This is a genomic window from Acinetobacter rudis (assembly GCF_031157835.1).
GTDB lineage: Bacteria > Pseudomonadota > Gammaproteobacteria > Pseudomonadales > Moraxellaceae > Acinetobacter > Acinetobacter rudis_A.
Genome location: NZ_JAVIDR010000019.1, coordinates 1 through 57671 on the forward strand (window position 1 = coordinate 1; position 57671 = coordinate 57671).

Annotated in this window: 44 protein-coding genes, 1 tRNA gene and 1 pseudogene (1 of these 46 running past the window's edge); 39 read left to right on the forward strand and 7 right to left on the reverse strand. The window is 39.6% G+C overall.

Annotated features, from left to right (window positions below; all coding sequences use genetic code 11):
* From RFH42_RS13650 to rpoC, 10 genes are all read left to right on the forward strand, one after another.
* A partial coding sequence (locus RFH42_RS13650; RefSeq protein ID WP_445596577.1) for an EF-Tu C-terminal domain-related protein occupies nucleotides 1-77 on the forward strand: 77 nt, incomplete at its 5' end.
* Between the two features lie 52 nt (nucleotides 78-129).
* Nucleotides 130-205, forward strand: a tRNA-Trp gene (locus RFH42_RS13655).
* 75 nt (nucleotides 206-280) lie between these two features.
* Entirely contained in the window at nucleotides 281-721 is a 441-nt protein-coding gene (gene secE / locus RFH42_RS13660) for a preprotein translocase subunit SecE (RefSeq protein ID WP_308976270.1), read from the forward strand.
* 7 nt (nucleotides 722-728) lie between these two features.
* Nucleotides 729-1262 (forward strand): transcription termination/antitermination protein NusG, encoded by a 534-nt coding sequence (gene nusG, locus RFH42_RS13665; RefSeq protein WP_016657956.1) that lies wholly within the window; start codon nucleotides 729-731, stop codon nucleotides 1260-1262.
* Nucleotides 1263-1393: 131 nt separating this feature from the next.
* Nucleotides 1394-1822 (forward strand): 50S ribosomal protein L11, encoded by a 429-nt coding sequence (rplK, locus tag RFH42_RS13670; protein WP_034587972.1) that lies wholly within the window; start codon nucleotides 1394-1396, stop codon nucleotides 1820-1822.
* Nucleotides 1823-1825: 3 nt separating this feature from the next.
* Nucleotides 1826-2521 (forward strand): 50S ribosomal protein L1, encoded by a 696-nt coding sequence (gene rplA / locus RFH42_RS13675; RefSeq protein ID WP_308976271.1) that lies wholly within the window; start codon nucleotides 1826-1828, stop codon nucleotides 2519-2521.
* Between the two features lie 273 nt (nucleotides 2522-2794).
* Nucleotides 2795-3301, forward strand: a complete 507-nt coding sequence (gene rplJ, locus RFH42_RS13680) for a 50S ribosomal protein L10 (RefSeq protein ID WP_308976273.1) — start codon at nucleotides 2795-2797, stop codon at nucleotides 3299-3301.
* A gap of 48 nt (nucleotides 3302-3349) precedes the next feature.
* The gene (rplL, locus tag RFH42_RS13685; RefSeq protein ID WP_308976274.1) at nucleotides 3350-3721 is read left to right on the forward strand and encodes a 50S ribosomal protein L7/L12; all 372 of its coding nucleotides are present in this window, start codon (nucleotides 3350-3352) and stop codon (nucleotides 3719-3721) included.
* A 308-nt stretch (nucleotides 3722-4029) separates the two neighbouring features.
* A complete protein-coding gene (gene rpoB / locus RFH42_RS13690; RefSeq protein WP_308976275.1) occupies nucleotides 4030-8118 on the forward strand; it encodes a DNA-directed RNA polymerase subunit beta in 4089 nt (1362 codons plus the stop codon).
* Between the two features lie 129 nt (nucleotides 8119-8247).
* Nucleotides 8248-12441 carry a DNA-directed RNA polymerase subunit beta' gene (rpoC, locus tag RFH42_RS13695; RefSeq protein ID WP_308976276.1) on the forward strand — a complete coding sequence of 1398 codons (4194 nt, stop codon included), beginning with the start codon at nucleotides 8248-8250 and terminating at the stop codon, nucleotides 12439-12441.
* 101 nt (nucleotides 12442-12542) lie between these two features.
* Here rpoC and RFH42_RS13700 read toward each other — a convergent pair whose 3' ends face one another.
* The gene (locus RFH42_RS13700; protein WP_308976278.1) at nucleotides 12543-13439 is read right to left on the reverse strand and encodes an alpha/beta fold hydrolase; all 897 of its coding nucleotides are present in this window, start codon (nucleotides 13437-13439) and stop codon (nucleotides 12543-12545) included.
* Between the two features lie 96 nt (nucleotides 13440-13535).
* Between RFH42_RS13700 and RFH42_RS13705 the strand changes: the two genes are divergently transcribed.
* Both RFH42_RS13705 and RFH42_RS13710 read left to right on the forward strand, forming a co-directional pair.
* Nucleotides 13536-13961 carry a DUF1330 domain-containing protein gene (locus RFH42_RS13705; RefSeq protein ID WP_308976279.1) on the forward strand — a complete coding sequence of 142 codons (426 nt, stop codon included), beginning with the start codon at nucleotides 13536-13538 and terminating at the stop codon, nucleotides 13959-13961.
* Nucleotides 13962-14066: 105 nt separating this feature from the next.
* Complete coding sequence (locus RFH42_RS13710) at nucleotides 14067-14555, forward strand: GyrI-like domain-containing protein (protein ID WP_308976281.1); 489 nt, start codon at nucleotides 14067-14069, stop codon at nucleotides 14553-14555.
* 34 nt (nucleotides 14556-14589) lie between these two features.
* Here the strand turns inward: RFH42_RS13710 and RFH42_RS13715 are convergent, their stop codons facing one another.
* Nucleotides 14590-15153 (reverse strand): DUF2939 domain-containing protein, encoded by a 564-nt coding sequence (locus tag RFH42_RS13715; protein WP_308976283.1) that lies wholly within the window; start codon nucleotides 15151-15153, stop codon nucleotides 14590-14592.
* Nucleotides 15154-15614: 461 nt separating this feature from the next.
* Nucleotides 15615-16148, reverse strand: a complete 534-nt coding sequence (locus tag RFH42_RS13720; RefSeq protein WP_308976284.1) for a hypothetical protein — start codon at nucleotides 16146-16148, stop codon at nucleotides 15615-15617.
* A 173-nt stretch (nucleotides 16149-16321) separates the two neighbouring features.
* Between RFH42_RS13720 and RFH42_RS16950 the strand changes: the two are divergent.
* From RFH42_RS16950 to dld, 5 genes and pseudogenes are all read left to right on the forward strand, one after another.
* Nucleotides 16322-16497, forward strand: a pseudogene (locus RFH42_RS16950) (IS3 family transposase); the annotation flags it as partial.
* 320 nt (nucleotides 16498-16817) lie between these two features.
* Complete coding sequence (lldP, locus tag RFH42_RS13725; RefSeq protein ID WP_308976286.1) at nucleotides 16818-18479, forward strand: L-lactate permease; 1662 nt, start codon at nucleotides 16818-16820, stop codon at nucleotides 18477-18479.
* Between the two features lie 34 nt (nucleotides 18480-18513).
* A complete protein-coding gene (gene lldR / locus RFH42_RS13730; protein ID WP_308976287.1) occupies nucleotides 18514-19263 on the forward strand; it encodes a transcriptional regulator LldR in 750 nt (249 codons plus the stop codon).
* The gene (gene lldD / locus RFH42_RS13735; protein WP_308976288.1) at nucleotides 19260-20420 is read left to right on the forward strand and encodes an FMN-dependent L-lactate dehydrogenase LldD; all 1161 of its coding nucleotides are present in this window, start codon (nucleotides 19260-19262) and stop codon (nucleotides 20418-20420) included. Before lldR ends, lldD begins: the two co-directional genes overlap by 4 nt.
* A 28-nt stretch (nucleotides 20421-20448) precedes the next feature.
* Entirely contained in the window at nucleotides 20449-22161 is a 1713-nt protein-coding gene (gene dld, locus RFH42_RS13740) for a D-lactate dehydrogenase (protein WP_308976289.1), read from the forward strand.
* Between the two features lie 41 nt (nucleotides 22162-22202).
* Here the strand turns inward: dld and trpA are convergent, their stop codons facing one another.
* Together trpA and trpB are read right to left on the reverse strand one after the other, a co-directional pair.
* Nucleotides 22203-22985: a tryptophan synthase subunit alpha gene (gene trpA / locus RFH42_RS13745; RefSeq protein WP_308976290.1), complete on the reverse strand. Its 783-nt coding sequence runs from the start codon at nucleotides 22983-22985 to the stop codon at nucleotides 22203-22205.
* Nucleotides 22982-24190, reverse strand: a complete 1209-nt coding sequence (trpB, locus tag RFH42_RS13750; protein ID WP_308976291.1) for a tryptophan synthase subunit beta — start codon at nucleotides 24188-24190, stop codon at nucleotides 22982-22984. The genes trpA and trpB overlap by 4 nt, the downstream gene beginning before the upstream one ends.
* 101 nt (nucleotides 24191-24291) lie before the next feature.
* On the opposite strand from trpB, the gene RFH42_RS13755 reads away from it, so the two are divergent.
* The 7 genes from RFH42_RS13755 (at nucleotide 24292) to RFH42_RS13785 (ending at nucleotide 33292) form a co-directional block, all read left to right on the forward strand.
* The gene (locus tag RFH42_RS13755) at nucleotides 24292-25176 is read left to right on the forward strand and encodes a LysR substrate-binding domain-containing protein (protein ID WP_308976293.1); all 885 of its coding nucleotides are present in this window, start codon (nucleotides 24292-24294) and stop codon (nucleotides 25174-25176) included.
* Between the two features lie 108 nt (nucleotides 25177-25284).
* The gene (locus RFH42_RS13760) at nucleotides 25285-26505 is read left to right on the forward strand and encodes an efflux RND transporter periplasmic adaptor subunit (protein ID WP_308976294.1); all 1221 of its coding nucleotides are present in this window, start codon (nucleotides 25285-25287) and stop codon (nucleotides 26503-26505) included.
* Nucleotides 26506-26515: 10 nt separating this feature from the next.
* Nucleotides 26516-29599 (forward strand): efflux RND transporter permease subunit, encoded by a 3084-nt coding sequence (locus RFH42_RS13765; protein WP_308976295.1) that lies wholly within the window; start codon nucleotides 26516-26518, stop codon nucleotides 29597-29599.
* Nucleotides 29592-29915: a DUF3240 family protein gene (locus RFH42_RS13770; protein ID WP_308976296.1), complete on the forward strand. Its 324-nt coding sequence runs from the start codon at nucleotides 29592-29594 to the stop codon at nucleotides 29913-29915. Before RFH42_RS13765 ends, RFH42_RS13770 begins: the two co-directional genes overlap by 8 nt.
* Nucleotides 29915-31267, forward strand: a complete 1353-nt coding sequence (locus RFH42_RS13775) for a TolC family protein (protein WP_308976297.1) — start codon at nucleotides 29915-29917, stop codon at nucleotides 31265-31267. Before RFH42_RS13770 ends, RFH42_RS13775 begins: the two co-directional genes overlap by 1 nt.
* A gap of 7 nt (nucleotides 31268-31274) precedes the next feature.
* A complete protein-coding gene (locus RFH42_RS13780; protein ID WP_308976298.1) occupies nucleotides 31275-31940 on the forward strand; it encodes a response regulator in 666 nt (221 codons plus the stop codon).
* Nucleotides 31937-33292 (forward strand): ATP-binding protein, encoded by a 1356-nt coding sequence (locus RFH42_RS13785; RefSeq protein ID WP_308976299.1) that lies wholly within the window; start codon nucleotides 31937-31939, stop codon nucleotides 33290-33292. Before RFH42_RS13780 ends, RFH42_RS13785 begins: the two co-directional genes overlap by 4 nt.
* Before the next feature lies 1 nt (nucleotide 33293).
* Here the strand turns inward: RFH42_RS13785 and pdxR are convergent, their stop codons facing one another.
* A complete protein-coding gene (pdxR, locus tag RFH42_RS13790; RefSeq protein WP_308976300.1) occupies nucleotides 33294-34829 on the reverse strand; it encodes a MocR-like pyridoxine biosynthesis transcription factor PdxR in 1536 nt (511 codons plus the stop codon).
* Nucleotides 34830-34971: 142 nt separating this feature from the next.
* On the opposite strand from pdxR, the gene RFH42_RS13795 reads away from it, so the two are divergent.
* The 7 genes from RFH42_RS13795 to RFH42_RS13825 all read left to right on the forward strand — a co-directional run bounded on the left by RFH42_RS13795 (nucleotide 34972) and on the right by RFH42_RS13825 (nucleotide 45839).
* Entirely contained in the window at nucleotides 34972-35418 is a 447-nt protein-coding gene (locus RFH42_RS13795; RefSeq protein WP_308976301.1) for a GNAT family N-acetyltransferase, read from the forward strand.
* A gap of 415 nt (nucleotides 35419-35833) precedes the next feature.
* Nucleotides 35834-36388 carry a fimbrial protein gene (locus tag RFH42_RS13800; RefSeq protein WP_308976303.1) on the forward strand — a complete coding sequence of 185 codons (555 nt, stop codon included), beginning with the start codon at nucleotides 35834-35836 and terminating at the stop codon, nucleotides 36386-36388.
* Between the two features lie 184 nt (nucleotides 36389-36572).
* Nucleotides 36573-37205 carry a fimbrial biogenesis chaperone gene (locus RFH42_RS13805; RefSeq protein ID WP_308976304.1) on the forward strand — a complete coding sequence of 211 codons (633 nt, stop codon included), beginning with the start codon at nucleotides 36573-36575 and terminating at the stop codon, nucleotides 37203-37205.
* 846 nt (nucleotides 37206-38051) lie between these two features.
* Nucleotides 38052-39179, forward strand: coding sequence for a non-hydrolyzing UDP-N-acetylglucosamine 2-epimerase (wecB, locus tag RFH42_RS13810; protein ID WP_308976306.1), 1128 nt, complete (start codon nucleotides 38052-38054; stop codon nucleotides 39177-39179).
* A 44-nt stretch (nucleotides 39180-39223) separates the two neighbouring features.
* Nucleotides 39224-40453 (forward strand): UDP-N-acetyl-D-mannosamine dehydrogenase, encoded by a 1230-nt coding sequence (gene wecC / locus RFH42_RS13815; protein ID WP_308976307.1) that lies wholly within the window; start codon nucleotides 39224-39226, stop codon nucleotides 40451-40453.
* Between the two features lie 4 nt (nucleotides 40454-40457).
* Nucleotides 40458-43706, forward strand: a complete 3249-nt coding sequence (locus RFH42_RS13820) for a glycosyltransferase family 2 protein (RefSeq protein ID WP_308976309.1) — start codon at nucleotides 40458-40460, stop codon at nucleotides 43704-43706.
* Nucleotides 43707-45839, forward strand: a complete 2133-nt coding sequence (locus RFH42_RS13825; protein WP_308976310.1) for a hypothetical protein — start codon at nucleotides 43707-43709, stop codon at nucleotides 45837-45839. It begins immediately after the preceding gene.
* Here RFH42_RS13825 and RFH42_RS13830 read toward each other — a convergent pair whose 3' ends face one another.
* A complete protein-coding gene (locus RFH42_RS13830; protein ID WP_308976312.1) occupies nucleotides 45840-46697 on the reverse strand; it encodes a hypothetical protein in 858 nt (285 codons plus the stop codon).
* An 837-nt stretch (nucleotides 46698-47534) separates the two neighbouring features.
* Between RFH42_RS13830 and RFH42_RS13835 the strand changes: the two genes are divergently transcribed.
* The 8 genes from RFH42_RS13835 to RFH42_RS13870 form a co-directional block, all read left to right on the forward strand.
* Entirely contained in the window at nucleotides 47535-48293 is a 759-nt protein-coding gene (locus tag RFH42_RS13835) for an ABC transporter permease (RefSeq protein WP_308976330.1), read from the forward strand.
* Nucleotides 48290-48952 carry an ABC transporter ATP-binding protein gene (locus RFH42_RS13840; protein WP_308976314.1) on the forward strand — a complete coding sequence of 221 codons (663 nt, stop codon included), beginning with the start codon at nucleotides 48290-48292 and terminating at the stop codon, nucleotides 48950-48952. The genes RFH42_RS13835 and RFH42_RS13840 overlap by 4 nt, the downstream gene beginning before the upstream one ends.
* Nucleotides 48942-50039, forward strand: a complete 1098-nt coding sequence (locus RFH42_RS13845; RefSeq protein ID WP_308976315.1) for a capsule biosynthesis protein — start codon at nucleotides 48942-48944, stop codon at nucleotides 50037-50039. The genes RFH42_RS13840 and RFH42_RS13845 overlap by 11 nt, the downstream gene beginning before the upstream one ends.
* A 3-nt stretch (nucleotides 50040-50042) precedes the next feature.
* Nucleotides 50043-51722: a polysaccharide biosynthesis/export family protein gene (locus RFH42_RS13850; protein WP_308976317.1), complete on the forward strand. Its 1680-nt coding sequence runs from the start codon at nucleotides 50043-50045 to the stop codon at nucleotides 51720-51722.
* A 50-nt stretch (nucleotides 51723-51772) separates the two neighbouring features.
* A complete protein-coding gene (locus tag RFH42_RS13855) occupies nucleotides 51773-53758 on the forward strand; it encodes a capsular polysaccharide biosynthesis protein (protein ID WP_308976318.1) in 1986 nt (661 codons plus the stop codon).
* 836 nt (nucleotides 53759-54594) lie between these two features.
* Nucleotides 54595-55728 carry a non-hydrolyzing UDP-N-acetylglucosamine 2-epimerase gene (gene wecB / locus RFH42_RS13860; protein ID WP_308976320.1) on the forward strand — a complete coding sequence of 378 codons (1134 nt, stop codon included), beginning with the start codon at nucleotides 54595-54597 and terminating at the stop codon, nucleotides 55726-55728.
* A 33-nt stretch (nucleotides 55729-55761) separates the two neighbouring features.
* Nucleotides 55762-56988, forward strand: a complete 1227-nt coding sequence (gene wecC, locus RFH42_RS13865) for a UDP-N-acetyl-D-mannosamine dehydrogenase (RefSeq protein ID WP_308976322.1) — start codon at nucleotides 55762-55764, stop codon at nucleotides 56986-56988.
* Between the two features lie 7 nt (nucleotides 56989-56995).
* Nucleotides 56996-57671, forward strand: partial view of a glycosyltransferase gene (locus tag RFH42_RS13870; RefSeq protein WP_308976323.1) — the 5' portion only. It continues 2558 nt past the right edge of the window; the window shows 676 of its 3234 coding nt (coding positions 1-676); it begins with the start codon at nucleotides 56996-56998; its stop codon lies beyond the right edge, outside the window.

Sequence of the window (57671 nt, forward strand, 5' to 3'; positions counted from 1 at the left end):
ACGCAGGTCTACGTTTTGCGATCCGTGAAGGTGGTCGTACAGTAGGTGCTGGTGTTGTATCTAAAGTTACAGCATAATTGTTAGAATCATACACAAGCCGAAAACCTGTTTTTCGGCTTATGTTTATATAGGTCAGTAGTTCAATTGGTAGAGCGTCGGTCTCCAAAACCGAATGTTGGGGGTTCGAGTCCCTCCTGACCTGCCATATTTTTTTAATAAAAAGCTTGATGCTGACTAATTTGTCTTATAATAAGTCGCGAACTCAACGACGAGTAGAAAAATGTCGAACGATAAATCGCGTGACGCATTAAGCGAAGCGCCAATTCCTCAAAGAAATAACTCTGCTGAAGTAGTTAAAACTGGTTCACCGTTTGACGTGGTGCTCTGGTTGGTTGCACTGACCTTGCTTGCTGCAGCGTTAATGGTTAATCAATATTTACCTGCTTATTGGGTCCCAGCTAACGATGTTTGGGTCCGTGTTGGGGTAATTTTGGCTTGTATTATAGTCGCATTAGGTTTATTATACGCCACCCATCAAGGCAAAGGCTTTGTTCGTCTGCTTAAAGACTCTCGTATTGAACTACGTCGAGTAACATGGCCAACAAAGCAGGAAACAGTAACTACTTCATGGCAAGTTCTGGTGGTTGTTATTATTGCTGCAATTGTATTGTGGTGTTTTGACTATCTCATTAGTTGGTTCATGAAGTTCATTATCGGGTAAGTTAGCAATGAAACGTTGGTACATTATTCATGCCTATTCAGGCTATGAAAAACAAGTGATGCGTTCACTTAATGATCGAATCCAGCGCAGTACTGTTGCTGATTGCTTTGGTGAAGTCCTCGTTCCAACTGAAGAAGTTGTTGAAATGAAGGATGGAAAAAAGCGTAAGTCTGAACGTAAGTTCTTTCCAGGCTATGTGTTAGTTGAAATGGAAATGAACGATGAGACTTGGCACATTGTGAAAGAATGTCCAAAAGTGCTTGGTTTTATCGGTGGTACAGCAGAAAAACCTGCGCCAATTACGCAAAAAGAAGCTGATCTTATTTTGGCTCGTGTGCGTAATACAGGTGAAGCTCCACGTCCTAAGACGATGTTTGAGCCAGGTGAAGAATTATTGGTTATTGATGGTCCATTCACTGACTTTAAAGGTGTGGTGGAAGAGGTCATCTATGACAAGTCACGTTTAACGTTGACAATTAATGTATTTAATCGACCAACTCAGGTTGAATTGGAATTTCGTCAAGTCGAAAAAGCCAGTTAATTTAAGTTGGTGTAAAAGGCCCGATGTTTTACTTCATCGGGCATTGTTGTTGTAGCAATCCTTGTTTACAAAGGTTGCAGCAATTTAAAATTGGGGAGCCTGACGGCGTTTGTACCCAGAGGAAATAGACAATGGCTAAGAAGATTGACGGCTATATCAAGCTGCAAGTTCCAGCTGGTAAAGCGAATCCATCTCCACCGATCGGTCCTGCACTTGGTCAACGTGGTGTTAACATCATGGCATTCTGTAAAGAATTCAATGCTGCTACACAAAAAGTTGAACCAGGTCTACCAATCCCTGTAGTGATCACTGTGTACAACGATAAGTCGTTCACATTCATCATGAAAACTCCACCTGCTGCTATTCTTCTTAAGAAAGCTGCTGGTATCCAAAAAGGTTCAGCTGTACCTAACAAAACTAAAGTTGGTAAGTTGACTCGTGCTCAATTGGAAGAAATTGCAACCACTAAAGAACCAGATCTTACTGGTGCTGATTTGGATGCACGTGTACGTACCATCGCTGGTTCTGCGCGTTCTATGGGCTTGGAAGTGGAGCTATAAGACATGGCAAAGTTAACTAAACGTCAAAAAGCCATTGCTGCTTTGGTTGAAGCGAACAAAGTCTACACTTTGGAAGAAGCTGTTCAAGTTTTGGGTAGCCTACCTGCTGCTAAATTCAAAGAATCTTTGGATCTATCAGTAAACCTTGGTGTTGACCCACGTAAATCTGATCAGGTTGTTCGTGGCGCGACTACACTTCCAGCGGGTACTGGTAAAACTGTACGTGTTGCAGTATTTGCTCAAGGTGCTGCTGCTGAAGCTGCTAAAGCTGAAGGCGCAGATATCGTTGGTTTTGATGATCTTGCTGAAAGCATTCAACAAGGTAACTTGGACTTTGATGTTGTTATTGCTGCTCCTGATGCTATGCGCGTTGTTGGTAAGCTTGGTACAATTCTTGGTCCACGTGGTTTAATGCCAAACCCTAAAGTTGGTACTGTGACTCCTGATGTTGCTTCTGCAGTTAAGAATGCAAAATCTGGTCAAGCACGTTACCGTGTAGACAAGGGTGGTATCATCCACGCTGCAATCGGTCAACTAGGTTTTGAAGCTGCTGCAGTTCGTCAAAACGTTGAAGCTTTGGTTGCTGACCTTAAGAAAGCAAAACCTGCTACTTCTAAAGGCGTATACATTAAAAAGATCACTTTGAGCTCAACTATGGGTCCTGGTCTTACTATTGATGTAGCAAACGTTTCAAACTAAGTTTGAGTCGTATTTAAAGAATTTTAAAGTCCTGCAAGCAGTTTTCCTCCCCAGAGGGAGTGTAAAGCTGCATGTAGGCGGACTTTGAATTGATAGATGTAAATTTATCAGCGTCAAAGACCTCAGGTGAACTGGACTTCGGTCTGTTTCTTAATTTTCCTGGGTAGACGCGGTGGTGTGATTTGTTCCTCCTCCGCGTGTAAGTTAAGTGATTGACTTACGAATTGGGAGTGCATCGTTTGATGCATAAATCACCGTTAGGAGGTTCTTACAGTGGCTCTACGTTTAGAGGACAAAAAAGAGATCGTTGCAGCGGTAAATACTGCTGCTTCTACAGCGTTCTCTGCTGTTGTTGCCGACTATCAAGGTTTGAACGTTACTCAACTTACTGAGTTGCGTGTTCAAGCTCGTCAAAACAATGTTTACCTACGTATCGTTCGTAACACATTGGCGAAACGTGCGTTTGAAGGTACTCAATTTGATATCTTGAACGACGTCTTGACTGGTCCAACAATTATCGGTTTATCAACTTCTGAAGAAGATATGGGTGCAGCTGCACGCTTATTCGAAGACTTCGCTAAAACAAACAAGGCTTTTGAATTAAAAGCTGCTGCGTTTGATGGCAAAGTTTATGAAGGTGCTGAAGTTAGCGTTATTGCTAATCTTCCGAACCAAGAAAAAGCGCTTACTATGCTTGCAAACGTTCTTCAAGCTCCTATCTCGAAATTGGGTCGCCTACTTACAGCACTCAAAGAGAAAGAAGAGCAAGAAGCGGCATAAGGCCAACACTTTTTACACACCATTCAATTTCCATTTGGAGTTTATCTCATGGCTTTAACAAACGAAGAAATCTTAAATGCAGTTGCTGAAAAAACTGTTCTTGAACTTGTTGAATTAATTTCTGCATTCGAAGAAAAATTCAATGTATCTGCTGCTGCTGTTGCAGTTGCTGCAGGTCCTGCTGCTGGCGCTGCTGCTGCTGAAGAACAATCAGAATTCAATGTTGAATTAACTAGCTTCGGCGGTAACAAAGTTGCTGTTATTAAAGCAGTTCGTGAAGCTACTGGCCTTGGTCTTAAAGAAGCTAAAGATCTTGTTGAAGGCGCTCCTTCAGTTGTTAAAGAAGGCGTTTCTAAAGAAGAAGGCGAAGAACTTAAGAAGAAACTTGAAGAAGCTGGTGCTACAGTTACACTTAAGTAATCTTACAGGGAGTTGTTTTTTTCAAAAAACAACTCCAAAAATTGGCTGGTGGCTCTTGGGTCATCAGCCTTTTTGCGTTACAATAGTCGGCTCGATTTTGTTCGGTTTGGGCATTAATTCGTCGAAATTTTGAAAAAATTAAATAAAACAAACGCTTACCAATATTCTTCAGCTTTGAAAATATTGTTAAGCGTTTCATACCACTGAAAATTGCAGCATTTGTAAAAGGTGGTGGTCATATCGACCTGCGTAATTCCTTCTAAGTCCGTTCTGCAGGCGGGCTTGGTTTTACTTTCCGAGGACTCCAGATGGCATACTCATATACCGAAAAAAAACGGATCCGTAAGAATTTTGGTAAATTGCCCCAAGTAATGGATGCTCCGTACTTGCTTTCGATTCAAGTCGACTCGTACAGAACATTTTTGCAAGATGGTAAAACTCCCAAAAATCGCGAAGATATCGGACTCCAGGCGGCATTCCGTTCAGTATTTCCAATAGAAAGTTATTCGGGCAATGCGGCTTTAGAATTTGTTGAGTATAGCCTTGGTAAACCAGAGTTTGATGTGCGCGAGTGTATTCTTCGTGGCTCAACTTATGCGGCACCAATGCGCGTAAAAATTCGTCTGATCATTAAAGATCGCGAAACCAAATCAATTAAAGATGTACGTGAACAAGAAGTTTACATGGGTGAAATGCCACTCATGACCGATAACGGTACTTTTGTTATTAACGGTACAGAGCGTGTAATTGTATCTCAGTTACATCGTTCACCAGGTGTGTTCTTTGATCACGATAAAGGTAAAACACATTCAAGTGGTAAAGTGTTGTACTCAGCACGTATTATCCCTTACCGTGGTTCGTGGTTAGACTTTGAGTTTGATGCGAAAGATCTCGTATATGTTCGTATTGACCGTCGTCGTAAGTTACTTGCAACAGTGATGTTACGTGCGTTGAACTTTAGCAATGAACAAATTCTGAATATGTTCTATGAGAAAGTTCCTGTTTACCTCGATATGGGCAGCTATCAAATTGACTTGGTACCTGAACGCCTACGTGGTGAAATGGCGCAGTTTGATATTGTTGACAATGATGGCAAATCAATTGTTGAACAAGGTAAACGTATTAATGCGCGTCATGTTCGTCAAATGGAAGCTGCTGGTTTAACTAAGCTTTCAGTTCCTGATGAGTATCTATACGAACGCATTATTGCTGAAGACGTGATATTACGTGATGGCGAAACCATTGCAGCCAATACAGTATTGAGCCATGAAATCATGGTGAAATTGGCTGAAGGTGGCGTTAAACAATTTAACATTCTATTCACTAACGACATTGACCGTGGTTCATTTGTTGCTGATACATTGCGTGCAGATTTGACACGTGATCGCGAAGAAGCACTGGTTGAAATCTATAAAGTGATGCGCCCAGGCGAGCCACCAACAAAAGAAGCAGCAGAAAACTTGTTCAATAACTTGTTCTTCTCTTCTGAGCGTTATGACTTGTCACCAGTTGGTCGTATGAAGTTTAACCGTCGTTTAGGACGTCCTTACGAAGTTGGTAACGATCAGAAATCACGCGAAGTTGAATGCATTCTTTCCAATGAAGACATCGTTGATGTACTTAAAACATTGGTAGAAATTCGTAACGGTAAAGGTGAAGTCGATGATATCGACCACTTGGGTAACCGTCGTGTGCGTTCAGTTGGTGAAATGACTGAAAACCAATTCCGTGTAGGTCTTGTTCGTGTTGAGCGTGCAGTTAAAGAACGTTTGGGTCAAGCTGAAACAGATAACTTGTCTCCACAAGATTTAATCAATGCGAAACCAGTTGCAGCAGCGATTAAAGAATTCTTTGGTTCAAGCCAATTGTCTCAATTCATGGACCAAAACAACCCATTGTCTGAAATTACGCATAAGCGTCGTGTTTCTGCACTTGGGCCTGGTGGTTTGACTCGTGAACGTGCTGGCTTTGAAGTACGTGACGTACATCAAACTCACTACGGTCGTGTATGTCCAATTGAAACACCTGAAGGTCCAAACATTGGTTTGATTAACTCTTTGTCTGTTTATGCAAAAGCAAACCATTTTGGCTTCTTGGAAACGCCTTATCGTAAGGTTGTAGACGGTCGCGTAACAGATGATGTTGAATATCTTTCTGCGATTGAAGAAGTTGGTACAGTCATTGCGCAAGCAGATGCTTTGCTTGACGAAGATAATAACTTCACAGAAGAATTCGTTTCTGTACGTCATCAAGGCGAATTTATACGTATTCCACCTGAAAAAGTGACGCATATGGATGTATCTGCTCAGCAGGTCGTATCTGTAGCAGCATCATTGATTCCATTCCTTGAACACGATGATGCCAACCGTGCATTGATGGGTTCAAACATGCAACGTCAGGCTGTGCCTACATTGCTTGCTGACAAACCATTAGTCGGTACAGGTATGGAAGCGAACGTAGCACGTGACTCAGGTGTATGTGTAATCGCAAAACGTGGCGGTATGATTGAATTTGTTGATGCATCACGTGTCGTGATTCGTGTTAACGAAGATGAAATGATCGCTGGTGAAGCAGGTGTAGATATCTACAACTTGATCAAGTATACCCGTTCTAACCAAAACACATGTATTAACCAAAAAGTATTGGTTAACTTGGGTGATAAAGTTGGTCGTGGTGACGTTCTTGCTGATGGTCCATCTACAGATGGCGGTGAATTGGCACTTGGTCAAAACATGCGCGTCGCGTTCATGACGTGGAATGGTTATAACTACGAAGACTCGATCTTATTATCTGAGCGTGTGCTTCAAGAAGACCGTTTGACTTCGATCCATATTCAAGAGTTATCTTGTGTGGCTCGTGATACCAAACTAGGTGCAGAAGAAATTACTGCAGATATTCCTAATGTTGGTGAAGCTGCATTATCTAAGCTTGATGAGTCAGGTATTGTTTATATCGGTGCTGAAGTGACAGCAGGTGATATTCTGGTTGGTAAAGTGACACCAAAAGGTGAAACTCAATTAACGCCAGAAGAAAAACTATTACGTGCGATCTTCGGTGAGAAAGCTGCTGACGTTAAAGACTCTTCTTTACGTGTACCATCTGGTACTAAAGGTACAGTTATTGACGTTCAAGTCTTCACTCGTGATGGCATTGAAAAAGATGAGCGTGCTCAAGCAATTGAAAAAGCTCAGCTTGATGCGTACCGTAAGGATTTGAAAGAAGAATACAAAATCTTCGAAGAAGCCGCTCGTGAACGTATTGTTCGTCTCTTGAAAGATCAGCAGTCAAATGGTGGCGGTAGCACTAAACGTGGTGACAAACTTACAGAAGATTTGTTGTCGCATTTAGCATTGGTTGATTTACTTGAAATCCAACCAAATGATGAAGCTATTGCAGAACGTTTAACTCAAATTCAAGTCTTCTTAAAAGAGAAGAGCTTTGAAATTGATGAGAAGTTTGCTGAGAAAAAACGCAAACTTTCTACAGGCGATGAGCTCACTACGGGTGTCCTCAAAGTTGTTAAAGTTTATCTTGCTGTAAAACGTCGTATCCAACCTGGTGATAAGATGGCGGGTCGTCATGGTAACAAGGGTGTTGTATCTAACATCTTGCCAGTAGAAGACATGCCACATGATATTCATGGTGTACCTGTTGACGTGGTATTAAACCCATTGGGTGTACCATCGCGTATGAACGTGGGTCAGATTCTTGAAACTCACTTAGGTTTAGCGGCGAAAGGTCTTGGCGAACAAATCGACAAGATGTTGAAACAACAGCGTACGATTGCTGAACTACGTGAATTCTTAGATAAGATTTATAACAAAGTTGGTGGTGAGCAAGAACAACTTGACACACTAACTGATGATGAAATCTTGAAACTTGCTGGTAACTTAAGTGCTGGTGTGCCTTTAGCAACACCTGTATTTGATGGTGCTGAAGAAGGTCAAATCAAAGAATTACTAGAACTTGCTGAATTGCCACGCTCTGGTCAAACAGTACTTTATGATGGACGTACAGGTGAGCGTTTCGATCGTCCTGTTACAGTTGGTTATATGTACATGTTGAAATTGAACCACTTGGTTGATGACAAAATGCATGCGCGTTCTACTGGTTCTTATTCACTTGTAACGCAACAACCATTGGGTGGTAAAGCTCAATTCGGTGGTCAGCGTTTCGGTGAGATGGAAGTCTGGGCACTTGAAGCATACGGTGCAGCATATACACTGCAAGAAATGCTGACTGTGAAGTCGGATGACGTTGAAGGTCGTACTCGTATCTATAAGAACATCGTAGATGGTAACCATTATATGGATCCAGGCATGCCTGAATCGTTCAACGTATTGACCAAAGAGATCCGTTCTTTAGGTATCAACATTGAACTGAAAAACGGCGACTAAAAGATCATCTTTAACCCCTCTTTAGATAAGAGGGGTTAAAGGGGCTTTTAGAGACTCCAAATTTTCAGTTATAACAATATTTGTGACCCAGTTGGGGAGTGTGAACTCTTCAACACACGGAGAAAAAAATTGAAAGACTTGCTCGATATCATGCGCAAAAAGACGGATTCAGATGGTTATACACCGGTTGAATTTGATCGTATCCGTATTGGTCTTGCTTCACCAGAAATGATTAAATCATGGTCTCATGGTGAAGTTAAAAAACCTGAAACAATTAACTATCGTACGTTTAAGCCAGAACGTGATGGTTTATTCTGTGCCAAAATTTTTGGTCCAGTAAAAGACTATGAATGCTTGTGTGGTAAATACAAGCGTATGAAATATAAAGGCGTAATCTGTGAAAAATGTGGCGTTGAAGTAACGACTGCAAAAGTTCGTCGTGAACGTATGGGTCACATCGAATTGGCTTCACCAGTTGCGCATATTTGGTTCTTAAAATCATTACCAAGCCGTATCGGTTTATTACTTGATATGACTTTGCGTGATATTGAACGTGTATTGTATTTCGAATCTTATGTGGTTACCGATCCTGGTATGACACCACTTGAGAAAAATCAGTTATTAAATGATGAAGAATACTTTACAGCACTTGAAGAACACGGTGACGAGTTCTCTGCAAAAATGGGTGCTGAAGCTGTTCAAGACTTGTTAAAAGATATTGATTTAGACGCTGAAATTTCACGTTTACGCGAAGAAATTCCTCAAACAACTTCAGAAACTAAGCTTAAAAAAGCATCTAAGCGTTTGAAGTTGATGGAAGCATTTAACGACTCTAACAACAAGCCTGAGTGGATGGTAATGAATGTATTACCTGTATTACCACCAGATCTTCGTCCGTTAGTACCACTTGAAGGTGGTCGTTTTGCGACTTCTGACTTGAACGATTTGTATCGTCGTGTCATCAACCGTAACAACCGTTTAAAACGTCTTCTTGACCTATCTGCACCAGACATCATCGTACGTAACGAAAAACGTATGTTGCAAGAATCTGTAGATGCGTTGTTAGATAACGGTCGTCGTGGTCGTGCGATTACGGGTTCAAACAAACGTCCATTGAAATCTTTGGCTGATATGATCAAAGGTAAACAAGGTCGTTTCCGTCAAAACTTACTTGGTAAACGTGTTGACTATTCTGGCCGTTCGGTAATTACCGTTGGTCCTAACCTACGTTTGCACCAATGTGGTTTACCTAAGAAAATGGCACTTGAATTGTTCAAACCATTTATCTTTGCGAAACTACAAGCATCTGGTCAAGCAACAACCATTAAAGCTGCGAAGAAAATGGTTGAGCGTGAGACTCCAGAAGTTTGGGACGTACTTGCATCAGTTATTCGTCAACATCCAGTCATGTTGAACCGTGCACCTACACTTCACCGTTTAGGTTTACAAGCGTTTGAACCGATCTTGATTGAAGGTAAAGCGATTCGTTTACATCCATTGGTTTGTGCTGCATTTAACGCCGACTTCGACGGTGACCAAATGGCGGTACACGTACCATTGACTTTAGAAGCACAGTTAGAAGCACGTGCTTTGATGATGTCAACAAACAACATTCTATCACCAGCAAACGGTGAGCCTATTATCGTTCCTTCTCAGGACGTGGTCTTGGGCTTGTACTACATCACTCGTGATGCAGTTAATGCCAAAGGTGAAGGTATGGTGTTTGCGGATACTCACGAAGTAAACCGCGCACTTGCTACTGGTCAGGTTGATTTACATGCACGCGTTAAAGCACGTGTACACCAAACAGTAATCGATGAAAATGGTGATCGTGAGCAACAAACAATTGTTGTAGACACTACTCCAGGTCGTTGTTTGCTTTGGGAAGTTGTACCTGAAGGTATGGATTTCCAACAAATTAACGTTGAGATGACTAAAAAGAATATCTCAAAATTAATCAACTCTTGCTACCGTAAACTTGGTTTGAAAGATACTGTTATCTTCGCTGACCAATTGATGTATTTGGGCTTCCGTCAAGCGACGCGTTCAGGTGTATCTGTTGGTATGGAAGATATGGTTATTCCACCACAAAAACAAACCATTATTGATAAAGCTGAAACTGAAGTTCGTGAAATCGAACAACAATTTGAGCAAGGTTTCGTGACTGCTGGTGAACGTTATAACAAAGTTGTCGATATTTGGGCACGTACTAACGACCAAGTTGCAAAAGCAATGATGGATAACTTGTCATTTACTACTGTTAAAAATAAACAGGGTGAAGACGAGAAGCAAAAATCGTTCAACAGTATCTACATGATGTCTGACTCTGGTGCCCGTGGTAGTGCGGCGCAGATTCGTCAGCTTGCTGGGATGCGTGGTTTGATGGCGAAACCAGATGGTTCGATCATTGAAACACCGATTAAAGCAAACTTCCGTGAAGGTTTGACAGTACTTCAGTACTTTATTTCAACACATGGTGCACGTAAAGGTTTGGCCGATACTGCATTGAAAACTGCGAACTCAGGTTATTTGACTCGTCGTTTGGTTGACGTTGCACAAGACTTAGTTATTACTGAGCCAGATTGTGGTACTGAAGAAGGCCTAGTAATGACTCCGTTCATTCAAGGTGGTGACGTTATTGAGCCGTTACGTGACCGTGTACTTGGTCGTGTGACAGCAGTAGATGTACGTCGTGCTGTGGATGATGAAGTTGTATTACCACAAGGTACACTCATTGATGAGAAGATCGCTGCTGCTCTTGAAGATGCCGGTGTCGATGAAGTTAAAGTACGTTCAGTTGTAAACTGTCGTTCTACCTTCGGTGTTTGTGCGAAATGTTATGGTCGTGACTTGGCACGTGGTCACTTGGTGAACCCAGGTGAATCTGTCGGTGTTATGGCTGCGCAATCAATTGGTGAACCTGGTACACAGTTAACCATGCGTACATTCCACGTGGGTGGTGCTGCAAGCCGAACTTCTGCTGCAAACAGTGTTCAAGTACGTAACAAAGGTACTGTACGTTTCCATAACGTGAAAACTGTACAACATGCCAAAGGTCACTTGGTATCTGTTTCACGTTCAGGTGAAATCGGTATTGCGGATGACTTAGGTCGTGAGCGCGAACGTTATAAATTACCATACGGTGCAAGCATCTTACTTAAAGATGGTGAGATTGTTGATGCTGGTGGTATCGTTGCGACTTGGGATCCACATACACATCCATTGGTAACAGAAGTTGCTGGTAAAGCACGTTTCAGCCAAATTGCTGATGGTGTAACTGCAACATCGAAAACTGATGATGCAACAGGTATGACGACAATTGAAATCTTGCCTGTTACAGCACGTCCTGTATCTGGTAAAGATTTACGTCCTGCGATTGTACTGGATATGGCTGATGGTCAAGAACAGTTCTACTTCTTGCCACAAAACACGATTGTTACTGTACGTGATGGTGAAACCATTGGTGTAGGTGACGTTATTGGTCGTGTACCACAAGAATCTTCACGTACTCGTGATATTACCGGTGGTTTGCCACGTGTAGCTGACTTGTTCGAAGCGCGTAAACCTAAAGAGCATGCGATTTTGGCAGAAGTGTCAGGTATCGTAAGCTTCGGTAAAGAGACTAAAGGTAAGAACCGTTTAGTTATCACACCTGATGATGGCGGCGAAATCTACGAAGAATTGATTCCTAAATGGCGTCAAATCAACGTGTTCGAAGGTGAACATGTAAACCGTGGTGAAACAATTTCTGATGGTCCACAAAACCCACATGACATTTTACGTCTGAAAGGTGAAGTGGCGTTGACTAACTACATCGTGAACGAAGTTCAGGACGTTTACCGTCTCCAAGGTGTAAAAATCAACGATAAACACATCGAAGTTATCGTTCGTCAGATGCTACGTAAAGTAGACATCGTTGATGGTGGTGATACAAGCTTCATCAAAGGTGAGCAAGTTGAGTACATCCGCATGGTTCAAGAAAACCAAGCTGTAAGTGCACAAAACAAATTCCCTGCGAAGTATGAACGTATCTTGATGGGTATTACCAAGGCATCATTGTCTACTGACTCATTTATCTCTGCTGCATCGTTCCAGGAAACAACTCGTGTGTTAACTGAAGCTGCTGTAACAGGTAAAGAAGATGATTTACGTGGTCTAAAAGAGAACGTTGTTGTGGGTCGTTTGATCCCAGCGGGTACTGGTTTGGCTTACCACTTAGAGCGTCGTCGTCAAGAAGCAGAAGCTGCCGAGTTTGAACTCAGCAATGACTTCTCTGATGTAGATCAAGCTTTCTCACAAGCATTAAACGAAGAACAATTCTAAGTTTAAGTTGTGAATAACAAAGGGCGCCGATTGGCGCCCTTTGTTTTTTTGATTGTAGCTCTGTTTAGACATGTACTGTATATTTGAATAACCAGCTGAATTTAGACGTGTTTTATTAGATTTTGGCCAAAAGCCGCAATGATATGGGGGTAAAGAGCACTTGGTATATCGTGTCCCATACCTTCAATGGCTAAAAATCTGGCAGATGCAATAGTTTTTGCCGTATCCTCACCACATTCAATGGGAATGAGTACGTCGTCTGTACCATGAATGACTAAAGTGGGCACAGTAATGTTTGTAATTCTTGCACGAAGATCTCCAGCCGCTGCTATTGCGGTTAAATGCCGTTTGAATCCATTCGGGTTATACCCGCGATGATATTCTTCTACAAAAAGTGCAGTCATGGCTTCTTGATCAAAAGGATATGCTGGGCTAGCAATACGCTTCGCTAATTTAATTTTATCAGAAAGATACTGATCAAAGTCGGCCTGTGGGTTGGGTGTGGCTTGTGTGAGTAACTGCATAACATCGGCTTTTGCTGCGGGTAAGTTCGGATTACCTGTACTTGACATAATTGAAGTCAGAGAACTTACACGTTGAGGATATTGACTCGCGAGGAGCTGTGCAATCATGCCTCCCATTGAACGTCCAATGATATGTGCTTGATTAATACCTAATGCATCAAGTAATCCAATTGTATCCTCCACCATATCATCGAGTGTGTAGGGAATAGTAATGTTTTTCCCAAAAGTCATTGCATCTACCAAATCTGAAAAACTTGGCGCAGCAAGATGATCTAGATGGGTAGATAGCCCAACATCACGATGATCAAACCGAATGACATGAAATCCTTGTTCTGCAAGCTGCAAACAAAAAGCCACATTCCAGTGGATCATCTGACTTCCTAGCCCTGCAATTAATACAATAGTTTCATCTTTATGATGCCCAAAAGTTTGATAATTCAATTGGATATTATTGTTTTTTACATACCCTAGCATTTTCTATTCGTTCTCATACGATAAATAATTATTGCAATATACTTGAGTTATCAACTATATTGCAATAGTTATTTATCGTTTCATGAGGCGTTTCCAATGAAAGTAAACTATCTTTTCCCGACACAACAAAACGGGATCAGTTTATTTAAACGACAATTGCAAGGGGAGGTCGTGATGCTGAATTTACTGCACTTCCGTGAGATTGCTGATTATTCAGCATTTCCTGAACAAGCACCTCTAACTGCAATTTCTGGAAAAGAGGCATTTCAGCTTTATATCGATCACACCTTACCTTTTTTACAAGCAACAGGAGGTGATATTTTATTCCTTGCCAACGCAGGTGAGTTTTTTATTGGTCCTTTGGATGAGTATTGGGATGCTGTCATGTTGGTCAAGCAAAAATCGATTGAAAGCTTTATGTCTTTTGCTGAGAATCAGGAATGTATGAAAGGTAATTTACATCGTACAGTGGCATTGTTGGATTCTCGATTATTGCCAATGCAACTGACTGCAAAGTTATGATGTATTGCTGATGTGAATGACATTAATCTATGACATCTTTGTATGAGATTGATAAGTTGCAATATATGATCACCTCTATAGAAATAATCACAGGGAAACTTAGTAATGACTGAGATAATAAAAATTGATCTTAAAAAACAGTATAAAGCACTTTCTTATGCAGCAAAGTTTATGCTTAAAAAGGGACCTAGTGCGATTGATTATGCTGTGATGCCACTGGAAGGACTTTGGTGGGCAGATGATATGACTGCATTTACCAATACTGATAAGTCACAATGGCAATGGAAGATGATGATCATGCAGCCAGAGTGGGTGAGTGTAGAAGTGATTGAACAGGCGATTGCTCAAGTGATGAAGAAAAAGGCCAATCCTGCATTAACACAGTTGAGATTTGAACGCTTTGCAGAAGGACGCTGTGCTCAAATTATGCATATTGGCCCTTTTTCTGAAGAAGGGCCAACTATTCAACGTGTACATGACTTTATAGATGCAAAGAGCACGCGATCAGGGAAACATCATGAGATCTATCTTTCAGATATACGACGTGCCGATCCGCATAACTGGAGAACCATCATTCGTCAACCCATGACATGATTGTGAAAAAATACAATGTTATGGGAAGGTTAGATTAATAGTTATCTAGTGGGATAATCAACTGTTTGATTTTCCAGTTAAGACCTTCACGCTGCATGATGACTTGTACTCGTTGATCATGACGTTCAGTATTTTTCACATTAATCACAAAACGATTAAAAGAGGTGTAATACATTTTGTATTCAACCTTTTCAGCACTCTTCTCTGGTTTTTCATCATTGTGTTGTGAACTGGTTTGAGCTGGCATATGTGATGGATTGAGATTTTTACCTTGTAACATCAGTCCAATACCGGTGGGTGTAATGACTGCATCCAGTAATGTATCTGTCATTGAAGATGCCAGCATACTACCCAGTTTGGCAAATTCATTGTTTTTGTCTTGCCGCAATTCTTTGAGCATATAAGCATTTAATTGCTCTTTTAAGCTTTGTCGTACACTTGGGTAGTCAATATAGTGATTAACACTTTCAATGTCATTTTGTTGTGCTGCTGATTTTAAATTTTTCAGTGCTAAATAGGGTGATGCATAGAGATAAGCAAGTATTGCTATAACGATAATGATCACAGTGAATATGGAGAATTTTGCTGTCTTGCTCATTTGGCTCTCGGCTGGTTTAGGGTCGAATTCTAAGGTGAGACATTCAAAACTTAGTGGCCAGAAATATCTTTTATCTAATAAAAAAGAGAAGTTATATCAAACGCAGTAATAAAGGCGTTTGCTTAATCAAGTTGGCTAAGTAATAAAAAAGTAATAAACATCAGGTTGGTATTTTAACCAGATTATGAATGGAAAAGTAATGGCATAAACTCGGTCGGGCAATACTTATTTTTACTGTATTATGTAGTGGTCAACTAAAATTGGATGCAGTTTTAAGTTTTTCCTCAGTTGTCTGAGGATTAATATCATTATTAAATTGATTTAATCAAATTTGATTGGATATCCAATTAGATGGTAGATTACCACTTAATTGGATGCCCAATTTTATTAAACTACTGCGATATTTGCTAGATGAAACCTAAGTTAATACACAATTATGAGAAGATTTAATTTTTTCGTATTCATTTACATTTTGTTAATTCACTAGAGTCTTGTGTTTTTAATAGCTCAGAATGTTCCTGTTTGTCTTTATTAATTGTTTGAAGATTCAAAGTACAATATCTCGACCCAGTCCCTTTTTCCCCTAAAAATCCTTCGCGATAAGAGATTTCGTAGTCTTCACCAGCTTTTGGTGTAAAACTTGCAGCAATTTGACAACTTTTAGAAACATCAGAATGATGTGCATCAACAATAATTGGTTGATTTGCATCAATAATAAACTCTTTAAATGTTACCTTGAGACCCCATTTTTTTTGAGGAACTGTAAGTAAATTATAGCTTTTTTCAGTTTGAGGCATACCAACAGTAATAATCTGATTATTTGGTAGGCTGTTTTTAACAGTGTGGATGTAGTTTTTTATACTGTTATTTTTCCATGCTGTACATGTAATGTTTTCATACATTTGTATATTAACATCATCATAGTAAATTCTAATTCTGGAGTGAGTATTATTGTCATAAGTTTCAACTTTGACAATTTCAGGTTGAGAACTCATACGTTTAAAAATCGCGATCTCTGGTGAGAGGGGAGGATACAACATGCAACTTTGGAGTATGAGTGTCAATAAGCTCAACAATAAAAATTTATAGGGTATATTTCTCATTTCATTAATCAATTTGTAAGACGGTTTGCATTATACAAAATATAAAATTAATTAGAATGTTAGTTTATCATCGCATCACGCTGGATCTTAAAAAGCTAGGTGAAAGCTTTGGATCTAATGAGTGCTGAAAATCATGAAGAACAATGGCATTACTACTATTCGAGGATATAAGAAGCACAAAAGCTATGGTTGTGGTTATCTTCAGATTGTGCCACTTAACCATTTAAATCGAGAATTTGTTAAAATATACCTGATGCCTCGATGTTGCAGACTGATGCGAGGATTCCCGTACACTTCAAAGCCCGTTGGTTATTATAAAATGGCTAAAAATTTACCGAGTTCAGTGTGACTGAACTCGGTTTTTTATTGCCACAGTAAAATTAACTTTTAAATATTGGTATTACCAATAATTAAAATAAATGCAATTCATTCTTGATAAATGTGATTTATATAAATAATATGATTGAAAATTACGGGTTAATATTGTTTTAAGTAAAATTGGTATTACCAATATTGTGGTTATTGCATTTAACCTGTCACTGCTTTTAGCATTTCAAGGAGATGAATATGCTGCAACAATGGCAACAAATTTATGACCCGATGGGTAATATCTGGTTTTCAAGTCTAATCTCACTAATTCCAATCGTATTTTTCTTTTTGGCCTTAGCTGTATTCCGTATGAAGGGGAGTGTGGCAGGGAGTATTACGGTTGTCTTAGCATTACTCGTTGCATTATTTGCTTATGGCATGCCTACGAGTATGGCATTTTCCTCATTAGTCTATGGATTCTTTTACGGGCTTTGGCCTATAGCCTGGATTATTTTAGGCGCATTATTTTTATATAAGGTCTCTGTTAAAACAGGGCAATTTGAAATTATCCGTGCCTCAATTTTATCTCTGACCCATGACCAACGCTTACAAATGTTATTGGTTGGTTTTGCCTTTGGTACTTTTTTAGAAGGTGCTGCTGGTTTTGGTGCGCCTGTTGCTATTACTGCGGCACTTTTGGTGGGCCTTGGTTTTAAACCTCTTTATGCTGCTGGTTTATGTTTGATTGCCAATACTGCACCTGTTGCTTTTGGTGCCATGGGTATTCCAATTATTGTTGCTGGGCAAGTTTCTGGCGTAGATACAATGGAAATCAGTCAGATGGTTGGACGTCAGTTACCGTTTATGGTGCCAATCGTACTGTTTTGGATTATGGCAATCATGGATGGTTGGCGTGGTGTTAAAGAAACTTGGCCAGCAGTTGTTGTGGCTGGTGGTTCTTTTGCAATCGCACAGTATTTAACATCAAACTTTTTAGGGCCTGAATTGCCAGACATTACTGCTGCAATTGCCTCAATTATTTGTTTAAGTATTTTATTAAAATTTTGGCAGCCAAAACATATTTTCCGTTTTGATCAAACAGAAACTGCCGCAGAATCAGAAACTAAAACTCAAAAATATAGTGTTGCTCAGATTGCCAAGGCATGGTCGCCATTTGCGATTTTAACCTTGATGGTCACCATCTGGAGTATCAAACCGTTTAAAGATTTATTTGCAAAGGGTGGGGTACTACAAGACTGGGTCATTTCAATTAAGGTGCCATTTTTACATCAAATGATTCAGAAAATGCCACCTGTAGTGACTGAAATTAAAGATTACGATGCCGTTTATAAATTTGATTGGTTCTCTGCTACAGGTACGGCCATTATTTTAGCGGCAGTGATTACCATTATTTATTTAAAAATGCAGCCACGAGAAGCAGTGAAGACATTCTTTGAAACAGCTAAAGAACTTCGTGTACCTGTATATTCGATAGGAATGGTGTTGTCTTTCGCTTTTATTGCCAATTATTCAGGTATGTCTGCAACATTGGCACTTGCGCTTGCGCATAGTGGCGATGCCTTTACGTTCTTTTCACCTTTCTTGGGTTGGTTAGGGGTATTTCTCACTGGCTCAGATACGTCTGCAAATGCATTATTTTCAGCGCTACAAGCGACCACCGCACAGCAAATTGGTGTGCCAGAGGTATTGTTGGTTGCAGCAAATACCAGTGGTGGCGTAACTGGAAAAATGATTTCACCGCAGTCTATTGCAATTGCTTGTGCCGCAGTGGGCTTGGTGGGTAAGGAATCAGATTTATTCCGTTTTACCGTGAAACACAGTCTAATTTTTACAGTGATGATTGGTATTATCATTACGCTGCAAGCCTATGTACTTCCGTGGATGATACCTTAAAATCAAGTAGCTGCAGATATTGAGATAAAAGACCATGAAAGTTTCTGAAAAAGTGTTGTATCAGCTACGTGAGCTCATTGAGAACCAACAATTACAAGTTGGTGATCGATTACCTGCTGAGCGTAAATTATGTGAAACTTTGGGAGTATCCCGTGCGAGTTTACGAGAAGCGATGCAGCATTTGATCAGTCAAGGGATTTTAACAGCCAAAGTTGGGGCTGGGAGCTACTTACAAAAGTTGCCTACGCATTGGTCTGAGTCAGGTATTGTTCAGCCAATTAGTTGGTTGATTGATGCTGACCCAGATTATCGTTTTGATGTACAAGAAGCTCGCGGCACTTTGGAAGGGGGCACGGCATGGTATGCAGCACAACGCGCAACACCAGAAGACCTACAAAAAATACGCGCTTGTTATGCACGTATTGCCTCTAGCCAAAGTCAAGGTAATGACGATGAAGCAGCACGTGCTGATGCTGCTTTTCATTTAGCCATTGCAGAAGCATCTCATAACGTGGTGCTGATCCAAATGATGCGTAGCCTATTTGATTTACTACAGCATAATGTTGCTTTGGCACGTCGCAAAATATACAGCGAAGCAAAACATTTTGGTCAGTTGCAGGATCAGCATTGGGTGGTGATGCAAGCGATAGAGCGTGGTGATCCAGAAGCTGCACGTCAAGCGGTGTGTGGACATATCGAATTTATTATTCAACAAGTACGCAATATTGATGAGGCCGTTGCACGTCAGCAACGTGCTAGTCGTTTAACGAGGATAGACGAATGATTATTTCTTCTGCTTTAGATTATCGCGAGGCAGCTCGTCGTCGCTTGCCTCCATTTTTATTTCATTATATTGATGGTGGCGCCTATGCCGAACAGACCCTGAAACGTAATGTTGAGGATCTTGCACAAATCGCACTAAGACAACGTGTTCTCAATGACATGTCGAGTCTAGATTTAAGTACCAAACTTTTTGATGAACAGCTTTCCATGCCTGTTGCATTATCGCCTGTAGGATTAACAGGTATGTATGCGCGCCGTGGTGAAGTTCAGGCGGCAGTAGCTGCAGAAAAAAAAGGAATTCCATTTACACTTTCAACGGTTTCTGTTTGCTCCATTGAAGAAGTGACTGCTGCCATTTCTCGTCCAATGTGGTTTCAACTCTATGTACTGCGTGATCGTGGCTTTATGCGTAATGCTTTAGATCGAGCAAAAGCTGCTGGTTGTTCTACATTGGTGTTCACCGTAGATATGCCAGTGCCTGGGGCGCGTTATCGTGATGCCCATTCAGGTATGAGTGGTCCTAATGCTGCGATGCGTCGCTATATGCAATCTGTCATGCATCCTCATTGGGCATGGAATGTGGGGCTTCTAGGGCGTCCACATGATTTGGGGAATATTTCAAAATACTTAGGCAAAGAAATTGGCTTAGAAGATTATATTGGTTGGTTAGGTAATAACTTTGATCCATCAATTTCATGGAAAGACCTAGAGTGGATTCGTGAAGCATGGGACGGCCCTATGGTGATCAAGGGTATTTTAGATCCACAAGATGCCAAAGATGCCGTTGCTTTTGGTGCAGATGGAATCGTGGTGTCTAATCATGGTGGTCGTCAGTTAGATGGTGTTTTATCTACAGCGCGTGCCTTGCCTCCTATTGCAGATGCAGTAAAAGGGGATTTAAAGATTCTTGTTGACTCTGGTATTCGTAGCGGTCTAGACGTTGTTCGTATGCTTGCGCTCGGTGCCGACACTTGTATGCTTGGTCGTGCTTTTGTTTATGCACTTGCAGGAGCTGGTGGTGAAGGGGTAAGCAATCTACTCGAACTGATTGATAAAGAAATGCGTGTGGCGATGACGCTAACAGGTGCAAATCGTATTGCAGATATTAGCTCAGATTGCTTGGTGAAATTAGAGCGTAGTTTAACAACTGGTGCTTAAGTTGAAGATTCGTTAGGGAGTTAATTCGATGTCGGTAGCATTTGATTCAGCACAGACTTTGGCACAGCTAAAGGAAATCGTTGGTTCACGTTATGTTCTAACCAAAGATCAAGATACACGTCTTTATCGACAAGGGCGACGTTTTGGCGAAGGTAAAGTCTTCGCTGTTGTGAGTCCTGGGAGCTTATTAGAACAGTGGCAAGTGCTACAAGTCGCAATTGCCGCAGATTGTATTGTGCTGATGCAGGCTGCCAATACCGGATTAACAGGGGGGTCTACCCCTTTTGGCGATGATTATGATCGTCCAATTCTTTTAATGAGCACTCGACGTTTACAAGTCATTCATGTGATTAATCAAGGTGAACAAGTTTTGTGTTTAGCTGGGGCAACCTTAGACGCACTAGAAAAACAGCTAGCACCTTATGATCGGGAACCGCATTCGGTGATTGGTTCATCTTGTATTGGTGCATCGGTACTTGGTGGCGTATGTAACAACTCGGGTGGGGCTTTGGTGCGCCGTGGCCCAGCCTATACTGAATTGGCATTGTATGCTCAAGTAGATGAGCAAGGGCAATTACGATTGGTCAATCATTTGGGAATTGAGTTGGGTGATACACCTGAGCAGATTCTCAATAACTTAGAACATAAAAATTTTACTCAAAACGATATTCACAATGACACATCTCGTCATGCCTCAGATCCGCGTTATGCACATGATGTCACACAGGTTGATGCAGATACGCCAGCACGATTTAATGCCGATCCAAGTCGTTTATTTGAGGCCTCTGGTTCAGCAGGTAAAGTTTGTGTGTTTGCAGTACGTTTGGACAGTTTTGAAAAGTTAGCGAGCCAAGTTTTTTATATTGGTAGTAACCAACAAGATGATTTAACCGCAATACGTCGTTTCCTTTTGACAGATTTACCTCGTTTACCCATCGCAGGTGAATACGTCCATCGGACTGCCTACGATATTGGTGCTGAGTATGGTAAAGACACCTTTATGTTTATTGAAAAGTTTGGCACCGCTAAGGTACCAGCAGCATTTGCGCTTAAAGATAAAGTTGATGGTGTATTAAGCAAATGGGGAATGACGGGTTTTACTGATCGATTTCTACAAATGGTGAGTAAATGGATGCCAATGCATTTACCAGTGCGAATGAATCAATTTCGTGACCGTTATGAACATCATTTGATTTTAAGAGTTGAAGATCGAGATGCGGCACAAGTCGAAGCATTTTTAACGCAGTATTTTAAGGCTACAGAACATCAGGGTATGGTTGATGGTGATTATTTTCACTGTACAGCAGAAGAAGGGCGTAAAGCATTTTTGCATCGATTTGCAATTGCAGGCGCTGCGATTCGATACCGCGACACACATAGAAAATACGTTGAAGATATTGTGGCTTTAGACATTGCTTTAGCACGTAATGATCGAGAGTGGTTAGAGCATTTACCTGCCGAACTTGAAGAAGCGATGGTACACAAACTGTATTATGGGCATTTTTTATGTCATGTTTTCCATCAGGACTATATTGTGAAAAAAGGTGTAGATCCAATGGCGATGGAGCATGCTATGTGGAAACTGCTTGACCAACGTGGGGCCGAGTATCCAGCCGAACATAATGTTGGGCATTTATATTTAGCCAAACCTGCACTTAAACAACATTATCAACAACTCGACCCATGCAACTGCTTTAATGTTGGTATTGGTCAAACCTCCAAGTTAAAACATTGGCGTTAAGGTGGTCATGGCTGAGCCATGACCTGAGCCTTATGCATTTTTCAAGGGTTCTTTAGCGCCGAAGCAAAGTCTTGCACCTGAGCCAATGTGGCGGCGAGGCCTTGTTGAGCAAAAGTCTCCACCAAAGCTGAACCGACGATGACTAGATCGGCCTTATGGTTCAGTGCTTGAATCTGAGCTTGATTTTTAATACCAAAACCCACTGCAACAGGAACGTCAAACACGGGCTTGATTTGTTCAAGGCGTTTTTCCAGTTGTGCGATCTTTAGGCTACCTCCGGTTAAGCCTGTAGCCGAAACATAATATAAAAAGCCCTCAGCTTGCGCGGCGATCTGTTTTAAGCGTGGGGCAGGTGTAGTTGGGGCTGCCATAGAAATGCATTGGATGTTTTTTGCACCAAGCACCGATTTAAACTGTGTTTGATATTCGAGTGGCGCATCTACGATTAGGATCGCATCAAGGATATTTTCTGTTTCCGCAGCCAGTTTTTCAATGCCATATTGCAAGATCGGGTTGAGATAAGTCATGAGTACCATAGGTGTTTTGGTATCTTTTTCTCGTACAGCACGTAATAGTTCTACGGTTTTAGCAACTGTTTGTCCTGCATTTAAGGCACGGGCATGTGCCGCTTGAATCACCTCTCCGTCTGCGACGGGATCAGAAAAAGCAACACCAACCTCAATAATATCTGCACCTGCAGCACCAAGCTGACTGAATAAATCAACACTTGCAGAGAAATCTGGATCACCTGCAGTGAAGTAACAGACTAAACCACTTTGCTGTTGCTGCTTGAGTTGTTTCAATTTTTGCGTTAAACGATTCATTGGGCTGCTCCTGCAAGATAGGCTTTGACAGTGGATAAGTCCTTGTCACCACGGCCACTGATGTTAACGATAATAATTTGTTCAGGCTGCATGGTCTTCGCCAGTTTTAGGGCATGGGCAACGGCATGTGAGCTTTCTAAGGCAGGGATAATGCCTTCTTGTCGTGTTAAGATTTGAAAGGCCTGCACAGCTTCATCATCAGTAGCAGCAACATAGTTGATACGACCTGATTCAGCGAGTAGACAGTGTTCGGGACCAACCCCTGGATAATCTAATCCTGCTGATATTGAATGACCTTCAATAATTTGCCCATCAGGGTCTTGCAATAAATAAGTCATATTGCCGTGTAATACACCCACTTTACCTTTTGAAATTGAGGCCGCATGTTGATCGTGTTGTAAGCCTTTACCACCCGCTTCAACGCAGTACATGTGGACATCAAGATCGGGTAAGAAAGGATGCATCAGCCCCAAAGCATTGGAACCGCCACCAACGCAAGCGACCAAGGCATCAGGAAGTCGGTTTTCATGTTGCAAGATTTGTGTTTTTGCCTCAATGCCAATAATTTTCTGAAATTCCCTAACGATGGTCGGATAGGGATGTGGGCCTGCACCTGTACCGAGTAAGTAGTAGGTGTCGTCAGCATGATTAATCCAGTCCCGTAAAGCTTCGTTCATGGCATCTTTTAAGGTGCCACGACCTTCACTGACACTTTTGACCTCGGCACCAAGCAGTTGCATGCGATCAACATTCATTTGCTGACGACGAATGTCGGTTTCACCCATATAAATGGTGCATTGCATTTTAAACAGTGCACATACCGTTGCTGTAGCAACCCCATGTTGGCCTGCACCTGTTTCCGCGATGATGCGGGTTTTACCCATATGTTTTGCCAGTAAGATTTGTCCTACGCAGTTATTGATCTTATGCGCACCTGTATGGCTAAGATCTTCACGCTTGAGATAAATCTTTGCTCCACCTGCATATGCTGTTAGATTTTTTGCAAAGAAAAGTGGGCTTGGACGACCAACATAATCAGTTAAGATGCGTTTATATTCATCCCAAAATTCGGGTTGATGACGAAGGTTTTCCCATGCTTGTTGCAACGCTTGCAATGCAGGCATGAGTACTTCTGGCATATAGCAGCCACCAAATGAACCAAAAAAACCCGATACGTCTGGGCCGTCACCAATATATGTTGTCATCTTATTTACTCAAGAACTGCAATGGCTTTTATCTTAGAGGACTTACATTGCCTTGATAATTGATATATTTTAACCTTGAGATGTTAGAAAAATTCACAGCTATGAAGCGTAAAAAACTACCTCCCTTAAATTCACTTAAGGCATTTGAAGCGGTGGCGAGACATCAAAGTTTTAGTTTGGCCGCTGACGAGTTATGTGTCACACACAGTGCCATGAGTCATCAGATTAAATTGTTGGAACAATGGCTCGATCGTAAATTGTTTATTCGACATGCTTCTACGATTTCATTGACCCCAGAGGCAGAACAGCTACTATCGATTTGTTCTAACTTTTTTAATGATTTGGAGCAATGTATTGCCGATCTAACGCGTAAAGCTGTGGATGTGGAAATTGTGATTGGTGCTGCACATAGTTTTATGGCCAATTGGTTGATACCACGTCTAGAAAAATTTGAGTCGGCTCACCCTCATGTGCAGATTAAATTGATGACTTGTGATGATTACAAGTTATTAGAAACCGAAAAAATAGATATTTTTATTGGCAGTTTAAAATCTGATACTGTCCTTCCACAGCGCATAGAACAATCAATTTTATTTCCAGATTATATGGGGCCTATTTGTAATGCTACAGCCTATCCTTTAACTCAAATTGAAGATATTTTTCATGCTCCTTTATTGCATACCCAATCGAACCGCAATGCTTGGAGTATTTGGATGAATAAACTTGGTATTACAACCACACAAGTCAAAAATGAACGTTATTTTGATCGTCTCAATTTAATGGTTGAGGCTGCTGTTTCTGGTTTAGGCGTGGCAATTGCCCCTCAACTCTTGGTTGAAAAAGAGATTTTAAGTGGACGAATAATTGCACCTTTTGGTTTTGTTTATTGTGATTATAGTTTTTATGCACTGACAAGAAAAAAAGCGGATGCAGAGTGTGTACAAGTGGTTGAGTGGTTGCAAGCTGAAGCACAGCAACTCGGTTAATTACTATTAAGTGACCAAAAGAATCATGAGTGAGAGCGGTCAATCTTAATCCGATCTTAAGAAGTTAATTTTACCCTCGTTGAGAAAATCTTTTCGGGGGTGAGGTTAGTGAGTCAGCAAGTAAGTGTACTGGGTAATAAAAAACTGTTATTTGCCATTGGCACATTGGCTGTGGTCATCGTTGCGATTTGGTTGGGCAGTCGCTTACTGTCAAATAACAATAAAGAGACAGCAGCTGTAGAAAATGAGACAACAGCTGCGATCAGCGCCGATCCATCAGGCAATCAGATCTTAATCTCTCCCCAACAAATCAAGCAGGTTGGGATACAGCTACAAAGTTTGGGCCAACCCAGTTCAGATATACAAGCGACTTTGGCTCTACAAGGTCAAGCACAGTGGTCACCGACAAGTAAAGTGGTGTTGACTAGCCCAGTCTCTGGTGTGGTTCAGCAAGTATTGGTACAACCTTTGGCAACCATTGCACGAAATAGCAATGTACTGACGGTCAGTAGTCCAGAGCTCATTCAAATTCAAAATGACATTTTGCAAATTCAAGCACAGCAACAGTTAGCTGTGCAGACTTTGGCGCGGGAAAGAAAACTGTTTGCTGAAGGAATTATTGCGGAAAAAAGGGTGCAAGAAGCGCAAAACCAAATGCAACGACTGAGTATAGACCTTGCGGCAAAACAACGTATGTTGCAGTTTATGGGTGGCAATAGTGGCAATGGCCTAAGCTCGGTGGTCTATGTGAAAAGCCCTGCCAGCGGTAGCGTTGAAAGTCTACAAGTCTCTGCAGGTCAGTATGTTGAAACAGGTGCAGTACTTGGGCAGTTGGTAAATAGCGACTTGCCTTTACAGTTGGTATTGCAAGCCAGTTTGGCAGATAGCCAATATATTCACATTGGGGACAGTGTCAAAGTTGAAGGCTGTGAGATCACAGGTCAGGTACAAAAAATTGCCCCTGCACTGGCAGGCAATACTCAAACGCAAAATGTGATTGTGCAGATGAATGCTAATCATCGCTGTCTACAGGTGCAACAGTTTGTGAAAGCGCAGCTACAAAGTCATAACCCGACTGCAAGAGCGGCTTGGACTGTACCAAGCACAGCACTGACTTTAAAAGAGGGTAAAAACATCGTCTTTGTGCACAACCAAAATGGTTTTGCTGCAATACCCGTAGAAGTGGTGGGCAATAATCAACAACACAGCTACATCACCGCAACTGCACTAAAACCAGGTATGAATATCGCCATCAGTGGTGTTGAACGACTCAAAGCGGTTTGGTCAGGCTTTGGTGCCGAGCAAGCACCTACTGCCGCAGCGCAATGAGGCTAAGCACATGTTGAAACGTATCATTGCATTTTCACTGAGCCAACGCATCTTAATCTTATTGATCGGGCTTGCAGTTTGTGTGGCGGGTTATCTGGCCTTTACCAAACTCCCCATCGATGCTTTTCCTGATGTATCAAGTACCCAAGTTCAAATTGTGATGAAGTCACCTGGCATGACACCCGAAGAGGTAGAGAGTCGGATTGTGGTGCCGATTGAACAAGAAATGCTGGGGATTCCTCATCAAACTGTGCTGCGCTCACAGTCCAAATATGCCATTGCCATCATTACTTTAGACTTTGCTGAAGGAACCGATCCTTATTGGGCTCGACAACAAGTGAATGAACGCCTAAGTGGAGTCATGTCTGCATTGCCAAGCAGTGCTTCGGGGGGGATTGCACCGATGACCACACCGTTGGGTGAGTCATTTATGTTTACTTTGCATGGCCCACTCAGCGATATGGAAAAACGCACGTTACTTGACCGTGTAATTCGTCCACAGCTGCGTAAAATTGAGGGTGTGGCCGATGTGAATGCCTTGGGCGGTTTGGTGCGTACTTTTGAAGTTACACCAAACTTAGATGCTTTGGCGGCGCGTGGTTTATCGCTTAATCAGTTACAACAAGCCATTGAACTTAATAACGCCAGTGATGGTGCAGGACGACTCAATGAAAACGGCGAATCGCTGTTGATTCGTAGTGATAGTCGCGTCAGTAACTTGGCAGAATTAGGCGATATTATTGTTTCAAACAATCAAGGGACTTTGGTTCAGGTCAAAGATGTTGCAACCGTCCATACGGGAGCTTTAACCCGTTATGGTGCAGTAACCGAAAATGGTCAAGGCGAAGCGGTTGAAGGTATCGTGCTCAGTTTAAAAGGGGCCAATGCACGACAAGTGGTACAACATGTGCGTGAGCACCTACAAGAGATTGAAAAAACCTTACCTGCAGGCACCACCATTGAGCCATTTTATGACCGTGGTGAGTTGGTCAATCGTGCTATTCATACTGTGAGTAAGACACTGTTTGAAGCCATTGTTTTGGTGTTGATTTTATTGCTGTTATTTTTGGGAAATTTGCGTTCGGCCTTGGTGGTCGCTGCAATCTTGCCACTCTCGGCACTGAGTACTTTTCTTATGATGCGTCAGTTTGGTTTAAGTGCCAACTTGATGTCTCTAGGAGGACTCACCATTGCGATTGGTCTGTTGGTCGATGCTGCCGTAGTGGTTGTGGAAAATATTGAGATGCAATTGGCTGATGCGCATGAGTCCAAACATCGTTCGTTTTTACCAGCACTCAATGTGATTTACCGTGCAGTTTGTGAAGTGTCGGTGCCTGTAACAGCAGGGATGATCATCATTATGTTGGTGTTTATTCCACTCATGACCCTTGAGGGTCTGGAAGGCAAACTATTTTCACCTGTTGCTTTAACAATCGTCTTTGCGCTATCGAGCTCATTGATTTTCTCCTTAACGATTATTCCTGTGCTGTGTTCTTTTTTCCTCAAGTCTCAAGCTCACCACACTCCGTTTGTGGTGCGTAAACTAGAGGCAGGGTATAGCAAAATTTTAAATGCGAGCCTTGCCAATCCGAAAAAAGTTTATGTTATGGCAGGTGCTGCCTTACTGGTGGCGGTGTTGATCTTTCCTTTCATTGGTAAATCTTTTATGCCTACCATGGATGAAGGCGATACCATCTTACAGTTGGAAAAAATCCCTTCGATTAGCCTGCAAAACTCGATTGAGCTGGACTTAGATATTCAAAAGCGCATCTTAAAGCAAGTACCTGAAGTTAAACGTATTGTGGCACGTACTGGATCAGATGAACTTGGACTAGACCCAATGGGTTTAAACGAAACGGATAGTTTTATTGTGCTTAAACCACAAGATCAGTGGAAGGGTCAAAGCAAGGAACAGATTTTAGAAAAAATTCGTCATGTTTTGGTCGATGTTCCTGGGGTGAACCTCACTTTTAGTCAACCCATTGAAATGCGAACGTCCGAGATGCTCTCTGGGGTACGTGGTGACCTTGCGGTAAAAATCTTTGGTACAGACCTCGATAAACTCAATGAGTTATCTAAACAGATCGCAGGGATTTTACAGGGGATTGAAGGTAGTGAAGATGTCATGACCTTGGAAAACTCTGGGGTGCAATATCAAGAGCTACGTGTACGCCGTGATATGGCAGTGCGCAATCAACTCGATAGCCAAAACATCCAAGCACAGCTTAAGACCTTGATTGAAGGCAAAGAGATTGGTTCGATTATTGAGCAGGGGCGTCCTGTCCCATTGATGATGAAAGGTGATCCTGCTTTAAGTCAATCTAGCTTTAACTTATCCAATATTGCCTTACCTGTGGAAAATGCTGCGGCAGTACCACTACAGTCTTTGGCCGAAATGGTTAAGACCGAAGGTGTAGTGAAGATTGATCGTGAAAATGCGTCACGGATGTCAGTAGTGCGTTCTAACGTGCGCGATCGTGACTTGGTCGGGTTTGTTGATGAAGCCAAACAAGCTGTGGCGGAAAAAGTCCAATTACCCGCAGGCTATAGTTTGAAATGGGGCGGCCAGTTTGAAAACCAACAACGTGCCGCAGCGCGCTTGATGTTGGTGGTGCCAGCCGCATTGACCATGATTTTCTTCTTGTTGTTTACCACCTTAGGTTCGGTACGCCAAGCAGTCTTGGTTTTTGCCAATATTCCCTTTGCCTTGATTGGTGGGGTAGTGGCCTTAGCCATCACAGGTGAATATCTGTCTGTACCTGCATCGGTGGGCTTTATTGCGCTCATGGGCATTGCCGTACTAAATGGTCTAGTGATGATTGGTTACTTTAACCAGTTGATTGCCCGAGGTATTGAGATCGAAGAAGTGGTGCGTGAAGGGGCGATGCGCCGTTTACGTCCAGTGATGATGACAGCCAGTATTGCAGCATTAGGTCTGATTCCATTGCTGTTTACTACAGGGCCTGGGGCTGAGATTCAACGTCCACTGGCGATTGTGGTGATTGGTGGCCTGATCTCTTGTACTTTGTTGACTTTGATTTTGTTACCCAATCTGTTTAAAAAATTTGGTTTAGCGCGAGATCATCATGACTGAAATGTGCCAACTCTCTATTAATGTGTCGAGTGATATTGTCGAAGAATTGATGAGCCATCTCTGGCTAATTCCTGAGCTGGTCACAGGCTGTACTTGTGTGCCAGCACGCGGCTTTGGTCGTCGTCAGCATTATCGCAATGTGCAAGAAAAAATCCGTGGAGCGACTGAGCGTAACCTAATCTTGATGATTTTACCGCAAGCTTCCGTCTCTTTGGTTTTAGAGCATATTAAGCAAAAATTTAAAGCAAGCGACTGTTTCTACTGGGTACTCCCCACGTTGACCTCTGGCTATGCAAGCCAAGGAGTACTGGACTAATGACATCTCATTTTAAATCTACTCTCATCGCCAAACCTACTTTACTGAGCAAGTTATGTCATTGCTTGGGTTTGGGGTGTTGTTTCCTTTGGGCACAGAGCAGTTGGGCTGAGCCGAGTCTTGATGCTGTCTTGCCACCTTCGGCTGCTGTACAACTAAGTTTGGCAGAGCATCCGAGTGTACGTGCAGCAATCTCTGATCAAGACTATGCCAACTTTGCTGGCCAAGGACTGAAACTGGGACAACATCCGTGGACTGTACGTGCAGGTATGCAACTGCGTAAGACCGATGCACAGCCAGACCAAACAAAATCAAACAGCTATGAACCGAGTTTTGGGGTCGAAAAGCAGATCCGCTTACCTAATAAATATCAACTCGATCAAGACTTGGCACAGCGTGGCTTGAGTATAGCTGAGTTAAAGTATGAAGATGCCAAACATGAAGCAGCCAAGGTCTTATTGGCCAATTGGTTTAGCTATATGCGTTCATCCTTGCAACTTAACCGTTTGCAAGAACAGCTTGAGCAAATCCATCAATATATGGGCATGACTGAACAGCGTATTCGGGCTGGTGATGCACCGCGTTTAGAGTTGATGTTACTCAATAACGAATATAGCCAAGTTGAAGAAAAATACATGCAAGCCAAAGCAAGTTACTATCAAGCAAAGCAACTGTTAGCACGCGATTATCGCGGTACTATTCCTGAACAATGGGACAGTAATGTGATTCAAGTTAGCCCGATCACACAGACACAAGCCCAGTGGGTTGAGCAGATTTTATCGGCTAACCATGAGTTAGAGCTGGTGCGTACTCAGGCTGAGCAACAGCATGCTTTATTAAAGCGTGAACAGCTCAATAAAATTCCTGATCCAACAATTGGATTTGGCTACAGTCGAGAACAATCGGGCGTGGAAAATCTAATGGGGGTAACGGTATCAATACCATTGTCGAGCCGTCATGTTCGTGCTGCAACAGGTATGGCCGCCGCTGAAGCACGCAAGGCCGATTATGAAGTTGGTCGCGTGGAGAACCGCTTGCGTCAAGAAGCACAGTATTGGTCTACGCAAATGGAGTCGTCGGCAGTTCGCTACAACAAGGCACAGCAGAATTTGCTGCAACTACAACAGCAGCATAGTCTGATGCAAAAGGCTTATAAGCTAGGTGAGTTGAGTCTCAATGAGTTATTGTTACACTCACAACAATTAATTGAAGCACGTAGTCGAGTCGATCAAGCCAAGGTTGATTATGCTGAGAGCTACGGACTACTATTGCTTAATTCGCATCAATTGTGGCCTCTACATGACGAACATGAACATGATGGTCATGAGCACCACAACGAAGTAATACGATAGGTCGAGTATGAGAGTTTTACTGGTAGAAGATGATGCTTTATTGGCAAAGGCGACTGGGCGTGGTTTAGATCAGGCTGGTTTTGTTGTAGATATTGCCGTTACAGCGCATCAGGCTCAGCATTTTCTAGCCAGTTATCACTACAATTTTGTGCTTTTGGATTTGGGTTTGCCCGATCGAAATGGTATTGAAATACTGAAATCATTACGTCGCAAGCGTAATAAAGTGGGCGTGATTATTCTCACTGCGCAGGACCGCATTGAAGAGCGTATAACAGGTTTACAAGCTGGGGCAGATGACTTTGTGGTTAAGCCTTATGACATACATGAGGTAGTGGCACGTATTCATGCTGTATTACGCCGTATTTCTGGCGATATGGATGATATGGTGACTATTGGTAATATTCAGATTAATAAGGCAAATAAACAGGTTTATTTAGATCAAGTGGAAGTTGAGTTAACACAAAAAGAATATCATTTACTTGAGTTGCTCAGTTTGAACCGTGGTCGGGTTATTTCTCGTGAGAGCATTGAAAATTCATTTTATCACTATGATGCTGATGTGAGCAGTAATGTCATTCAAGTTCATATTCATAATTTACGCCGCAAATTAGGCAAGAATATTGTGCGCACGGTACAAGGTTTTGGCTACATTATGGATGTCAATCATTCATGACAGCAGCCATTCGTAGTTACTCTCTGACCCAAAGACTTTCCATTATTTTACTGATGATTACCACCAGTGTTTGGTTAGGAAGTCTGGGGTGTATTTATTGGGGAATGCAAAGAACGGCCAATAATATTTTTGATAAATCATTGGCAGAGACCGCACATGCATTATTGTCAACGACCTTAAGTACACTTGATGGCAAAGTGCCTCAGCATACTGCCATTGAGAAAATTCAGGGGGAACATTACGATCAAATTATTTTTCAAATTTGGCATCGTGATGGACAATTAATTTATCGTTCAGTTGGGGTATCTACACAACCTTTTGTGAAACAAACAGGTTTTGGATGGATGAACATCCACGGAAAAAATTACCGCAGTTATTCAGTTTGGGACAGCACTCAGACTATTCAGGTTCAAATTGCACAGGTATGGACGATTCGACAAGACATACAAAAAGATATGTTACTCTTTTTGATTTTAGTCTCGATTATATTTTTGCCCTTACTTTCATGGCTTATTTTTAGAATTGTGCGAAGCCAGTTATCTACGGTATACAACATTAGTCAAAATCTAGAAAAACAGTCTATTGAACATTTAAAACCCATACACCCAATTGTACCAAAAGAGATTGAACCTTTAGTGAGCTCCTTAAATACCTTATTGAGTGAGATTGCAGAGAGTATTCAAAGAGAAAAGCGTTTTACCTCAAATGCTGCACATGAGCTGCGAACTCCTTTAGCCGCAATTCGTTTACATGCCCAAGTTTTACAAGGGGCACGCTCTGCAACAGAGTCACAAGAGGCTGCACAGGATATTATTGCCGGTGTAGACAAAGCTTCACGCATGATCACACAGCTTTTAACTTTGGCACGTTTAGAGCCTAATGCAATACAGCAAAAAAGCCAGATTGATTTGGTGAATATTGTACAAACCACTATTGTAATGATGGACTTCCAATGTCAACAAGTTGGGGGTAAGTTTCAGTTACAGCTTGCTTCAGCCCCTGTATACGTACAGCAAGATCAATTGGAAATAATGCTGCGAAACTTATTAGAAAATGCGCTGATTTATCGTCATCCAGATCGTGCTGCAATCATTCAAGTGAGCTGTGGCATCAGCCAAAACAAGGCATTTATACAAGTTGAAGATAATGGTTTAGGCATAGAACCAGAGCAAATGTCTTTCGTTTTTCAGCGTTTTTATCGGATTCATCAGACAAGTGAGGTGATAGGAAGTGGTTTAGGTTTATCCATTGTGAAACAAATCGTTGATTCACATCAGGGTACTATCAATATTCATAGCGCAAGCTCAGGACATGGGTTAGTGATCCGTATTGAGTTTGAGCTGGCTATGTAAATTAAGCATTCGCTGTTTCAATTTTATCAACAATACATTTTAAACGTTTGACGGCTTCTATTAATTGAGCTTTGGGGTGAGCAGCAAAACCAAGTAATAGGGCTTGTTCTGTACTTGCAACTTGACGATATCGTGAAAGTGGCTGTAGACCGAGATCATATTCTTGGCAGTGTTCAATAATTTGTTGTTCTGTCATCCCTTGTGGGAGATAGCAAATCAAGTGAATTCCCGAATCATCGACCTGTATTTTAAATTGGGGTAAATACTGTTGTAGGGCAGTAATTAAACTTTGTTGCCGTTCATAACATGCTTTACGTACTCGACGTACATGACGAGCATAGTGTCCTTCGGCAATAAATAGGTGTAGGGCCGCTTGTTCTAAGTATCCTGTACGTGTATCTGCATAGTGTTTAGCCAGTTTAAACGCGTGAATGAGCTGTGGCGGTACCACTAAGAAACCTAAGCGAAATTCTGGATACATCATTTTAGAGAAAGTTCCTGCATAAATGACACGCTGATGTTGGTCTAAGCCCTGTAATGCCTGAATAGGTCGGGCGTTATAACGAAACTCACTATTGTAATCATCTTCAAAAATCCATAGCTGTTGTTTCGCTGCCCAGTCCAAAAGTAGGAGACGTCGTTGTAAACTTAAAGTCCCTCCAAGTGGGTATTGGTGTGAGGGGGCGGTAAATAATAATTTGGTTTGCGGATAGTGTTGTATGGCAGCTTCAATATCCATGCCATGTTGATCTCCCTTTACAGGATGAACAGTTGCTCCAGCAGCTTGGAATACACCTAAAGCACCATCATATCCAGGTTCATCCAGACAGACTTCATCCCCCTGTTGTAACAGCACTTTAGCCGTTAAATTCATTGCTTGTTGTGTACCATTGACAATTAATATCTGTGAGGCATCACAGTTCAGTCCGCGAGTGGTACTCACATATTGAGCAATACTTTGTCGAAGTGGTTCAAAGCCAAACGCATCTTGAGAGAGTGGTGACCAATGGCGGTAATGACGCCATGCACGGCCCAATAGTCGTCCCCATAGTTGTTCTGGAAAGAGGTCATTACAGCCAACACCAATACTAAAAATTTGCTGACTATTGGGGCGAGGTACAACTTTGTTCCATAAGTTATCCAAAAGTTGCATTTGTGGATTCAGTTGTAGGGGGAGTTCCGTTGTAGTCTGAGGGGTAGGCGTGGGTGTTTTCACACTATCAATAAGTTCATCGGGAATATGCTGTGCAACATAAGTACCAGAACCTGCACGACTCACTAAATAGCCTTCATCGATTAATCGATCAAAACCAGCCAAGACTGAGTTGCGTGAAATAGACATCATTTCAGCCAAACTTCGGCTGGAAGGAAGCTTGCTGCCTGGACGAACTTGTCCAGTTAGAATTTGTTGTTTGAGTGCCTGATAAAACTGCTGATGAATTTTGCCATGCTGGAGTAAAAGATGAGGAAACTCAACGGAGACTTTCTTTTTCCTCGTTTTGGATGAGGTATTTTCTGCTTGTTTTTTGCTAGGCATATCAGGCTCCATTTGATTTGATACCGCACTAAAATAGATAAAAGTGGTACTTATAAATATAGATAAAGTGTACCTTAAATAGAGCCAGTATTGTGACTATGCTGTATAGCAATTTAAGCCCATTCGCAAAGAGGACGAATATATGCCACAGCTTATCGTTAGTGCAGTCGAGGAACAAGATTTTGTCCAATGGCTACCATATTGGTTGAACTATCAACAATTTTATAAAGTACAGTTATCTGAACAAGTCACGGCTACAACATGGTCACGATTCTTTGATGAGGAATGTCCTGTTTATTGTGCCGTTGCACGTCAAGGAGATAAAATTTTAGGTTTTGTTCATTATGTATTTCATGCATCAACATGGGCTGAAGCTGATTTTTGTTATCTTGAAGATTTATTTGTTGCAACAGATGCGCGTGGTAAATTGGTGGGTAAACATCTTATTGAATATGTACAAGCTCAAGCACAGAAACATCAATGTGCGCGTTTATATTGGCATACTCAAGAGATTAATCATACTGCACAGCGTCTTTATGATTGGATTGCAGAGAAACCAGGTGTTATAGAATATCGTATGCCATTATAAGTTGGTATGTGTCCAATGAAGTGAGTATATATCACTTCATTGGAGCATTTATTTGCTAATACTTCTCATTTAAAATATTAAATACATCTCATAAATCAAATAGATAGTGGTGGGGTATGCGCTTTAATTGTATATAAAATATACAAATAGAGGGGCTAATGTAGATTTTGTGTAATAAATACATTAACTAAAATTAAAAAACCAAGCAAAAAACTTTGTTATAGATAACGTTATGATTAATAAATAAAATAATACCTATATTTATAACATGACACGATAAAATCATTTTTTCCGCATCTAATTTGAGATACAAAAACAACATAATAAGGAAAACATATCTAGTTAATATTGAAGCTCTTTTTATATTGTTGTCTAAGTTTAGGCATTTTTATTTTTTATTTTTGGGTTATTCATTATGAAAAAAAGTATTCTTTGTGGCTTATTTTTGCTGAGCAGCACAAGTTCATTTGCCATGATTGATCAAGAGGGTGTTATTCACCTTAGCGGTTATATTTATTCTGCAACATGTGAATTAGATATTAATAACCAAGGGCCAAAAGATGTTGGTGTAAATATGGGACGTTACCCAACAAGCTCATTTAGTAAAATTGGTGATGAGGTTGGTGGTAATGGTGGTTTTGGTCAAATAAAAGTATCTTTGAAAAACTGCCCAAGTACAGGTGATTTAGCTGTTAGTTTTAATGGTTCAACATTGGCTGGTAATAATGAAATTTTGAATTTAGATAATGCTGCGACTGGTGATACTGCACAAGGTTTGGGTATACATGTTTATTCAGAAAGTGATTTGAACAAGCCTTTGAATTTAGATGGTTCAGAAGTTGTTAAAACAGAAGTGACTAATAGTGCTGAGCATGAAGAAGGCTTTGTTGCACGTTATGTGAGTACTGCTGAAAATGTAGTTTCAGGTGAAGCCAATGCAACACTAAATTTCCGCGTAACATATAAATAATAAATCCATGGGGGTATAACCAAAAGGTTATTCCCCATCTTATAAACTGTTTCTATTTTGATCAAGCACAGCATAAATAAACGTTTGTTTATTTTTTGTTGAAGGAGATCTTTGCCAAATTTAGCCTGAGGATTATTGGATGTTAATTAAAAAAATATGCTGTGTATTGGGATTTAGCTTAATCATGCAGTCTAGCTATGCAGGTGTGGGATTAGAAACTACACGTGTTATTTTTAATGAAGGCGATAAAAATCAGGGTGTAGTGGCTTTTAATACAGATAAAACAGTGAGTTACTTGGCTCAGTCTTGGGTAGAGAATCAGCATGAAAAGCAGTCTAATGATTTTGTTGTGATGACACCTTTATTAAAAGTGCGCCCAGAGCAAAAGAATACCGTACAGTTAATGAAAAACGTAAATTTAAATGCAGATCAAGAAAGTATGTATTGGTTGAACGTTAAATTTATCGCACCAAACCAAAAAGATGCAGACAATACATTAAAGTATGCAATGACTCATCGTATTAAAGTGTTGTACCGCCCATCTGCTTTGTCCAAAATGACGATGGCGGAAGAAGCTAAAAAACTTACCTGGAATGTACAGAATGGACAGCTTAACCTTAAAAATCCAACCCCGTTTTATATTCATTTAGCTGAGGTAAAACTTGCTGGTCAGGCGATCACAACCCCTACTTATATTGCCCCGTATGCCCAGATTAATCAGAAGGTGAATGCACCTGCTCAGACAAACGTATTACATTTAAGTTATATAAATGATCATGGTCGAGCAATGCCGATCGAGTTATCTGCAAGCTCATAATGTCGTGGTTGATGGTAAGAACAGTTAGAAACCGTATGTAGAAAAGTCATCTTGTAGATCGTCATGTTCTATATCTACAAGAGACAACGGATTTCAAGTGGATGTGGTTATAAGTAACATTTGCTTGGGCTAAGGGCGTAAGGTCTATCTGCTAATTTTCTGTACTGTGTCAGTAGGCTAAGAAATAATAGTTACTCTAAAGCATTTACTTTGATTTAAAATATTATAATCACATTATTATTTTATGATGTGAGCTTAATATATAAACTCACTTTTAATTTGTACTATACAGCTTAATATAATTTATTTTTTGTTTGTATTTTAACTCTTTTAGCATAAATTATTATAAATGTATTTTGTCTGGGTCATTGATAAAAATAATTATTGATAAAACAATGAGCTTGATGATTAAGCCTATTTTTTATTTGAAATATTATTTACTAATTCTTATTTTTTTCTGATATTTATTTAGAATAATACCATAGGTATAAAAAATAATTTATTGGGCTATACTCAAGCTATATCTAGAGGGTGATCGTGATGCGATTACTTATACTTGCGACAAGGTTTTAAATTTTGATGTGAAGAATATTGTGTTTTTATTTTCTATATTTTTAATATCAAGTTTATTGGTATTTAAAAGAGGGGGTAATGCGTTTAAGGTGCTGCGGTTTTTTGATGGGATAGTTTTATAAGCAATTCATATTTAAAAATACTTATATTATATCATGTGGAATTTTGGGGTTACTCTGCATAAATAAAACTGGTTTTTATCTATTAGAGTGTGTGGCGATATTATGGTTGAGAAGCCAGAGTATCTATTCGACAAACCTATAGGAATTCTGCATGCTAAAAATTCTATTGGTCTTTGGGACACGACCAGAAGCAATTAAAATGTCACCTTTGGTTCATGTATTACAAAGACAAAATCAAGTTGACGTTAAAGTTTGTGTAACAGCACAGCATCGTGAAATGTTAGATTCGGTTTTAAGTTTATTTGATATTGTTCCAGATTATGATCTAGATATTATGAAATCTGGGCAGAGTTTGACAGCATTAACTTCACGAATGTTAACAGGCTTAGAGCATGTCCTGAAACATTTTCACCCAGATGTAGTGCTTGTTCATGGTGATACAAGTACCACATTAAGTGCCTCGCTATCTGCTTTTTATCAGAAAATAGATATTGGCCATATTGAGGCTGGTTTAAGAACTTATAATTTGTATTCGCCTTGGCCAGAAGAATCAAACCGTCAATTAACCAGTGTACTTAGTCGCTGGCATTTTTCTCCTACTCTCACTGCTGCAAGCTATTTAAAACAAGAGTGTGTCCCTGAAGATACAATCTTTGTGACTGGAAATACGGTCATTGATGCCTTGTATTATATTAAAAATAAGATTGAACATAGCCCTGAATTACAAGCTCAAATGCGTACGCATTTTAATATGTTGGATCTTAATAAAAGACGTGTACTCATTACTGGGCATCGCCGTGAAAATTTTGGGCAGGGTTTTGAAAATATTTGCCGCGCTTTGCATACACTTGCTGAACAGTATCCTGAAACAGAGTTTGTTTATCCGGTGCATTTGAATCCTAATGTGCAACAACCGGTATACCAATATTTAAATGGTTTAGATAACGTTAAATTAATTGAGCCTCAAGATTATTTACCCTTTGTATGGTTGATGCAGCAAAGCTACCTTATTTTAACGGATTCTGGTGGTATTCAAGAAGAAGCACCCTCACTGGGAATTCCAGTACTGGTTATGCGAGATACAACGGAACGCCCTGAGGCCGTTGAGGCTGGAACTGTACGTTTGGTTGGTGCTACAGAATATTCGATTGTACGTAACGTTTCTGAACTGCTTGATAATGAAGTGCTACATAGCAAAATGAGTCACGCACATAATCCTTATGGTGATGGCACTGCTTGTGAGCAAATTGCAAGTGTATTAAAGCAGGCATATTTATAACAACAAAGATCAATCCAATACAACGAATTTAGGATTAAATAATAATGACAATTAAAACGGTTTCAGTCAGTGGTTTAGGTTATATCGGTTTACCTACTGCAACAATGTTTGCTCATGCAGGTGTAAATGTAATTGGTGTAGATGTAAATCAGCATGCAATTGATACGATCAATCAAGGCCGAATTCATATTGTTGAGCCAGGTCTAGAACATATTGTTAAAAAGGTTGTTGCCTCTGGACATTTAAAAGCGGTCGCAGTGGCGCAAAAAGCAGATGCCTTTTTAATTGCTGTCCCTACACCTTTTACAGGGGTGGATTACACACCTGACCTTTCCTATATTGAAGCAGCAACAAAAGCGATTGCTCCTGTTTTGGAAAAAGGAAATATTGTGATTTTGGAATCAACATCACCCGTTGGTGCCACAGAACAATTATTACAATGGTTAGCTAAACTCCGCCCTGATTTAAAATTTCCACAGCATGATGACGATGTAGATCACGATGTATTCATTGCCTACTGCCCAGAGCGTGTCTTGCCTGGTCAAGTCATCCGTGAGTTAGTGGAAAATGATCGTACTATTGGTGGGTTAACTCCGCGATGTGCAAAAAAAGCAGCAGAGGTTTATCGAATTTTTGTAGAAGGCGAGCTTGTGATAACCAATGCACGTACTGCAGAAATGACCAAACTCACAGAAAATGCTTATCGGGATGTCAACATTGCTTTTGCCAATGAGCTTTCACTGATTTGTGACCGACTCAATATTAATGTATGGGAATTGATTGCTTTGGCAAATCGTCACCCACGGGTAGATATATTACGGCCTGGTGCAGGTGTCGGAGGACATTGTATTGCTGTAGACCCTTGGTTTATTGTCAATAAAACCCCCGATATTGCACATATAGTCCATACCGCTCGTAAAGTGAATGACTATAAGCCACGCTGGGTAATTGAAAAAATTGAGCAACGTATACAAGAGCTTGAACTACATGGTGCCAAACCTAAAGTGGCATTATTGGGGCTGGCTTTTAAACCGAATATTGATGATTTACGTGAGAGCCCAGCCGTTTTTATTGCTGAGCAATTAATTGCAAATACAGCTATAGATGTCTTATTGGTTGAACCTAATATTGAACAGTTACCGGTTCAATTACGTGCAGCAACTTTAGTCTCTTTGACTGAGGCCATAGCACAGGCAGATGTGGTTGCTGAATTAGTCAAACATAAAGAGTTTGCTGATCTTAATATTAATCACCTCAATTTTGTGGGTGAATAATAAAATGAAAAAGCCCATTTCAGTAAGACGTCAAAAACGGACAAAAGACGCTGACCCATTTGTAGATCAAACAACGAGAGATGATCCCGTAGATGATCAGGCATCATCGAACACCGCATCCGCTGAGATTGAATCTCAGCATCTTCAGCTTGATGCAAATCAAACTGCTGCAATACAACCTAAATTATTGCTGGAAAAGGTCGAAGCCTTGGCTTTTGAGCAGTTGCATAGTCAAAGTGCGCTATTTGCAATTGAGCAGAACCAAGAATTCTTACAGCAGAAAATCCTTGATTTTCATACAGCTGTGACCTGTTTGCAACAGAATCAAACCGAGTTGTTATCTCATTTTCAGATTTTATCCAGTCAACTGGAAAATTTAGCAGTTTTCTTTGCATCGTATACAGATTTAACAACAGTAAAGAATATGGAGCGCGAGGATTATCGGGCTATACTGGATATTTTATTGAAACAGAAACAAGCGCAGGATACTGAGCGTACTTTATCTTTCCAATTGGGTAAGCTCTTATTGGATGGGAGTAAAAATATTAATAACGCAATAACTTTGCCTAAAAAGTTATTTGATTTAAGAAAAGAAAGTTTAAGACGTAAAGAACACAAACAAAATTTAAAAAATGAGCGCTTGGCAGCTCAAGCTACAGTTGCATCCCAGCTAGTAAATCCTTCAAGAGCAGCCACTGAAATTAAAACGGTGCAGAAGCTGAGTTTAGAGCAATTGCTATCTCAAAATAAAAAGGATCATTTCCATGGTGATTTATCTAACTATTTGATTTTTAAAAATCATGAGATGGTTGAGTTTGCTCGACAGTCTCAAGGTTTGGAGATCATAAGTAAGGCGATGATGGAACAGCCCCGATATTTTTATTCAAATAATATGTTGAGTTTGGAGCAGTTACAGCCATATATTCACCAAGGTAAAATGACCTTGTTATTGCAGTATGAGCAAGCGGATTTAAATGTCGAATTAATGATTCACTATTTAGATGATGCACGACAAAAGATTAATTTTAATATTGCTAAACCAGCCGCGCATCTTTATTTTAATGTGCCTGAAAATGCTCAATATATTCATCTTGGTTTAAAAATATCAGGTCATGGTTATTTTTGTATTCAGCATATTCATTTGGCGGGTATAGAACAGCATCTCATAGAAGCACAAGATCAAAAGTCTCTCGTGGCGGGTATTAGTATTATTATTCCTTCTTATCAAGGACATAATACGATATTAGAAACTTTAAACTCAATTAAATATCAAAAAAATATCAGCCTAGATTTGATTGAAATCATTTGTGTGATTAATGGTCCTAGAGAGAAAACGGAGAAAGTTATTCGTGGTTTTGCTCAAGAAAATTCAGACTTGAGTTTAAAGGTATTGTATTCCGATATTGCCAGTGCATCTCATGCAAGGAATGTAGGTTTAGAAAATATCAGCAGAGAATTTCTCGTCTTCTTAGATGATGACGATATTATCTCTGTAAACTATCTGTCGGATATGTATGCGTTATCCGATTCGGATACAGTGGTATTTAGTTATATTCATGATCTTAATCAGGGTGAGATTTTAAAAGAAACCAGTATTAGTCAGCAGCTTATCCAAAATAAAAATAATCTCAATTTAAATGGGCTTAGCTCGGCAATTACCATGATTGCCTCTAAAATGCTGCCCAGCAAAAATGTACAACAACTTACATTTGATCCTCAATTAAAGAGTGGTGAAGATGTCAGTTTCTTTGTTGAGTACATGCTTAAATTTAACCCTCAATTTAAACTTGTTGCGAATGAAGATTGTGCTTACATTCGGCGTATAACTGAAAATTCGGTTTCACGTCAGCCGATGTCTTTTCATTTTAATGTTGAACAAAGGCTAGATGTTATAAAGTCGTTGGATGTTATTTCTACGCAATATACTGGCCATTTAGATGGATTTGTTGTGTCGAAAATGAAAGCTCAAATAGGCTTTATTGTTCGTTATTTAGAGGCACATCCGCAAGATTTAGATTTGGCTATTGCTGAGATTATTCAACGAAAAATCCATTGTTTTCCCTATGCATATTTTTGGGAAAAATTAGGAAAGAATAAAGCAGATCAATTAATATTTTCCTATTGTCATCCGCCATTTGTTGATACCAGCGCAACGATTGTGGGCAAGCGAGTACAAGAGTTTGGCTTATTATCTGATGTAATTGCCAATGATATGTCAGGCCTAAGAAAAGTTGATCCTGAGATGATGTTTTTAAATCGGCATTTAATTAGAGATATTCAATTTTTACAGACCGAAACCAGTTTTGGTGGTTGGTGGCCTATAAAAGCATTTGCTGAACAAGCAAATCTATTCGTGGCAGATCAGTTCTATCCACAGATTTATAGTCGAGTGTTATGGCCCGGATCAAATTTTGCCGCGGCACAATATAAACTTAAGCATCGGCAGACAAAATGGATTGCTGAGTTCTCTGACCCTGCAATATTAGATATTAAAGGGGAAGAGCGTCATAGCGTCATTGATGATCAACAATGGATTGAGCAAATTCTGCAAGGTGTTTCCACAAAATTGCGGTCAATATTAAGCAACGAAAATAATCTTTATGTGTGGTGTGAATTACTGGCATATTTATTTGCAGATGAGATTATTTTTACCTGTGAAAATCAGCGTAGATTAATGTTAGAGCGTTTTAAATATCAAGAGATTGCTCAATCTGTTTATGCAAAATCAGTGATCAAACCACATCCAACTTTACCCCAAGTTTTTTATCAACTTGGACAAACTCGTTATGAGCTTGATGCTGATTTTATTCATATTGCTTATTTTGGCGTTTTTTATGCAAATCGTAACTTAGATGATTTTATTCTTGCCATTCAACAAGTAAATCAGCAAAGACAAAGTAAAAGAAAAATTAAACTGCATATTTTTACCCATAGCCCCGAAGATTTTACTGGCAAATATGGTGAAGATATTATTTTTAATGCTTATTTAGGCTACTTTGATTTCTTAGCCATCAGTAATCATTTCGATTATTTACTCGTGAATGATGCCATAGTTTGTCACATTTTTGGTATCAACCCTTATCTACCGTCAAAAGTCAGTGACTATAAGGGGGCGAGGGCACAGATTATTGCATTGGTGGAGAATGGTAGTGCCTTAAGCAAAATGGAGAATATTCCAATCAAGCTGCGTTTAGGGAGTGAGCATTTATTTTCTCATCAACTATTAACTTTAATTGATAGTGAGGCTGTCTAAATGAAAGCATTAACTAGAACACATGATGTTTTGGTATTTGATCATTTGAGCTTAAGCCCAAGCGAAGAAATGCCACAAATTAACGCTGAGAACTTTAAATTAATTCGATTAAGTGGTCTGTTATTTAATCAGCTAGAGTTTAGTTGTTTTGCTCAAAATCAAACTGAGGAAATGAATCTGGCACAGGCAATGTCAGACTGTGGTGAGTGGTTAGGAGTATTTAAAAATCAAGCCAAGGACTATGTGATCTGTGCAGATTATTATGGTTATAGCAGTCTTTTTTATGCATTCATTACTACAGATAGGCAAGAAAATAAGCTTGTTATTTCGAGTTCTTTTAGAGGCGTTGCAAGTTACTTAGCCAAAGCTGGTCATCAACTCAGTTTAAACTGGCCTTGTGTATTGCCACATTTAATTAGTAATACCAATATCTTTTTGACTCGTGCCTCAAATCATACTTTTGCCAATGAGATTCAGGTACTGAATTATAATGAAGTGCTGTTATTAAATAATGGCAAAGTTTATGTTGTCCCACGCAACTATATACAGCAACGACCAAATTTACAGAGTTATGAAAATCTTTTACAGCAAGGGATCGCTTCTGCAGTACAGAGCTTTTCTTCTTGGGTGCAGCATACAGATTTAAATGTTTGTTTTAACTTATCGGGTGGTAAAGATTCACGCGTGGTCTTAGCCATGCTTTTACAATCTGAATTTAAAGATCAATTAAAAGTGTTTACAGCCAATCCTTCAAATATGGCAGCAGGTGCATCTAAGGATATTCTTATGAAGGATTTCCAGATTGCCTCGAAAATTGTGCAGCACTATGGCTTGAGTTGGTTTAAGCGTACAGGTTATAGAGAGATTAACTTATCTTATGCAGAGCAATTAAACATCTGGCAAGAGTTTAGGTCAAACTCAAGCTTTGAACTTAAACCTAAAAATAAGCAAATTAAAGACTGTAAAGAACTCAGAATTACGGGTATTGGTGGGGAGCTTATTCGAAGTTACCTTGGTGGTGCCTATAAAAATAATTTTCCACGGTGGTGGGAAAAAGTTCAGCATTTAGACTCTCCCAAAGAAAGCTTGCGGCTACTGTTTAAAGAACTATGCCATCCTTGGTTGATTGATAGTGAGCTTTATACTGAGGCAATGGAGCATTTTGTTGCTTCATTTATATTTGATGAAGACAAAGCTGTATTGGCCCAACTCGACGAAAGCTATTTGGCTTATCGGAATCGTGCCCATGCTGGGGTTGCAGCCGTACATAAATTTGAGGGGGCCTTACTCAAATACCCGTTGTGTCAAATACAGTTTAAACAAGCCAGTCATTTACTTGATCCCTTTGAAGAAGAAAATGGTCGAGTTTTATTTGATATTATTCGACTCACTGAACCAAAGCTCAATGCACTTGAGTTTGCTGCTCCTGCTTGGCCAAAGGATTTTCAAATTTCTACTGAGGAAACATGGACAACACAGCAAAATTCTCAGGCTATTGCCCAATATTATGAGTTAATAAAAGTTAAACCGAGTTTTGTGGTGGAAAATCCTGAATATTACTTTGATATTAATGAGAGCAATGCAGCCTTATTTAAACTTAATTCAAACTTGGAGATTATTGCGAACTTATCAGATAGAAGAGCGCATTTTAATCAAGTCATTCAACGGATTGTTCGTTTAAGTCAGAAAAGCACATTAATGTTGCATGCCCTTGTTGCAAAAACGGAGTCCATTTTAGATGCTTTATTTGCTAAACCTGTCGATTGCCATGTTTTAAGTTTTGATTTGCAATCAAATACTCATCAGTCTGAAGCATATTATGCTGATGAAAATATAGAACTCCTTGCTGTACTCAAAAAAATTGATTTGAGTCGGTGTGATGTTGAACTTGAATTTGATGCTATAGCTAGGTTGGCAAGCATACGCTTTCAAAATATTCCAGAGGATTGTGAGTTGGCTATTTATGTGTATGAAGATGGCCAGAAGACTGCTGTAGAGTGGTATAAAAAAATGAGCCATTTTGATTATGGCTTAATTGGAGAAAATGTTACCCATATTCGCATGATGGTATTTATTAAGCGTATAGGAGAGCCAGAAGCGCAAAGAATTATGAATGTTGAAAAAACAATTTAACTATTTTTGTTGCTGAATAAATTTTTGCAGACCTTGGAACCAAGGGTCATCAAAACGAATAATCGGGATTTGGCCTTGTTGGTCTTTGACTCTACTTCCTGTCCAAAGAATGACACCATCGGCACCTTTCTGTTTTAAATAAGTCAGTACACTATACATTTGTTTTTTACTTAGAGCTTGAGTGACCCAAGTACCTGTTTGAGGGTCGATATCACTTATACGAAAGGAATTTGTAATATAAGGATAAATTTTTAAATGATATTTTTTAGCTATTGCTAGGCTTTGAGTCAGATTAAAATCGACTGATTTTTTCCAAGCTTCCAGATCTTGATTGTCATAAAAATAGAAGACTGGACTAATAAAATCAATTTTCTTGGCAATAATTTCATACTGTTTATTTAATTCAATCAGCTGCTTTTGCCGTTGTTCACTAAGGTTTTTCCCGCCATAACTATTGAGAGGAAAGAGAGAGTAGACACCCACAGGTGCTTGACCACCATAAGCATGATATAAATCTAAAATAGCCATTAAACTGGGCAAGACCGATGCTGGCTTAGACGGTGTACCTATTTCATAGTCAAACGAAATTGGAATTTCAGGATGACGCTGGCTATTTAAGGCAATGGCCTTAATTTTCTCATGATCGACATAACCTTGACTGAGCATGCGGTTATGATAAACCACATCGATGGTTTTAATGCCTTTCTCGGCGAGGATCGTTTTCACCACCGTAGGGTCACTGATAATCTGTTGGTCTTGTTCAAGTTTCCATGGAATAAAGCCATAAAGGGTAAAAGCATAAGCAGGGATTGGAGAAAACAGGCTGCTACAGAGTATAAATCGAGCAAATAAGTACATAACAATAGGCCAAAGTTAAGCGAGTAGGGGGTGTTAGATGTAGCTGTTTTTTCCCATACTGAGTAGATGATTTAATGAAATGAATTGTTATGTATGGTGAAGACTAGGAGGGACTTTGATGTTTTCATCAGGCTATATAAGCAATAGTATGATATTTAATAAAAAAATATTCTATTTGAAGTGTGCTTTTATGGAAAAACACCAATTGTTTTTATGCTCGTTACTTCATTAAAAGTTGTTTGTTGGGTCATAATTAATTTTTGCTTTTTAGCTCTTTTCACTTCAATATAAAAATTTACTTGGTCTAATAAATAAGCTCGCAAGAGTGAAGTTAAGGATATTTGTTGCTTTACTTGATTGGATAAATTTTTCCCTGTGAACAAGATAAGGAGGATAAATAGTTATTGTGTAAAGTTGGTTGTAATATACAAATGAAATGCGTAGATTTACTTGAGTATTTGTTTTGCGGCTCACTAGATATATTTTTCTTTGTTGAGATTATGCCTTAGAGTTAAACATAAGGTTGATTGTTTTAAAGGGAGAAGGCAAAACATACAGCAAATATTGTTTAAATGTTTTAATTATTTTTTTATGCTGAAAGAGATAGGATTCAATTTAATAAAGCGGCGTTATTAAAGTTTATACCAAACAATGAAGGTCAGTAGTTCTGATCTGAATTGACCATGAAAAGACTTTATTATTGGTATATTCAACGCTATTATGTTCAACAATTTTTTATAGATATATTATTAATTGTAATTGCCAATGGAACAATCATCGCCAAATAGTGCCTTAAAAAAACTACCTCGTTTAAAACCGCGTGGTGGTGCACGGGTGATGTTGGTCGCTATTCGAGCACTATTCTTACGTGAATTACAGACCCGTTTTGGCCAGTACCGTTTGGGTTATTTGTGGATATTCATTGAACCCTTATTTTCCATAGGCGTTATGCTGGTCTTGTTTGGCGCGATTATGCAACGCACTTTGCCTAATATTTCTTTTGAAGTATTTTTACTTAATGGAATCGTGCCCTTTTCTATGTTCCGTTCGGGGATTAATCAGGCCATAGGCGCTGCACAGGCCAATAAAGGCCTATTTAGTTATCGGCCAGTTAAACCTATTGATGCCCTAATTGCCCGCAATTTGCTTGAGCTATTTCTAGGTTTTAGTACTTATACTTTATTTAGTATCATTTTTTTGTGGATTGGCTATCAGCTTAGTTTTGATCAGATTCCTACGCTATTATTTTATTGGCTATTACTTTTTGGTCTAATGCTATCACTGAGTTTAGTTTTTATGGTCATTGGAGACATTTCTAAAGAGATCAATAAATTTGTCTCAGTATTATTTTTTATTTTATATTTTCTTTCAGGGGTTATTTATCCGATAGGAATTATCCCAGTTCAATATCGTGAATACCTACTTTATAACCCTTTGATTCATATTTTTGAGCCGATGCGCCATGCAGTTGCACCTAGTTATCCTTTGGTTGATGGCATTAGTCTAAACTATGTATTGATTTGGATTTTACTTTCAATGTTTATTGGTTTATTGCTCTATAAGCGCTTTGAACGACGGATGATCAAGTCAAAATGATTGAACTGCGTAATCTTAGTAAGTCTTATGTTACACCGAAAGGGCGGCATGTGGTGTTTAAAGACCTCAGTGTGATATTACCTGAAAATAAAAGTGTTGCTTTACTGGGTAAAAATGGAGCAGGAAAAAGTACTTTACTTAGAATTATTGGTGGTATTGACTTTGCTGACTCTGGCGAGGTCATTACCAAAAAGTCAATCTCTTGGCCTGTGGCATTGGCAGGCGGTTTTCAAGGCAGTTTAACTGCACGGCAAAACGTACGCTTTGTTGCTCGGCTCTATGTACAAAGTGAAGAAGAGGTAGACTATGTAGTACGCTTTGTGGAAGACTTTGCTGAAATTGGTAAATATTTCGACATGCCTATTAAAAGTTACTCAAGCGGTATGCGTAGTCGGATTGGCTTTGGTCTAAGTATGGCCTTTAATTTTGATTATTATTTATTAGATGAAGCTAGTGCTGTTGGTGATGCTTCTTTTCGTAAAAAAAGTCAGGCTTTATTAGATGAACTCAAAGCCAATTCAAACTTGATTATGGTTTCACATGATTTAAATGATTTAACACGAAATTGCGATGTGGCTTTTTTGGTTCGAGATGGTAAGGCAGAATATTTTGACAATATGCAAGATGCAGTAGAGGTATATAAAGCGTATGCGCATTAATAGAAAACAAAAGTTACTGCTGGCTTATGCTGGGACTGTACTTTTACCTTTAGCCGTGACGGTTACGTACTTAAATGTATTTGCACATGACCGCTATCAATCTGCTTCTGTGTTACTGGTTAAACAAGTGGGTGATACTACGGTTTCAGATACTGGTGGTTTAACTGCGCTATTGGGAGTGGCCAATACCAGTGGTGAAGACAGTAATATTTTAAGGGAGTATATTACTTCACGCGACATGGTAGAAAAGCTTGATAAGCAACTAGACTTACGTAAAGCATTTAGACAAGATGGTGATCCAATTTTTTCCTTGTCAAAGGATGCAACAGTCGAAGACTTGGTTGAGCATTTTCAAAAAGTAGTCAAGGTTAATCTCGATGAAAAAACCATGATGCTTAATGTAACATCACAAGGTTTTACTCCTGCATTTTCATTAAAGCTTAATCAGGCAATATTGCAGCAAAGCGAAGGTTTTATTAATGGTATATCCAATAGTATTGCACTCGAACAGCAAAAGTATGCCCAGCAGCAATTAGATGAAGCAACCAATCAGCTGAACACGGCACGTCAAAACTTACTGACCTATCAAAATGAAAACAGTACCTTTGACCCTGAAACACAGGCCAAGGCTGTTGCGACCTTAGTGGCAGGTTTACAAGCAAATTTGGCACAGCTTCATACTGAGGAACGTACTTTATTGGCCTATTTGAACCCTGAGTCTGCTCAAGTGGTGGCCATTCGGAGTCAAATTGAATCGGTCAAAAAACAAATAGATGATGAAAATGCCAAACTTACCTCTCCAAGCAATGCCAAGCTAAATAAGGCGGTTGCTGATTTTGAGGAGTTAAAAGCACAGGTAGCCTTCTCAACCGATCTTTACAAAATCTCTTTAGCCTCGCTAGAAAAAGCACGTTTAGAGGCCTCAAAGAAACTCAAAAAACTCGTCATTATTGCTGAACCGCGTTTAGCAGAAGATGCACTCTACCCACGCCGTACTTATATAAGTGCAACTACGTTTATTATTTTAAATATTTTGTTTGGTATTGGGCTGTTGATTAGTTCCATCATTCGTGAGCATCGGGAGTAAGTGATGAATAAAAAAATATTATGTTCAGCGCTGGCGCTGCTCAGTTATAGCTCAACTATGCTTTATGCCAATAGCATGTTGCCAAATAATCCAATTTTAGCGGGTCTAGATGTTAACCAACAGGCACGTGAGCAAGACCCAACCATATTACCTAGCCAGTCTATTAGCCCAAATAGTAATGCGACGGTTAAGTATCCAAGCAACAGCAACATGTTTGGTTCACAATTATTTAAAGGGGCTTTTTCAGCGACAGCTGGAAGTACTTTTAATAACAGTTATAAGCTTAACCCCGGTGACCAAGTGAATGTACGTATGTGGGGTGCTTATCAATATGCAGGTACACAAACAGTAGACCCTAAAGGGAATCTGTTTTTACCTAATATTGGCCCAGTTCAAGTTCAAGGGGTTAGTAATGGTCAGTTACAAGCTCTAATTGAGTCGCATGTACGTAAAGTGTATGTGTCTAATGTAGGTGTATATGCATCATTGGTTGAGGCACAGCCAGTCAAAGTATTAGTCACCGGCGTAGTCAATCAACCAGGGAACTACGGCGGTTTAGCAAATGACAGCGTTGTTGCTTATTTAGACCGTGCTGGTGGGGTAGACCCTGAGCGTGGCAGTTATATCGACATTAAAATTATGCGTAATGGTCAAATTATGCAACAGGTTGACTTATATGAGTTTCTCATCTCTGGTCGTTTACAGCCTTTTAGTTTTAGAGATGGCGATGTCGTAGTTGTTGGTCCACGTACACAGACTTTTAGCATTAGCGGCGAAGTGTTTAATGCCTATGATTTTGAGTTTAACGTACCCTACCTGAGTGTAGCCCAAGCGCTTAGTGTAGCAAAAGCTAAACCAGGTGCGACCAACATTAGCATTATGCGCCGTCAGGGCAATGAATACCGTAGTGAGTACTATCCGATTAGCCAAGCTAACGATGTACAGGTACAAAATGGCGATGTACTCAGTGTAACTGCCGACCGTTATGCAGGCACGATTCAAGTACGAATTGAGGGTGCCAATAATGGTGAGCATGCCATCGTACTGCCTTATGGTGCTAAACTCTCTGAGGTACTGCCAAAAATTAAGCCAAACAGCTTGGCTAATATGCAGGCCTTACAATTGTTTAGACCATCTGTGGCAAAACGTCAAAAAGAAATGCTCAACATTGCCTTAGATAAACTTGAAGATGCAACGTTTAATGCGCGCTCAAGTACCCAAGAAGAGGCAAAGTTACGTAGTACAGATGCGGAGTTAGTTAAACAGTTTGTTGCCAAAGCACGTCAGACACAGCCTCTAGGTCAAGTGGTACTTAATCCAAATACTTACCAAGATGTAATTTTAGAACAAGGTGATATTTTAAAAATCCCTGAAATTACTTCTGTGGTCATGGTGCATGGTGAAGTGGCTTTTGCTAATGGTGTAGAGTATCAACCGAACCGTAGTGCAATTAGTTACATTGAGCAAGTCGGTGGCTTTAGTCAGAAGTCGAATAAGTCAAAAGTCATTGTGATTCATCAAAATGGTGAAGCTGAGCTGGTAAGTAAGAGCAGTAAAATCCAGCAGGGCGATGAAATCATGGTATTGCCTAAAGCTTCAAGTAAATCTATTGAAGTGGCGCGCGGTATTACTGCTATTCTTTATCAAATTGCAATTATGACTAAAGTGGCATTAGATCTGTAATGAGTTCAGCGATTTGACAAGTGTTGTGCTGGTGCAATTAAGGAGTTGGAATGGCTTTTGTGTTTAGTAATCGAAAGATTCAAAGCATTCCAAATATCCAGCATTTCTTAGCAGAAGAAGCTAGCTTCAATGGTCCACTCTATATAGGGTGGGGGCGTAAGACAAGTTTTAGTCGTGCACAGCATTTAGCCAAGAAAAATTCAGCATCTTGTCTATGCCTTGAAGACGGTTTTATTCGCTCTTTGGGCTTAGGTAAGCAAGGTGCTGTACCCTTTTCTCTGGTTGTTGATCATTGTGGTATCTACTTTGATGCCCGACAAAGCTCTGATTTGGAGCAGTTGATTTTACGGGCAGAAGATCATGTTCAAAATCAACGTGCGGCACAAGCAATTGAGTATATTTTACGTTACCAACTGACAAAATATAATCAAAAATATACCCCCATAGATATAAGCCAGTTTCATGGGCAACAGAATATTTTAATTGTTGATCAAACTGTAGGTGATCAATCCATCGCATGTGCTGGGGCAAATCTAGAAAGCTTTCAAAGGATGTTGCAGCAAGCTCGTATAGACCATCCTCATGCAAAAATATGGATTAAAACACATCCTGATGTATTAATGGGTAAAGCAAAAGGACACTTTACTGAACAGGATTTTAGCCAAGCAAATGTAGCTGTTATGAGTGAAAACTATAATCCTATTGCTTTATTGCAACAGATGGATGAGGTTTATGTAGTGAGCTCACAGCTGGGCTTTGAAGCATTATTATGTAATAAAACTGTACATTGTTTTGGTTTGCCTTGGTATGCAGGTTGGGGCTTAACCCAAGATCAGTATGCTCCTCTACATATATTACGAGGGCGTCGTCAGCACAAAAGATCATTATTGCATGTATTTTCAAGTGCTTACTTACACTATGCTCGTTATGTTTCTCCTGTAACAGGGAAGCGTTGTGAATTAGAAGATATAATTTTGATGTTACAACCCAATGTGGCCATGCAAAATATATTGCCATCTTCACTACAGTTATTTGGTTTTAGCCGTTGGAAAAAAAAGTTTTTACGTTCGTATCTGCATTTACCGCAAACACAATTGGCTTTTAAAAATTGGTTTAAACCCAAGGCATCGGATCATATTGTCGCTTGGGGGAAAAAGGCTTATCAGTTTAAACAAAGTGGTATTCAGCAGTTATGTACTGTCGAAGATGGTTTTATTCGCTCTATTGGTTTAGGGGCCGCATTAACAAGACCGTGCTCTTTGGTTTTTGACCCCATTGGTATTTACTACGATGCTACTGCTCCTTCTTATTTGGAACATTTACTCAATCACTGTTGTTTAACTCCAGCAGAGCTACAGCGTGCTGCTTTGTTAAGAAGTCGAATTATTGAGTTGAATATATCAAAGTACAATGTTGGCGCCAGAGATAGCCTAGAAATTGATTTTACTGGGAAAGTCATATTGGTTGTTGGGCAGGTCGAAGATGATATGTCGGTGCTATTGGGTGGGGTTGATATTAAAACCAATATCGGCTTATTGAAACAAGTACGGGCCTTAAATCCCGATACTTACATTATTTATAAGCCACATCCAGATGTAGAGGCTGGTTTACGCGCTGGTAAAATAGAGCAGCACTTGTTATTAGAGTATGCCAATTACGTAGAGACGCGGCGTTCCATTATTGAGTGTTTTTCAGTCATTGATGAGGTGCATACCCTCACATCTTTAACTGGCTTTGAAGCCATAATACGTGGCATCAAAGTCGTTTGTTATGGTCAACCCTTTTATGCAGGTTGGGGGTTAACTGTAGACCGTCATCATAACCTACGTCGTAAACGCCAATTAACTGTTGAGGAATTACTTTATGTGGTTCTTATTCAATATGCTGTCTATAATTTAGAATCCTCTAAAGTTGCCTTAACTCATGTGGAGTCTATTTTAGATTATCTTGAGCAACAGCAGCATGAAAAAGGAGTTGTGCCTCAGAAATGGATTGAACTTTTAGTAAAAATAAGAAATTTAGCAGCAAGAAAATAAACTTTACTTATTATGAAAAGTATTATTATTGATAACTTTTTAATATATTTTATATTTTGGATCAAATTATAGATAGTTTAACTACAGATTTATCCCACAACTGCTTCTACGCTTCTTTTTAATATAATGCTTAAACTTATAAATGATATAAATACTTCAATCATTACTTATTTTGTTTGCTAAATTTTAGATAACTAGTTTGGTTATGTAGATTGTCATATTTTGATAAATTTATAAATTTTTCTTATTACCATCGATTATGTGCTTATAAACTCAACTTTATTAAGTTTTACTGCATTATTTATTTTTATATTTATTTAAATTTAATTATTTGGAAATTGTGTTTAAATTATGCACAAAATTTACAATCTAATTTTATAAATATCAAATGGTTGAATTGTATAAGTAGCACTTAGATCAATATTATATACAAGTATGAATATTAATTTTTTATTTCAGCTTTGACATATGAAGCTGTCTTATCATAAACATACATATGGATTATATGTTATGTATTTGTCACAAGTGTAGTCTATATTTGATTGATCAATAATTGCGAGGAGAGTCTATATATTCATTGGATCAATCCTTACCATTATAGTTAACTTAATATAAAACAACATGATTTTGTCATACTGTGATTAGTCTTAATTAATCATATAAATTTATTTATGTTGAAATTTTCCTATAGTATTATTTTTATCTCCATAATTTAGTTACATTTATTCCAATATATAGGGGTTTTATTTTAAAATTTAATGGATATTTTGTAGCGTATGTTATACAGTTGGAAAAATTTTTTGCTGACTCTTTAAATAAATCAACTGGTATTATCTATGCTAAAAATTCTATTGGTCTTTGGAACCCGACCCGAAGCCATTAAGATGGCACCTTTGGTACATGTATTACAGAAACAAGAACAAATTGAAGCGAAAGTTTGTGTTACGGCACAGCATCGTGAAATGTTAGATTCAGTATTGGATCTATTTGATATTACTCCAGATTATGACTTAAATGTTATGAAGTCTGGACAAAGCTTAACTGTGCTTACTTCAAGAATGCTGACTGGGCTTGAAGGTGTATTACAACAGTTCGAACCAGAGGTGGTTTTGGTACACGGTGATACCAGTACTACTTTAAGTGCTTCTCTTTCAGCTTTTTATCAAAAAATTGATATTGGTCATATTGAAGCAGGTCTAAGAACTTATAATATTTATTCGCCTTGGCCTGAAGAGTCAAACCGTCAGCTCACCAGCGTATTGAGTCGTTGGCACTTTTCTCCAACCAATACAGCGGCTGGTTTCTTAAAACAAGAATGCGTACCTGAGCATAATATTTTCGTTACAGGTAATACTGTAATTGATGCCCTGTATTATATAAAAAATAAAATTGAAAATACGCCAGCCTTACAAACTCAAATGCGTGAGCATTTTAATATGTTAGATTTGAGCAAGAAGCGAGTATTGGTTACAGGGCACCGTCGTGAAAACTTTGGTGAAGGTTTTGAAAATATCTGTCGTGCTTTAAAACGTTTGGCTCAGCAATACCCAGACATTGAATTTGTTTATCCTGTACATATGAATCCGAATGTACAGAAACCAGTGTATGAACATTTAGACGGTTTAAACAACATTAAACTTATTGAGCCACAAGAGTACTTACCTTTCGTTTGGTTAATGCAGCAAAGCTATCTCATATTAACTGACTCAGGCGGTATACAAGAAGAAGCACCATCTTTAGGTATTCCTGTACTGGTTATGCGAGATACCACAGAACGACCTGAAGCAGTTGAGGCTGGGACTGTACGTCTGGTGGGCGCAACTGAAGACTCTATTGTGACTAATGTGGTTGAATTGCTAGATAATGAAGTTTTACATAGCAAAATGAGCCGTGCACATAACCCTTATGGTGATGGCACTGCATGTGAGCAAATTGCGACTGTGCTCAAACAAGCATATTTAAAAGTTTAAATTTAATATTGAAAGTATAGGACTATACAAAGAATGTCGATTAAAAAAGTTTCTGTAAGTGGTTTGGGGTATATTGGTTTACCAACAGCAACGATGTTTGCACATGCTGGCGCAAAAGTTATTGGTTTAGATGTGAACCAACATGCTATTGATACGATTAACCAAGGGCGTATTCACATAGTTGAGCCAGGTCTCGAAGAGATTGTTAAAGCAGTGGTTGCTTCTGGTCATTTAAAAGCTGCTAAAACCGCAGAACCAGCAGATGCTTTTTTAATTGCAGTTCCTACACCGTTTAAAGGTGAAGACTATACGCCTGACCTATCTTATATTGAAGCTGCAGCAAAAACCATCGCGCCTGTTTTGGAAAAAGGCAATGTGGTTATTTTAGAGTCTACATCACCAGTGGGTGCAACAGAACAAATGTTACAGTGGCTCTCCGAGCTTCGTCCTGATTTGAAATTTCCACAGCACGATCAAGATACTGAAAATGATATCTTTGTTGCTTATTGTCCTGAGCGTGTATTGCCAGGTCAGGTTATTCGTGAGTTAGTAGAGAATGACCGTACTATTGGCGGTGTAACACCACGCTGTGCAGATAAAGCCGCTGAAGTTTATCAAATCTTTGTAAAAGGGGAGTTGGTAAAAACCAATGCACGTACAGCTGAAATGACTAAGTTGACTGAAAATGCATTCCGCGATGTTAACATTGCTTTTGCTAATGAACTTTCATTGATTTGTGACCGTTTAAATATCAATGTTTGGGAGCTCATTGGCCTTGCAAACCGTCATCCTCGTGTAGAGATATTACGCCCAGGCGCAGGTGTGGGTGGGCACTGTATTGCAGTTGACCCATGGTTTATTGTGAATAAAACACCAGATCTTGCACATATGGTACGTACGGCACGTGAAGTGAATGACTATAAACCACAGTGGGTGGTGGAGAAGATTGAGCAACAAGTTGCAGCACTGGGCAACTTAGGTCGTAAACCAAAAGTGGCTCTACTTGGTTTAGCCTTTAAACCAAATATTGATGACTTACGTGAAAGTCCAGCAGTGAGTATTGCTCAACAATTGGGTGAAAACACATCAATCGAACTATTACTGGTTGAACCGAATATTCACGAACTCCCAGCAAAAATTACTCAAGGTAAATTGGTTTCTTTAGAAACTGCAATTGCAGAAGCAGATGTGGTCGCGGAACTTGTAAAACATAATGAATTTACTGATCTTACAATTAATAAATTAAGCTTTGTGGGCTAAGAAAAACATGAGAAAACTAGTTTCAGCACGACGTCAAAAGCAAACAAAGGTTCAAGCAATTGCAATCAAAACTGTTGAAAATACATTATTGCAAGGTGTAGATGAAAAACCTCAATCAGATAAACCAATGCAAAATGACATGGAACAGCAGATTGATGTAATCAGATCAATGCAAAGCGACTCTAAGTTACTTTTGGAAAAAATTGATATATTGTTGCTTGAACAACAACGTGCTAAAGACAGTTTTGCTGAAGCTGAAAAAACGCAAGATGAATTAAAAAATATAATTATTTCATTGCAATCAGAGGTTGGTGTTCTTAAAAAAACATATTCTTCAATTACTGAAAATATTCAGGCTTTGTTTAGTAAGCTTGATAACAAGTCATTATTATCAGAAATACTTACTGAAATTAAAGTGGCAAAAAATATTCATCGTGAGGATTATAAAACGATTTTGAATGTTCTGTTGAATAAAAAGCAGGACGTTGATACAGAAAGAACAATTTCCTTTCAGTTAGGTAAAACCATAATTGACGGAACAAAAAATGTAAATAGTATTATAGGGCTACCTAAAAAATTATTGGATTTAAGAAAGGAGTCATTGAAACGTAAGGACAAGACAATTGTTTCTGTAATAGAAGGAAAGGCAGTCGAGAAAAAAGTATTAAGCACCGCTGTGAGTA

Coding starts and splice junctions, on each gene's coding strand:
- RFH42_RS13845 (WP_308976315.1), top strand. CDS start 48,942: ATGCGCATTAATAGAAAACAAAAGTTACTGCTGGCTTATGCTGGGACT.
- wecC (WP_308976307.1), top strand. CDS start 39,224: ATGACAATTAAAACGGTTTCAGTCAGTGGTTTAGGTTATATCGGTTTA.
- RFH42_RS13780 (WP_308976298.1), top strand. CDS start 31,275: ATGAGAGTTTTACTGGTAGAAGATGATGCTTTATTGGCAAAGGCGACT.
- pdxR (WP_308976300.1), bottom strand. CDS start 34,829: ATGCCTAGCAAAAAACAAGCAGAAAATACCTCATCCAAAACGAGGAAA.
- RFH42_RS13700 (WP_308976278.1), bottom strand. CDS start 13,439: ATGCTAGGGTATGTAAAAAACAATAATATCCAATTGAATTATCAAACT.
- rplL (WP_308976274.1), top strand. CDS start 3,350: ATGGCTTTAACAAACGAAGAAATCTTAAATGCAGTTGCTGAAAAAACT.
- RFH42_RS13800 (WP_308976303.1), top strand. CDS start 35,834: ATGAAAAAAAGTATTCTTTGTGGCTTATTTTTGCTGAGCAGCACAAGT.
- lldP (WP_308976286.1), top strand. CDS start 16,818: ATGAATATGCTGCAACAATGGCAACAAATTTATGACCCGATGGGTAAT.
- RFH42_RS13710 (WP_308976281.1), top strand. CDS start 14,067: ATGACTGAGATAATAAAAATTGATCTTAAAAAACAGTATAAAGCACTT.
- RFH42_RS13850 (WP_308976317.1), top strand. CDS start 50,043: ATGAATAAAAAAATATTATGTTCAGCGCTGGCGCTGCTCAGTTATAGC.
- rplA (WP_308976271.1), top strand. CDS start 1,826: ATGGCAAAGTTAACTAAACGTCAAAAAGCCATTGCTGCTTTGGTTGAA.
- RFH42_RS13795 (WP_308976301.1), top strand. CDS start 34,972: ATGCCACAGCTTATCGTTAGTGCAGTCGAGGAACAAGATTTTGTCCAA.
- RFH42_RS13755 (WP_308976293.1), top strand. CDS start 24,292: ATGAAGCGTAAAAAACTACCTCCCTTAAATTCACTTAAGGCATTTGAA.
- wecC (WP_308976322.1), top strand. CDS start 55,762: ATGTCGATTAAAAAAGTTTCTGTAAGTGGTTTGGGGTATATTGGTTTA.
- trpA (WP_308976290.1), bottom strand. CDS start 22,985: ATGAATCGTTTAACGCAAAAATTGAAACAACTCAAGCAGCAACAGCAA.
- wecB (WP_308976306.1), top strand. CDS start 38,052: ATGCTAAAAATTCTATTGGTCTTTGGGACACGACCAGAAGCAATTAAA.
- RFH42_RS13840 (WP_308976314.1), top strand. CDS start 48,290: ATGATTGAACTGCGTAATCTTAGTAAGTCTTATGTTACACCGAAAGGG.
- lldD (WP_308976288.1), top strand. CDS start 19,260: ATGATTATTTCTTCTGCTTTAGATTATCGCGAGGCAGCTCGTCGTCGC.
- RFH42_RS13820 (WP_308976309.1), top strand. CDS start 40,458: ATGAAAAAGCCCATTTCAGTAAGACGTCAAAAACGGACAAAAGACGCT.
- rplK (WP_034587972.1), top strand. CDS start 1,394: ATGGCTAAGAAGATTGACGGCTATATCAAGCTGCAAGTTCCAGCTGGT.
- RFH42_RS13825 (WP_308976310.1), top strand. CDS start 43,707: ATGAAAGCATTAACTAGAACACATGATGTTTTGGTATTTGATCATTTG.
- RFH42_RS13785 (WP_308976299.1), top strand. CDS start 31,937: ATGACAGCAGCCATTCGTAGTTACTCTCTGACCCAAAGACTTTCCATT.
- trpB (WP_308976291.1), bottom strand. CDS start 24,190: ATGACAACATATATTGGTGACGGCCCAGACGTATCGGGTTTTTTTGGT.
- RFH42_RS13805 (WP_308976304.1), top strand. CDS start 36,573: ATGCAGTCTAGCTATGCAGGTGTGGGATTAGAAACTACACGTGTTATT.
- RFH42_RS13765 (WP_308976295.1), top strand. CDS start 26,516: ATGTTGAAACGTATCATTGCATTTTCACTGAGCCAACGCATCTTAATC.
- dld (WP_308976289.1), top strand. CDS start 20,449: ATGTCGGTAGCATTTGATTCAGCACAGACTTTGGCACAGCTAAAGGAA.
- RFH42_RS13720 (WP_308976284.1), bottom strand. CDS start 16,148: ATGAGTTCTCAACCTGAAATTGTCAAAGTTGAAACTTATGACAATAAT.
- nusG (WP_016657956.1), top strand. CDS start 729: ATGAAACGTTGGTACATTATTCATGCCTATTCAGGCTATGAAAAACAA.
- RFH42_RS13855 (WP_308976318.1), top strand. CDS start 51,773: ATGGCTTTTGTGTTTAGTAATCGAAAGATTCAAAGCATTCCAAATATC.
- RFH42_RS13770 (WP_308976296.1), top strand. CDS start 29,592: ATGACTGAAATGTGCCAACTCTCTATTAATGTGTCGAGTGATATTGTC.
- RFH42_RS13715 (WP_308976283.1), bottom strand. CDS start 15,153: ATGAGCAAGACAGCAAAATTCTCCATATTCACTGTGATCATTATCGTT.
- RFH42_RS13705 (WP_308976279.1), top strand. CDS start 13,536: ATGAAAGTAAACTATCTTTTCCCGACACAACAAAACGGGATCAGTTTA.
- lldR (WP_308976287.1), top strand. CDS start 18,514: ATGAAAGTTTCTGAAAAAGTGTTGTATCAGCTACGTGAGCTCATTGAG.
- rpoB (WP_308976275.1), top strand. CDS start 4,030: ATGGCATACTCATATACCGAAAAAAAACGGATCCGTAAGAATTTTGGT.
- secE (WP_308976270.1), top strand. CDS start 281: ATGTCGAACGATAAATCGCGTGACGCATTAAGCGAAGCGCCAATTCCT.
- RFH42_RS13830 (WP_308976312.1), bottom strand. CDS start 46,697: ATGTACTTATTTGCTCGATTTATACTCTGTAGCAGCCTGTTTTCTCCA.
- RFH42_RS13835 (WP_308976330.1), top strand. CDS start 47,535: ATGTTGGTCGCTATTCGAGCACTATTCTTACGTGAATTACAGACCCGT.
- wecB (WP_308976320.1), top strand. CDS start 54,595: ATGCTAAAAATTCTATTGGTCTTTGGAACCCGACCCGAAGCCATTAAG.
- RFH42_RS13775 (WP_308976297.1), top strand. CDS start 29,915: ATGACATCTCATTTTAAATCTACTCTCATCGCCAAACCTACTTTACTG.